Annotated in this window: 55 protein-coding genes and 3 tRNA genes (2 of these 58 only partly in view); 26 read left to right on the top strand and 32 right to left on the bottom strand. The window is 59.3% G+C overall.

Annotated elements, in window-relative coordinates:
• The 3 genes from ccoO to cobU all read right to left on the bottom strand — a co-directional run.
• On the bottom strand, positions 1-49 hold the start of the coding sequence (gene ccoO, locus ASB65_RS25720) for a cytochrome-c oxidase, cbb3-type subunit II (RefSeq protein ID WP_031234438.1). The gene continues 683 nt to the left of window position 1, outside the view; 49 of the gene's 732 nt are visible here — the first part of the coding sequence; its start codon is at positions 47-49; the stop codon falls past the left edge of the window.
• Between the two features lie 10 nt (positions 50-59).
• Positions 60-1,706, bottom strand: coding sequence for a cytochrome-c oxidase, cbb3-type subunit I (gene ccoN / locus ASB65_RS25715; protein WP_060725810.1), 1,647 nt, complete (start codon positions 1,704-1,706; stop codon positions 60-62).
• Positions 1,707-1,945: 239 nt separating this feature from the next.
• A complete protein-coding gene (gene cobU, locus ASB65_RS25710) occupies positions 1,946-2,467 on the bottom strand; it encodes a bifunctional adenosylcobinamide kinase/adenosylcobinamide-phosphate guanylyltransferase (protein ID WP_060725809.1) in 522 nt (173 codons plus the stop codon).
• 501 nt (positions 2,468-2,968) lie between these two features.
• Between cobU and ASB65_RS25705 the strand changes: the two genes are divergently transcribed.
• Positions 2,969-3,661 carry a DUF599 domain-containing protein gene (locus ASB65_RS25705; RefSeq protein ID WP_003502819.1) on the top strand — a complete coding sequence of 231 codons (693 nt, stop codon included), beginning with the start codon at positions 2,969-2,971 and terminating at the stop codon, positions 3,659-3,661.
• A 93-nt stretch (positions 3,662-3,754) separates the two neighbouring features.
• Positions 3,755-4,720 (top strand): heparan-alpha-glucosaminide N-acetyltransferase, encoded by a 966-nt coding sequence (locus ASB65_RS25700; RefSeq protein WP_060725808.1) that lies wholly within the window; start codon positions 3,755-3,757, stop codon positions 4,718-4,720.
• A gap of 155 nt (positions 4,721-4,875) precedes the next feature.
• On the opposite strand, the gene ASB65_RS25695 is transcribed toward ASB65_RS25700, so the two are convergent.
• Complete coding sequence (locus tag ASB65_RS25695) at positions 4,876-5,262, bottom strand: MerR family transcriptional regulator (RefSeq protein WP_003495942.1); 387 nt, start codon at positions 5,260-5,262, stop codon at positions 4,876-4,878.
• A 71-nt stretch (positions 5,263-5,333) separates the two neighbouring features.
• On the bottom strand, positions 5,334-6,761 hold the full coding sequence (gene mgtE / locus ASB65_RS25690) for a magnesium transporter (RefSeq protein WP_060725807.1): 1,428 nt from the start codon (positions 6,759-6,761) through the stop codon (positions 5,334-5,336).
• A 393-nt stretch (positions 6,762-7,154) separates the two neighbouring features.
• On the opposite strand from mgtE, the gene ASB65_RS25685 reads away from it, so the two are divergent.
• Genes ASB65_RS25685 through ASB65_RS25675 form a run of 3 tightly spaced genes read left to right on the top strand, consistent with a single transcriptional unit; the run spans position 7,155 to position 10,269 of the window.
• On the top strand, positions 7,155-9,455 hold the full coding sequence (locus ASB65_RS25685) for an FdhF/YdeP family oxidoreductase (protein ID WP_060725806.1): 2,301 nt from the start codon (positions 7,155-7,157) through the stop codon (positions 9,453-9,455).
• The gene (locus tag ASB65_RS25680; RefSeq protein WP_060725805.1) at positions 9,455-9,757 is read left to right on the top strand and encodes a hypothetical protein; all 303 of its coding nucleotides are present in this window, start codon (positions 9,455-9,457) and stop codon (positions 9,755-9,757) included. The genes ASB65_RS25685 and ASB65_RS25680 overlap by 1 nt, the downstream gene beginning before the upstream one ends.
• 17 nt (positions 9,758-9,774) lie before the next feature.
• Complete coding sequence (locus tag ASB65_RS25675; protein ID WP_060725804.1) at positions 9,775-10,269, top strand: peptide deformylase; 495 nt, start codon at positions 9,775-9,777, stop codon at positions 10,267-10,269.
• Between the two features lie 3 nt (positions 10,270-10,272).
• Here ASB65_RS25675 and ASB65_RS25670 read toward each other — a convergent pair whose 3' ends face one another.
• Positions 10,273-10,698, bottom strand: a complete 426-nt coding sequence (locus ASB65_RS25670) for an OsmC family protein (protein WP_060725803.1) — start codon at positions 10,696-10,698, stop codon at positions 10,273-10,275.
• A 110-nt stretch (positions 10,699-10,808) separates the two neighbouring features.
• Here ASB65_RS25670 and ASB65_RS28800 point away from each other — a divergent pair, with 110 nt between their 5' ends.
• The gene (locus ASB65_RS28800) at positions 10,809-10,976 is read left to right on the top strand and encodes a Thivi_2564 family membrane protein (protein ID WP_003502827.1); all 168 of its coding nucleotides are present in this window, start codon (positions 10,809-10,811) and stop codon (positions 10,974-10,976) included.
• Between the two features lie 75 nt (positions 10,977-11,051).
• Here the strand turns inward: ASB65_RS28800 and ASB65_RS25665 are convergent, their stop codons facing one another.
• Positions 11,052-11,438 carry a PAS domain-containing protein gene (locus ASB65_RS25665; RefSeq protein WP_003502828.1) on the bottom strand — a complete coding sequence of 129 codons (387 nt, stop codon included), beginning with the start codon at positions 11,436-11,438 and terminating at the stop codon, positions 11,052-11,054.
• 616 nt (positions 11,439-12,054) lie between these two features.
• Positions 12,055-12,139: transfer RNA gene (locus ASB65_RS25660), tRNA-Leu, on the bottom strand.
• Positions 12,140-12,328: 189 nt separating this feature from the next.
• Here ASB65_RS25660 and lipB point away from each other — a divergent pair.
• The 3 genes from lipB to ASB65_RS25645 all read left to right on the top strand — a co-directional run bounded on the left by lipB (position 12,329) and on the right by ASB65_RS25645 (position 15,201).
• Positions 12,329-13,060: a lipoyl(octanoyl) transferase LipB gene (gene lipB / locus ASB65_RS25655; RefSeq protein WP_060725802.1), complete on the top strand. Its 732-nt coding sequence runs from the start codon at positions 12,329-12,331 to the stop codon at positions 13,058-13,060.
• A 65-nt stretch (positions 13,061-13,125) separates the two neighbouring features.
• Positions 13,126-14,193 (top strand): NAD(P)-dependent alcohol dehydrogenase, encoded by a 1,068-nt coding sequence (locus ASB65_RS25650; protein ID WP_060725801.1) that lies wholly within the window; start codon positions 13,126-13,128, stop codon positions 14,191-14,193.
• Positions 14,194-14,265: 72 nt separating this feature from the next.
• Positions 14,266-15,201 carry a DMT family transporter gene (locus tag ASB65_RS25645; protein ID WP_060725800.1) on the top strand — a complete coding sequence of 312 codons (936 nt, stop codon included), beginning with the start codon at positions 14,266-14,268 and terminating at the stop codon, positions 15,199-15,201.
• A 20-nt stretch (positions 15,202-15,221) separates the two neighbouring features.
• Here ASB65_RS25645 and ASB65_RS25640 read toward each other — a convergent pair whose 3' ends face one another.
• From ASB65_RS25640 to yajC, 5 genes are all read right to left on the bottom strand, one after another.
• Positions 15,222-15,680, bottom strand: a complete 459-nt coding sequence (locus ASB65_RS25640; RefSeq protein WP_003502835.1) for a hypothetical protein — start codon at positions 15,678-15,680, stop codon at positions 15,222-15,224.
• Between the two features lie 145 nt (positions 15,681-15,825).
• A complete protein-coding gene (locus ASB65_RS25635) occupies positions 15,826-16,671 on the bottom strand; it encodes a phytoene/squalene synthase family protein (RefSeq protein WP_060725799.1) in 846 nt (281 codons plus the stop codon).
• A gap of 23 nt (positions 16,672-16,694) precedes the next feature.
• On the bottom strand, positions 16,695-17,087 hold the full coding sequence (locus ASB65_RS25630; RefSeq protein ID WP_003524967.1) for an Mth938-like domain-containing protein: 393 nt from the start codon (positions 17,085-17,087) through the stop codon (positions 16,695-16,697).
• Positions 17,087-19,660 carry a protein translocase subunit SecDF gene (gene secDF / locus ASB65_RS25625; RefSeq protein ID WP_060725798.1) on the bottom strand — a complete coding sequence of 858 codons (2,574 nt, stop codon included), beginning with the start codon at positions 19,658-19,660 and terminating at the stop codon, positions 17,087-17,089. The genes ASB65_RS25630 and secDF overlap by 1 nt, the downstream gene beginning before the upstream one ends.
• Positions 19,661-19,740: 80 nt before the next feature.
• Positions 19,741-20,088, bottom strand: coding sequence for a preprotein translocase subunit YajC (yajC, locus tag ASB65_RS25620; protein WP_020012565.1), 348 nt, complete (start codon positions 20,086-20,088; stop codon positions 19,741-19,743).
• Between the two features lie 206 nt (positions 20,089-20,294).
• On the opposite strand from yajC, the gene ASB65_RS25615 reads away from it, so the two are divergent.
• Positions 20,295-21,167 (top strand): ATP-binding protein, encoded by an 873-nt coding sequence (locus ASB65_RS25615; RefSeq protein ID WP_003502844.1) that lies wholly within the window; start codon positions 20,295-20,297, stop codon positions 21,165-21,167.
• A 161-nt stretch (positions 21,168-21,328) separates the two neighbouring features.
• On the top strand, positions 21,329-22,519 hold the full coding sequence (fdhA, locus tag ASB65_RS25610; RefSeq protein WP_003502846.1) for a formaldehyde dehydrogenase, glutathione-independent: 1,191 nt from the start codon (positions 21,329-21,331) through the stop codon (positions 22,517-22,519).
• 95 nt (positions 22,520-22,614) lie between these two features.
• Here fdhA and ASB65_RS25605 read toward each other — a convergent pair whose 3' ends face one another.
• Positions 22,615-23,274 (bottom strand): TetR/AcrR family transcriptional regulator, encoded by a 660-nt coding sequence (locus tag ASB65_RS25605; RefSeq protein ID WP_060725797.1) that lies wholly within the window; start codon positions 23,272-23,274, stop codon positions 22,615-22,617.
• Positions 23,275-23,384: 110 nt separating this feature from the next.
• Here ASB65_RS25605 and ASB65_RS25600 point away from each other — a divergent pair, with 110 nt between their 5' ends.
• Entirely contained in the window at positions 23,385-24,776 is a 1,392-nt protein-coding gene (locus ASB65_RS25600) for a cytochrome P450 (RefSeq protein WP_060725796.1), read from the top strand.
• Positions 24,777-24,831: 55 nt separating this feature from the next.
• On the opposite strand, the gene ASB65_RS25595 is transcribed toward ASB65_RS25600, so the two are convergent.
• The 3 genes from ASB65_RS25595 to ASB65_RS25585 form a co-directional block, all read right to left on the bottom strand.
• Positions 24,832-25,035 (bottom strand): DUF3126 family protein, encoded by a 204-nt coding sequence (locus ASB65_RS25595; RefSeq protein ID WP_003502851.1) that lies wholly within the window; start codon positions 25,033-25,035, stop codon positions 24,832-24,834.
• A 141-nt stretch (positions 25,036-25,176) separates the two neighbouring features.
• Positions 25,177-26,001, bottom strand: a complete 825-nt coding sequence (gene cysE / locus ASB65_RS25590) for a serine O-acetyltransferase (RefSeq protein ID WP_003502853.1) — start codon at positions 25,999-26,001, stop codon at positions 25,177-25,179.
• Between the two features lie 142 nt (positions 26,002-26,143).
• The gene (locus ASB65_RS25585; RefSeq protein WP_060725841.1) at positions 26,144-26,920 is read right to left on the bottom strand and encodes an alpha/beta fold hydrolase; all 777 of its coding nucleotides are present in this window, start codon (positions 26,918-26,920) and stop codon (positions 26,144-26,146) included.
• A 170-nt stretch (positions 26,921-27,090) separates the two neighbouring features.
• Here ASB65_RS25585 and ASB65_RS25580 point away from each other — a divergent pair, with 170 nt between their 5' ends.
• Both ASB65_RS25580 and ASB65_RS25575 read left to right on the top strand, forming a co-directional pair.
• Positions 27,091-27,336 carry a zinc-finger domain-containing protein gene (locus tag ASB65_RS25580; RefSeq protein ID WP_060725795.1) on the top strand — a complete coding sequence of 82 codons (246 nt, stop codon included), beginning with the start codon at positions 27,091-27,093 and terminating at the stop codon, positions 27,334-27,336.
• A 29-nt stretch (positions 27,337-27,365) separates the two neighbouring features.
• The gene (locus ASB65_RS25575; protein WP_060725794.1) at positions 27,366-28,547 is read left to right on the top strand and encodes an FAD-dependent monooxygenase; all 1,182 of its coding nucleotides are present in this window, start codon (positions 27,366-27,368) and stop codon (positions 28,545-28,547) included.
• Positions 28,548-28,565: 18 nt separating this feature from the next.
• Here ASB65_RS25575 and ASB65_RS25570 read toward each other — a convergent pair whose 3' ends face one another.
• Complete coding sequence (locus ASB65_RS25570; protein ID WP_060725793.1) at positions 28,566-29,753, bottom strand: cystathionine beta-lyase; 1,188 nt, start codon at positions 29,751-29,753, stop codon at positions 28,566-28,568.
• Positions 29,754-30,129: 376 nt separating this feature from the next.
• Here ASB65_RS25570 and ASB65_RS25565 point away from each other — a divergent pair, with 376 nt between their 5' ends.
• The 6 genes from ASB65_RS25565 (at position 30,130) to ASB65_RS25535 (ending at position 35,615) form a co-directional block, all read left to right on the top strand.
• Positions 30,130-31,152 (top strand): amino acid ABC transporter substrate-binding protein, encoded by a 1,023-nt coding sequence (locus ASB65_RS25565; RefSeq protein ID WP_003502863.1) that lies wholly within the window; start codon positions 30,130-30,132, stop codon positions 31,150-31,152.
• Between the two features lie 109 nt (positions 31,153-31,261).
• Positions 31,262-32,458, top strand: coding sequence for an amino acid ABC transporter permease (locus ASB65_RS25560; RefSeq protein ID WP_003502865.1), 1,197 nt, complete (start codon positions 31,262-31,264; stop codon positions 32,456-32,458).
• Between the two features lie 2 nt (positions 32,459-32,460).
• Positions 32,461-33,618, top strand: coding sequence for an amino acid ABC transporter permease (locus ASB65_RS25555; RefSeq protein ID WP_003502867.1), 1,158 nt, complete (start codon positions 32,461-32,463; stop codon positions 33,616-33,618).
• A gap of 12 nt (positions 33,619-33,630) precedes the next feature.
• Entirely contained in the window at positions 33,631-34,404 is a 774-nt protein-coding gene (locus ASB65_RS25550) for an amino acid ABC transporter ATP-binding protein (protein ID WP_003502869.1), read from the top strand.
• 609 nt (positions 34,405-35,013) lie between these two features.
• Positions 35,014-35,088, top strand: a tRNA-Glu gene (locus tag ASB65_RS25540).
• Between the two features lie 452 nt (positions 35,089-35,540).
• A tRNA-Glu gene (locus ASB65_RS25535) sits at positions 35,541-35,615 on the top strand.
• A 129-nt stretch (positions 35,616-35,744) separates the two neighbouring features.
• Here ASB65_RS25535 and recJ read toward each other — a convergent pair.
• The 5 genes from recJ to ASB65_RS25510 all read right to left on the bottom strand — a co-directional run bounded on the left by recJ (position 35,745) and on the right by ASB65_RS25510 (position 41,915).
• Positions 35,745-37,553 (bottom strand): single-stranded-DNA-specific exonuclease RecJ, encoded by a 1,809-nt coding sequence (recJ, locus tag ASB65_RS25530; RefSeq protein ID WP_080868428.1) that lies wholly within the window; start codon positions 37,551-37,553, stop codon positions 35,745-35,747.
• A 95-nt stretch (positions 37,554-37,648) separates the two neighbouring features.
• The gene (locus tag ASB65_RS28630) at positions 37,649-37,873 is read right to left on the bottom strand and encodes a hypothetical protein (RefSeq protein ID WP_060725790.1); all 225 of its coding nucleotides are present in this window, start codon (positions 37,871-37,873) and stop codon (positions 37,649-37,651) included.
• Between the two features lie 187 nt (positions 37,874-38,060).
• Positions 38,061-39,371 carry a homoserine dehydrogenase gene (locus tag ASB65_RS25520; protein WP_020012584.1) on the bottom strand — a complete coding sequence of 437 codons (1,311 nt, stop codon included), beginning with the start codon at positions 39,369-39,371 and terminating at the stop codon, positions 38,061-38,063.
• 61 nt (positions 39,372-39,432) lie between these two features.
• Positions 39,433-40,653 carry an LL-diaminopimelate aminotransferase gene (locus ASB65_RS25515; RefSeq protein ID WP_003502876.1) on the bottom strand — a complete coding sequence of 407 codons (1,221 nt, stop codon included), beginning with the start codon at positions 40,651-40,653 and terminating at the stop codon, positions 39,433-39,435.
• Positions 40,654-40,955: 302 nt separating this feature from the next.
• A complete protein-coding gene (locus ASB65_RS25510; protein WP_060725840.1) occupies positions 40,956-41,915 on the bottom strand; it encodes a nucleoside hydrolase in 960 nt (319 codons plus the stop codon).
• Positions 41,916-42,096: 181 nt separating this feature from the next.
• Between ASB65_RS25510 and ASB65_RS25505 the strand changes: the two genes are divergently transcribed.
• Complete coding sequence (locus ASB65_RS25505) at positions 42,097-42,900, top strand: TSUP family transporter (RefSeq protein WP_060725789.1); 804 nt, start codon at positions 42,097-42,099, stop codon at positions 42,898-42,900.
• A gap of 56 nt (positions 42,901-42,956) precedes the next feature.
• Here ASB65_RS25505 and ASB65_RS25500 read toward each other — a convergent pair whose 3' ends face one another.
• From ASB65_RS25500 to hemN, 8 genes are all read right to left on the bottom strand, one after another.
• Positions 42,957-43,652 carry a hypothetical protein gene (locus ASB65_RS25500; protein WP_060725788.1) on the bottom strand — a complete coding sequence of 232 codons (696 nt, stop codon included), beginning with the start codon at positions 43,650-43,652 and terminating at the stop codon, positions 42,957-42,959.
• A 278-nt stretch (positions 43,653-43,930) separates the two neighbouring features.
• Positions 43,931-44,860: a lipid A biosynthesis lauroyl acyltransferase gene (locus ASB65_RS25495; protein ID WP_003502881.1), complete on the bottom strand. Its 930-nt coding sequence runs from the start codon at positions 44,858-44,860 to the stop codon at positions 43,931-43,933.
• Positions 44,861-44,865: 5 nt separating this feature from the next.
• Entirely contained in the window at positions 44,866-45,894 is a 1,029-nt protein-coding gene (locus tag ASB65_RS25490) for a zinc-binding dehydrogenase (RefSeq protein WP_003502882.1), read from the bottom strand.
• Positions 45,895-46,039: 145 nt separating this feature from the next.
• Positions 46,040-47,323 (bottom strand): beta-ketoacyl-ACP synthase, encoded by a 1,284-nt coding sequence (locus ASB65_RS25485; protein ID WP_003502883.1) that lies wholly within the window; start codon positions 47,321-47,323, stop codon positions 46,040-46,042.
• A gap of 11 nt (positions 47,324-47,334) precedes the next feature.
• The gene (locus ASB65_RS25480; protein WP_060725787.1) at positions 47,335-48,531 is read right to left on the bottom strand and encodes a beta-ketoacyl-ACP synthase; all 1,197 of its coding nucleotides are present in this window, start codon (positions 48,529-48,531) and stop codon (positions 47,335-47,337) included.
• Positions 48,532-48,739: 208 nt separating this feature from the next.
• Entirely contained in the window at positions 48,740-49,219 is a 480-nt protein-coding gene (locus ASB65_RS25475) for a 3-hydroxyacyl-ACP dehydratase FabZ family protein (RefSeq protein WP_003502886.1), read from the bottom strand.
• Positions 49,220-49,308: 89 nt separating this feature from the next.
• On the bottom strand, positions 49,309-49,593 hold the full coding sequence (locus ASB65_RS25470; protein WP_003495848.1) for an acyl carrier protein: 285 nt from the start codon (positions 49,591-49,593) through the stop codon (positions 49,309-49,311).
• A 114-nt stretch (positions 49,594-49,707) separates the two neighbouring features.
• On the bottom strand, positions 49,708-51,057 hold the full coding sequence (hemN, locus tag ASB65_RS25465; protein ID WP_060725786.1) for an oxygen-independent coproporphyrinogen III oxidase: 1,350 nt from the start codon (positions 51,055-51,057) through the stop codon (positions 49,708-49,710).
• Positions 51,058-51,269: 212 nt separating this feature from the next.
• On the opposite strand from hemN, the gene fnrN reads away from it, so the two are divergent.
• Complete coding sequence (gene fnrN, locus ASB65_RS25460; RefSeq protein ID WP_003502897.1) at positions 51,270-51,995, top strand: transcriptional regulator FnrN; 726 nt, start codon at positions 51,270-51,272, stop codon at positions 51,993-51,995.
• Positions 51,996-52,403: 408 nt separating this feature from the next.
• Here fnrN and ASB65_RS25455 read toward each other — a convergent pair whose 3' ends face one another.
• Positions 52,404-52,829 (bottom strand): hypothetical protein, encoded by a 426-nt coding sequence (locus tag ASB65_RS25455; protein ID WP_223564854.1) that lies wholly within the window; start codon positions 52,827-52,829, stop codon positions 52,404-52,406.
• 138 nt (positions 52,830-52,967) lie between these two features.
• Between ASB65_RS25455 and ASB65_RS25450 the strand changes: the two genes are divergently transcribed.
• The 4 genes in view from ASB65_RS25450 to radC are tightly spaced (at most 33 nt apart) and all read left to right on the top strand, a layout consistent with a single transcriptional unit that may run on beyond the window.
• Complete coding sequence (locus ASB65_RS25450; RefSeq protein ID WP_060725784.1) at positions 52,968-54,827, top strand: PHA/PHB synthase family protein; 1,860 nt, start codon at positions 52,968-52,970, stop codon at positions 54,825-54,827.
• Between the two features lie 33 nt (positions 54,828-54,860).
• Positions 54,861-55,580: a DNA/RNA nuclease SfsA gene (sfsA, locus tag ASB65_RS25445; RefSeq protein WP_060725783.1), complete on the top strand. Its 720-nt coding sequence runs from the start codon at positions 54,861-54,863 to the stop codon at positions 55,578-55,580.
• A 31-nt stretch (positions 55,581-55,611) separates the two neighbouring features.
• Positions 55,612-56,451 (top strand): type I methionyl aminopeptidase, encoded by an 840-nt coding sequence (gene map, locus ASB65_RS25440; protein ID WP_174014720.1) that lies wholly within the window; start codon positions 55,612-55,614, stop codon positions 56,449-56,451.
• A gap of 13 nt (positions 56,452-56,464) precedes the next feature.
• Positions 56,465-56,830: the 5' portion of a RadC family protein gene (gene radC / locus ASB65_RS25435; protein ID WP_060725781.1), read on the top strand. Its footprint extends 477 nt past the window's final position; the window shows 366 of its 843 coding nt (coding positions 1-366); its start codon is at positions 56,465-56,467; its stop codon lies off the right edge, out of view.

The following is a 56,830-nucleotide window of genomic DNA, read 5'->3' as shown; positions in this document are numbered from 1 at the left end:
GCAGCGTGGCGTTGCGTTCGATGACGCCGTGTTTGTCGAGTATGGACATCGGCCTCTCCTTATTCAGCAGGCTGCAGCGAACGGGTTTCGGCGGGCTGCGCCGAAACTTCGGCATCCTTGCGGACGCCTTCGTCGCGTTGATGACCGAGGATGGTCATCGTGACGTTGTAGGCCATGATCAGCGCGCCGCTGAGGAACATCAGGCCGCCCAATGCACGCATCACGTAATAGGGGAACAGCGCTGCGACCGATTCCGCGAAGGAATAGACGAGGAAGCCCTGGCTATCATATTCGCGCCACATCAGCGCCTGCTGGATGCCGGCCACCCACATGACGGCGGCGTAGACGACGATGCCGAGCGTGGCGAGCCAGAAGTGCCAGTTGACCAGCTGCAGGCTGTAGAGACGCTCCCTGCCCCACAGTTTCGGCGTCAGGTAATAGATCGCGCCGAAGGTGATCATGCCGTTCCAGCCGAGTGCGCCGGAATGCACGTGGCCAATGGTCCAGTCGGTATAGTGGCTGAGCGAATTGACGGCCTTGATCGACATCATCGGACCTTCGAAGGTCGCCATGCCGTAGAAGGCAACGGCCATCACCATCATGCGCACGACAGGGTCCGTGCGGATCTTGTCCCATGCGCCCGAAAGCGTCATCAGACCATTGATCATGCCGCCCCACGAGGGCATCCAAAGCATGACCGAGAACACCATGCCGAGCGTCTGCGCCCAGTCCGGCAGCGCGGTATAATGCAGATGGTGGGGGCCGGCCCAGATATACATGAAGATCAGCGCCCAGAAGTGGATGATCGACAGGCGGTAGGAATAGACCGGACGGTTCACCTGCTTCGGAATGAAATAATACATCATGCCGAGGAAGCCGGCGGTGAGGAAGAAGCCGACGGCATTGTGGCCATACCACCATTGCGTCAGCGCATCCTGCACGCCCGAAAAGGCCGAGTAGCTCTTGACGCCAAGGAACGAGACCGGAATGGCGAGATTATTGACGATATGCAGCATGGCAATCGTTACGATGAATCCCAGGTAGAACCAGTTCGCCACATAGATATGCGGCTCCTTGCGCATGAAGATCGTGCCAAGGAAGGCGACGAGATAGGCAACCCAGACGATGGTCAGCCAGATATCGACATACCATTCCGGCTCCGCATATTCGCGACCCTGGGTAATACCGAGCAGGTAGCCGGTGGCGGCCATGACGATGAAGAGATTATATCCCCAGAACACGAACCAGCCGAGATTGCCGCCGAAGAGGCGCGCGCGACAGGTTCTCTGCACCACGTAAAAAGACGTGGCAATCAGCGCATTTCCCCCGAAAGCGAAGATCACCGCTGATGTGTGCAGCGGCCGCATGCGGCCGAAATTGAAATAGGGCGCGATGTTGAGATCGGGAAAGGCGAGTTGCAGCGCCACTACGACACCCACCAGAAAACCGACGACACCCCAGAACACGGTGGCGATGACGCCGTATTTCACCACCTCATCGAAATATTCCGACTTGAGGCGCGCACGCGCCGCCTGATCGACAGGCGCAAAGGAGACACGGCGCAGCAAAAGCACCGTGCTGACCAGAAGTGTAAAGAACAGCACCCACATATGGGCAGCGAAAAGACTGTCATGGGCAAAGGCTGCCCCGAGCAACGCGAGAAAGGCCCCGAGGGCCACGATCGCGGTTTCTAACGTGTAATTCATTGTTGGTTTCCCCCAACGTGCAAGCCGACCGACGAAAGGCACGGCACGCGCCTGGGAGAGCGGGAACGCGCCTTTGCGTCGGTTGGAGCATTGCCACCGCGCGGGAAAGCCCACCTTGATCCAGATCAAGAATGCAAAGCTGTCGCAGCCCCGGCAAAACAGGGCGCGGCTTTACGAGGGGAATTTGCGTAAAAGCAAAAAACGCAGGGCGATATCGACCAGCCTAGACGGGTGTCGTCTCAGCCCTTCATCTTCAGGGGCAGCCCGGCGGCGACAAAATAGACCTCGCCGGCAATGGCTGCGATTCGCTGATGCAGGCGGCCGGCGTGATCACGGAATTCGCGCGCCATGCGGTTTTCGGGCACGATGCCGAGACCCACTTCATTGGAGACGAATATCAGCGTCGCCTGCGACGATATGATCGCCGCCTCAACTGCGGTGAAGGCAGCCTCGATATCGGCATTCTCCATCATCAGATTGGTGAGCCACAGGGTGAGGCAGTCGATGAGAATGACATTTCCCGCGTCGTCGAGCCGCTGCAGAAAGGCGGCGATATCGACCGGCGCTTCATGGGTGGTCCATTCCCCGCCCCGCCGCGCCTGATGATGGCTGATGCGGTCGCGCATCTCGTCATCCCATGCTCGCCCGGTGGCGAGGTAATGCAGGCGTCCGCCGGATTTTCCCGCAAATTCCTCGGCAAAACGCGATTTGCCGGAGCGCGCGCCGCCAAGAATGAAAACGGAGCGGTTTTTATCTGTCATGGGAAACCTGAAGGAAAAGAATTAATCGGACCGGCATCTTTGCGGTGACGCAAGCCAGGGACGGGCGGTCATGAAGGGAACGATTCGTAGAAAAAGGCGTCCCCCGGTTGTTCATGCCGGACTGCCGCTGATACCGGACCGGAGAAACAAGACCTGCCCGCAGGATGCGGGACATGAAAAGCCCTGATTACCCCGGATACCGGAAACACCGGTCCTGATGAAAGGCTAGGTGCGAAATGCCATCCTGTCAATCGGCGGGTGACCGTGCCGGGATTTACGCGGAACCGGTACGCAAAACCTTACCCGGAACCGGCAGACCTGTCGTCCGCAAGTGGATTGATAAAGCGACTTGGTTACCGGAAAGTTAGCGAAAAACCGAATGATGAAACCGCAACGCCGAAGGAGAATATCGAGTGACGGCAGTCACCGCCATTGCCTTGCCATGGCCTTCAAATCAATATGCTTTCGAAGATTCGCAAACAGCAAGGTGGCCTGCCCGTGATGACCGTCATGGACTATATCTCGATCGTCGTTTTCATCCTGCTATGGGCCATCTATACCCATGTAACGACGGGAACGAGGCTGTTTTCGAGAGCCAGCCTCAATCAGGCCATGGCCGAGCGCCGTCGCCACTGGATCATGAATTCGCTGAAGCGCGACCTGAAGATGATCGACACGCAGATCATGGCCGGCCTGCAGAACGGCACTGCCTTTTTCGCCTCCACCTCCATCTTCGCCATCGGTGGATGTTTCGCTCTTCTGGGCGCGACCGAACAGGTCGAATCGGTGTTTCGCGACATGCCTTTCGTGCATTATGCCGGGCGCACGGCCTTCGAACTGAAGGTCATAGGGCTCACCTGTCTTTTCGGTTACTCCTTCTTCAAATTCGGCTGGTCCTACCGCCTGTTCAACTATTGCACGATTCTTTTCGGCGCCATCCCCATGGTCCACGATGTCAACGCGGATCGCGAGGCAGCGGAGCGGGCGGCCGAAAACGTCATAAAGATGAACATCATCGCTGCTAAGAACTTCAATGACGGCCTGCGGACGATCTTTCTGTCCATCGGTTATCTCGGCTGGTTCATCAGCCCCTATGTCTTCATTGCCAGTACGGTCATCATCATCGTGGCGCTGTTGCGCCGCCAGTTCTTTTCCGAGGCCCGGCGCGCGATCATGGAAGAAAACCAGCCTTGAAATAGCCGCACTTCAAGGGCCAAGCCCTCGGGTCATTTCGAGCGAATCCAAGTGAATGTCAGCTCCCTCGAAAAGCTGAAAAAAGCGGGAAACATGGACACAGACGCAGCCGCAAACGAAAACCGCCGCAAAGGCCGCATCGGCGGTCTCGACACCCTGCGCGGGCTGGCCCTCATCGCCATGGCATCCTATCACTTCACATGGAACCTGGAATATTTCGGCTATCTCGAACCCGGCACGGCGACGACAGGCCTGTGGAAACTCTATGCGCGCGGCATCGCCAGCTCGTTCCTGTTCCTGGCCGGTTTCAGCCTGTTTCTCGCCCATGGCAAGGGCGTGAACTGGCCGTCTTTCGGCAAACGTTTTGCGATGGTGGCCGGTTCGGCGCTGCTCATTACCGTCGCGACCTATTTCGCCTTTCCGGACAGTTTCATCTTCTTCGGCATATTGCACAATATCGCCGCCGCAAGCCTCGTGGGGCTGCTGTTCCTGCGAGCCCCTGCAGTCGTGACGCTGCTTTTTGCGGTGATCGCTTTCATCCTGCCGCAATATCTGCAATCCGAACTGTTCAACGCAAAATGGCTGGCCTGGATCGGTTTTTCCACCATGCCGCCCCGCTCGAACGATTATGTTCCACTGCTGCCCTGGCTTGCTCCCTTCCTCTCCGCGCTTGCGGTTTCACAGTTCGTCACTCCACGCGATTGGCTCGATCGCTTTCGAAGCCCGAGTTCGCCTCGTAACCTGATCGCCAGCGCCGGCCGCCACAGCCTCGCCTTTTACCTTATCCACCAGCCGGTGCTGATCGGCCTCGTTTACACCCTGTCGCTCATCGCTCCGCCTCCGCCTGTCGATCAGGTCGAGCTGTACAAATCGAGCTGTGAAAAAAGCTGCGTCGAGCAGGCAAACGGGCTGGAACTATGCCAGCGTTTCTGCGGCTGCACGCTGGAGAAGCTGCAGGCCGAAAACCTGTTCGATATGATGATGGAAGGCAAACTCAGCGCGGATCAGCAGACGAAGGTCAGCGAAGTGGCGCAGCAGTGTACGGCTGAGGCGCAATAGGGATAAACGTCAGGGCTTACGATCCATTTCTTCTCCCCGCCGGGGAGAAGAAATGAGCGAAACCCGCTCGTTCCATATGCAGCAAAGTGGAAAGGCTTCAGAGCCTTTCTCGACAGTTACGTTAACGGAATAGCCAAACCGCTACAGGACGGGGTTCAGGTCCCCACGCCGATTTCGGCAAGCCGCGTCAGACAGGCTTCTTCGACATTGTCGAGTTCCGCCAGCGTCTCCTCGATGTCCTTGCGTTTTTGCCTGAGATCGGCACGCTTTTCATCGACCTTCTTCATCAGAAGCACCAGTTGGCCCGATTCGCCCGGCGGCTCCTTGTAGACGTGAATGATTTCGCGAATTTCGGAGATGGTGAAACCGATACGGCGGCCGCGCAGGATTTCCTGAATGAGGCGGCGGTCCGCAGCCCTGAAAAGCCGGGTGCGCCCACGACGCTCAGGGTGAATAAGCCCCTCGTCCTCATAAAATCTCAAGGTACGGGTGGAAACACCGAATTCGCGTGTCAGTTCGGTTATGCTATAATACTTGTCCAAGGGCCTATCCGATTCATAACCGGATAATATTATTTGACCTTCACGTAAAAGTCAATTTTCGCCCGCTTCCCCTATCCGGAAATACCGTACCACCAGGTCGCGATCCCCAGAAAGGCGAAAAAGCCGACAATATCGGTGACCGCCGTGACGAAGACTGCCGAAGAAACGGCCGGATCCGCTCCGAACTTGTCGAGCACCAGCGGAATGAGAATGCCCGCCAGCGCCGCCGCCAGCATGTTGAGACACATGGCCGTGGCGATGATGCCACCGATATGGATATCCTGAAACCAGACACCGGCGACAATGCCGATGGCGCAACCGAACAGCATGCCGTTCAGGATACCCACACCCGCCTCGCGCCTGATGATGCGGGCGGCGTTGTGAATATCGAGGCTTTTGGTGGCGAGCGCCCGCACCGACACCGTCATGGTCTGCGATCCGGCATTGCCGCCCATGCCGGCCACCGCCGGCATCAGGATCGCCAGAGCGATAATCTGCTGGATCGTCGCATCGAACAGGCTGATGACCGAGGCGGACAGAAAGGCGGTAAGGAGATTGACGGCAAGCCAGGGCACACGCGAGCGCGAGGTGCTGACAATGCTATCAGACAGCTCTTCGTCACCGACACCGCCAAGGCGCAGCAGATCCTCTTCGGCCTCTTCCTGAATGACGTCCACCACGTCATCGATGGTCAGCACGCCCACCAGCCGGCCGTTGTCATCGACTACGGCTGCGGAGAGAAGGTCGTATTGCTCGAAAAGCTGCGCGGCCTCTTCCTGGTCCATCTCGGCCGGAATGGAGTGGTTGGTCTCGTGCATGATCGTTTCGATCTTCACCTGACGCTTAGCGCGCAGCACGCGATCGAGATCAAGCGCACCGACCAGCTTGAACGTGGGATCGATAACGAAAATTTGCGAAAACGATTCCGGCAGTTCTTCTTCTTCGCGCAGATAATCGATGGTCTGCCCCACGGTCCAGAACGGCGGCACGGCCACGAATTCCGTCTGCATGCGGCGGCCGGCCGAACTTTCCGGATAATCCAGCGCCCTCATCAGCCGCACGCGTTCGGTGAACGGCAGTTGCGAGAGAATATCCTCGCGGTCTTCGTCGTCGAGGTCCTCGAGAATATAGCCGGCGTCGTCCGAATCCAGCTCGCCGATACCGGCGGCGATCTGCTCGTTCGACATCTGGTCGACGATATCGAGACGGATGCCCTCATCCACCTCGGTCAGCGCCGTCATGTCGAAATCGGAACCAAGAAGCCGCACCAGCGCATGGCGCTGTTCAGGCAGGATGGATTCCAGGAGGTCGCCGAGTTCCGATTCGTGCAGCCGCGCCACATTCTTGCGCAGGAAAAGCAGATCGCGGTCAGCGATCGCCGCACCCACCATCGTCAGAAAGTCGGAGCGCACAGACCCATCTTCGGCGTAAATATCGGAGGGCGCTTCTGTCGGCTTCACGTCCTCGGGCGCGACAGGATCGTCGTCACGGTCTGTCATCTGGCGTCCCCTCGTATTCAAATGCCGCAGTGCACGGATGCGCAGGCAGAATGGCGTTAAAAGGTATATTGTCAACAACCGGATAGCGGCAAATGAACAAGCTTTCCGACTGCGGCGCAAAATCCATTCAACATTCCACTTCCTATTGGCCGGCAGGGTCTCAGCCAGCGGCCACAAGCATGTTTAGCCAATCTTTGCAGCTTGCTTTGCGACAACGTCCACCCCCTTTACGCCGTTCCCATTTCAAATGTCGAACGGGCAAATAAGGGTTTCACCGCAATGCACAATTAAGACATTGACAGGCGGTGTGGATCAGCGCTTTTGAAGTTGCTTTTGACAAACGGCAAGCGCCGGCAGGCGGGCGCGAGAAGACATATCCCGGGAATCACAACCATGAGCAAGACGGATTTCATAGGCAAGGCATCCTCCGCCGCAGGTGGCTGGGGCGCACTCAAAAGCGTCGGCAAACGCCTTCTGGAATCCGGCGCACCGATTTCCGGCGCCCGCACACTTTTGAAGACCAACCAGCCGGATGGTTTCGACTGCCCGGGCTGCGCCTGGGGTGACCCAGAACACGGCTCCTCTTTCGAATTCTGCGAAAACGGCGTCAAGGCAGTGTCATGGGAAGCGACGGAGGCGCGCGTACCACCGGATTTCTTCGCCAGCCGCACCGTCTCCGAACTGCGCAGCTGGTCTGACTACGATCTGGAAAAACAGGGCCGCCTAACCCATCCCATGCGTTATGACCGGGCAAGCGACAGATATCTGCCCGTTTCCTGGGACGATGCCTTCGCCGAAATCGGTGACATCCTCAACAGTCTCGACAGCCCGGACCGGGCGGAGTTCTATACCTCCGGCCGCGCCTCCAACGAGGCCGCCTTCCTCTATCAGTTGATGGTCCGGCTCTACGGCACCAATAATTTCCCCGACTGCTCCAACATGTGCCACGAAGCGAGCGGCGTCGGCCTGAAGGAATCGATCGGCGTCGGCAAGGGCACCGTGCTGCTTGAGGATTTCGAGCAGACCGACGCCATTTTCGTCATCGGGCAAAATCCCGGCACCAACCATCCCCGCATGCTGGGCGACCTGCGCCGTGCCGCCCTTCGCGGCGCCCGGATCGCCGTCTTCAATCCCATCCGCGAAAAGGGTCTGGAGCGCTTTGCAGACCCGCAGGACAAGGTGGAGATGATTACCGGTGGCAGCACCCGCATCGCCACCAATTATTACCAGCCCCGGCAGGGCGGAGACATGGCGGCGGTGCGCGGCATGAGCAAGGCGGTCTTCGCCGCCGACGAGGCCGCAAGGGCGGCCGGCGAGCCTACCATTATCGATTATGACTTCATCGCCGAACATGCGGCGGAGTTCGAGGCCTATCGCGCCGCCGTCGAAGCGACGAGCTGGGAAAGCATCCTCGACCAGTCCGGCCTCACCCGCGCGGAGATCGAGGAAGCCGCCCGTATCTACATGAATGCCGGGTCCGTCATCGCCACCTGGGCCATGGGCGTCACCCAGCACCGTCACTCCGTCATCATCGTTCGTGAAATCACCAATTTCATGCTGCTGCGCGGCAATGTCGGCCGTCCGGGCGCCGGCCTTTGCCCGGTGCGCGGCCATTCCAACGTGCAGGGTGACCGCACCGTCGGCATCGACGAAAAAGCACCGCCGGCGCTTCTCGACGCGCTGGAGAAGGAACTTGGTGTGCCTATGCCGCGCAGACCCGGCCACAATACCGTGGAAGCCGTCGCCGCGATGCTGGAGGGCAAGGCTCAGACCTTCATCGCCCTCGGCGGCAATTTCATGCGCGCGACACCCGACAGCCCGCTGATCGTCAAGGCTTTCGAAAAGCAGAAGCTGACCGTCAACATCGCCACCAAGCTCAACCATTCGCATCTGGTGCCGGGCGAAACCTCCTTCGTATTGCCCTGCCTCGGCCGAACGGAAATCGACCGCAATTCGGCCGGCCGCTCGCAGATCGTTACGGTGGAAGATTCCATGAGCATGGTGCACGGTTCCGGCGGCATCAATCCGCCGGCCTCGGAGGAGCTGCGTTCGGAAGTCGCCATCGTTGCCGGCATCGCCGAAGCAACGCTTGGCAATGCGCATCTCGACTGGAAGGCGCTTGCCGATGATTACGATCTCATCCGCGACATGATCGAGCGGGTCATTCCCGGTTTCGACAATTTCAACGAACGCGTCCGTGTGCCGCGCGGTTTTCATCTGCGCAATGCGGCGGCCGAACGGGAATGGAACACGCCGGCAAAAAAGGCCACCTTCTATAGCGGCCCCTTGCCGGAACAGACCGAACACCAGCAGGCGCTGATGCGTGATAACCTCTTCGTACTGCAGACATTCCGCAGCCACGATCAATACAACACCACGATCTACGGCATGGATGACCGCTATCGCGGCGTCTATGGCGAACGCCACGTCATATTCATGAACCCTGGAGATATGGAAGCGCTCGGCGCCCATTCCCGCCAGCGCGTCGATGTCATCGGCGAATATGGCGATGGCATGGAGCGTATCGCGGAAGATTTCCGACTGGTGCCCTATAATATCCCGCGCGGCAGCGTCGGCGGTTATTACCCGGAACTGAACGTGCTGGTGCCGCTGTCGAGCTATGGCGAAGGCAGCTTCACGCCGACATCGAAATCGGTGCTCGTCTCCGTTCGCCTGCGCCCGGACGCCTCCTGATGGAAGAGGAGCAATCCGCCGCTGCGTTCATGGCGGCGGTGGAGCGGGTTCAGGAAAGCTCCTCACAGGTGCTGACGGCCACGGGCGCGGCGATCCTTCTGGCGGTTTATCTGAACATTGCCGCCGACAGCCGCAGCATCGCCAACCGGCTTGGGCTTGCACACGCCCTCATTCTGCGCGAAATCACTCTGCTGTCGCCGCGTTTCGTGCGGGTCACAAAACGCGATGCCCGCACCCAGCGCAGCTTTCTGGAGGCAACGGAGGAAGGACAGGCGCTCGCCGCCTCTTCCTCCCGAATTTAAAAAGAACGGAGCATTCTTTGGCAATCAGGCCGATCCTGCCCTATCCCCATTCCGGTCTGTCCGAGATCTGCGCGCCGGTCACCGTTTTCGGCGAGCAACTGCACGATCTGCTCACCGATCTGACCGACACGATGCGCGCCGCGCCGGGCGTGGGCATCACCGCCGCCCATATCGGCGTAAAACAGCGAGTTTTCGTGCTGGAGCTGACACCGGGAACTGTCCTGACTTACGTCAACCCTGAAATCGTCAGCCAGTCGTCGCAGACAATGCGCCATGTGGAGGGCAGCGTCTCCATGCCGGGCTTTACCGACGAGGTGGAACGGCCCTCGGAAATCGAGGTGAGGTTTCAGGACATATCCGGGGCAGAACACCGGCAGACCGCCCAAGGATTTCACGCCATCTGCATCCAGCACGAGATCGACCAGCTGGACGGTATTTTCTGGCTGAAGCGCCTCTCGAAACTCAAGCGCGACCGGCTGGTAAAAAAATGGGAAAAATCCCGAAAAACTTGATGGTCAGCCGGTAACCGACAGCACAAATTCCGCATCGCCCTTCAGCGTGTTGCTGACGGTACAGATATCCTCGGCCATATGGGCGATGCCGCTGCGGGTGGCCTCATCGAAATCCCCCTTTATCTCGATCCGGACATCGAAACGCACGATCCACGATGGCTCCTCATCGGCCTTTTCGCCCGACACATGCACCGTGACCTTTTCGAACCGGTCGAGCACAGCCATGCGGCTCGCCGCAATCCGGGCGCTAAGCGCCAGGCAGGCCGCCAGCGAAGAATAAAGAAGATCGAGCGGATTGAAACCCGGCTCTGAGGCCCCCGTCACCACCGTCAGGGCGCCTCCGGTGGCCGTGACGACGTCGGGATGCCCAAGGCGGCCAAGTGTAACGACAGCCCCTGTCGGCCGCTTTTTAACCCTGAACTGATTCACACCCGACCTCACGCCGCGATTTCACCGATGGAACCAAAATTAGCCTCGCGCTTTTACTCACGCAACGGTGAACGACCGTCGAATATTGATTAAAAAGGGAGCTGGGACATATGGTTACATCTACGCTCGTCAGCATTCTGATCACCTTCCTGGTGATTGTGCTTGTCTTGTGGCTTATCGCACGACTGCCTGTCGGCGGCGGTGCGAAACAGATCGCTCAAGTGATCGTCATCATCATCGGCATTATTTCGCTGCTGAAATATCTCGCCGTCTTCTGATGTCCCGGCGTAGTGCAGACGAAAAAGGCGGCGAAAGCCGCCTCTTTTTATGCGCGGTTTTCAACCGCCTGATCGCTATTGGCGAGGCTCGAACTGATAGGTTTTTTTCAGCGTAATATCCCGGACGCTGCCAATGCCGAGAAACGGCGTATTGTCGGCATCAAAAATCGCCCTGCCCTTCGCCACTATCCACCGGCTTGAACCACCCGGCAGATTGACCTTGTAGCGCTGATCGAAAAACACGCCGGTGGTGATGCTCTCAAAAATGGCCTGCGCCACCTGATCGCGCATTTCGACATCGATTCTTTCGAGAATCTCCTCGATCGTCACCCCGCGCGACGCAACCGGTTCGGGAAACCCATGACATTCCGCGGTGACAGCATCCATGATCAGCCTATTGTCGGAAATGCTCCACATGTAGTAGCCGAGCGCATTGTCTGAATCCGTTTTGTCCCCCAGCACGAAAACCCCCAGACATTTTTCCTGACAAAAGCTAACATCAGACCTCTAATATTCCACCCCTCGTTTTTTAGGGGGAAGCTGCCGTCCACCAGAGCGTGCATTGATATCCACCGAAATTTCATGACGGCCTGATCGGAGTAAGGGCTCAAAGGAGCGATAAGTTCCGAAGAGATATCGCAAAGCCACCAACCTGTTCCTACATAGCGCTGTGATGAAATTTCAAAGGAGGCCAATATGCTGCGAACCGCTCTCACTTTCGGACTGCTGATGGTAACTGTCGTTCTCGCTGGGTGCCAGACATGGGAAAGTCCATATCGCGGAAGCGGATGGCGGATGGACCAGGTCATGGACGGTGACCCGTATCGCGTCGGAGATGGCAACCATCAGGAAAACGGTACGGCCTCAAATATCATTCGACGCTAAATCGCGACGACTATGCTGAAGTAGCAGCAAGTCGGGAATTTCCGAACCGAATTATAAAGCCCGGGCTGTGGCGCAAATCACATCGACGCAGCCCGGGTGACTTCCAATACGGTCCAACGAACCCGGGGCAGAAAACGGAGAGCTAGCTAAACGACTGGCTAAAAAAGAAAAAACCCGCCGAAGCGGGTTTCTTTGGTGCGGTCGAGAAGACTCGAACTTCCACGGGTTGCCCCACAGCGACCTCAACGCTGCGCGTCTACCAATTCCGCCACGACCGCATCGTGGTAGGCGTCGACTTGCGCCGACGGGGGTGCATGTAGCAAAAGGATTTTCGGTGCACAAGAGCGTCGTGACAGTTTTTTGAAATTAAAAATCGCACTGCACCATCCTATATGCAGGAAGCCCGGAAATGCTGGGGTTGCGGCCCTGTCGCCATTTTGCGAGAAGGCTGTGGAAAGGACTTTTTCATGCTCACACGCACCGATATCGAGACAAATATGCTTGCCCCCGCCGGTTCGCCGCCCGTCCGCTGGCGAATCTCGGAAGGTCTCGTGCCTTACGAACTGGCGATCGAGGAGATGGAACGCGAAGTTGCCGCCATCGCCAGCGGGGAGGCTGACGAACTCGTCTGGCTTCTGGAACATCCGCCGCTCTATACCGCGGGCACAAGCGCCGATGCCGTTGATCTCATTGAGCCTGATCGTTTCCCCGTCTTCGCCACGGGTCGCGGCGGTGAATATACCTATCACGGGCCGGGACAGCGGGTCGTTTACGTCATGCTCGACCTGAAGCGGCGGCGGCAGGATGTGCGCGCCTATGTGGCGGCGCTGGAGGATGTCATCATCCGCACGCTCGACAAGATGAATGTGCGTGGCGAACGGCGCGAGGATCGCGTCGGCGTCTGGGTCAGGCGTCCGGAAAAACCTCTTCTGCCCGATGGCGGCATGGCTGAGGACAAGATCGCCGCGCTCGGAATCCGCCTGCGCAAATGGGTGAGCTTTCACGGGCTGTCGATCAATGTGGATCCCGACCTCACGCATTTTTCCGGCATCGTTCCCTGCGGCATCAGCGCCTATGGCGTCACCAGCCTTGTCGATCTCGGATTGCCGGTTATGATCGGCGACGTCGACGTTCTGCTGCGCGAGGCCTTTGAGGAGGTGTTTGGCGCGGCAGTGCCCGAAACCGGCGCTGGCGGCTGATTGCACCGCAACCTTTGCCGCAGGCCGGTGTTTCCAGCATCGATCACCATAGAGGAGGAACGACCATGTTCACAACGTCCGCCTATGCCTGCGACGACGGTTCTTCGCCGATGAAGCTCGCGACCATCAAACGTCGCGATCCCGGCCCGCGCGATGTCGAAATCGAGATCGAATTCTGTGGCGTCTGCCACTCCGATATTCACACGGCTCGCGGCGAATGGCAGGGATCCCTCTACCCCTGCGTTCCCGGCCACGAAATCATCGGCCGCGTTGCACGGGTGGGCTCGCAGGTGACCAAGTTCAAGACAGGTGAGCGTGTCGGCGTCGGCTGTATCGTCGACAGCTGCCGTGAATGCGCAAGCTGCGCCGAAGGGCTGGAGCAATATTGCGAAAACGGCATGACCGGCACCTATAATTCGCCTGACAAGGCGATGGGCGGCGGCGCGCATACGCTTGGTGGGTATTCCGCCCATGTGGTCGTCGACGACCGTTACATCCTCAACATTCCCGAAGGCCTCGATCCGGCCGCCGCCGCACCCCTGCTCTGCGCGGGTATCACCACCTATTCGCCGCTGCGGCACTGGAATGCCGGTCCCGGCAAGCGTGTCGGCGTCGTTGGTCTCGGCGGCCTTGGCCATATGGCGGTCAAGCTCGCCAATGCCATGGGCGCGACTGTCGTAATGATCACGACGTCGCCCGGCAAGGCGGAGGACGCCAAAAAGCTTGGCGCCCACGAGGTCATCATCTCGCGTGATGCCGAACAGATGAACAAGGCCGCTTCCAGTCTCGATCTCATCATCGACGCTGTGGCCGCCGACCACGATATCAACGCCTATCTCGCACTGCTGAAACGTGACGGCGCGCTGGTGCAGGTGGGCGCACCGGAAAAGCCGCTCTCGGTGATGGCCTTCAGTCTCATTCCCGGCCGCAAGACGTTTGCCGGCTCGATGATCGGCGGCATTCCCGAAACGCAGGACATGCTGGCTTTCTGCGCCGAGAAAGGCATCGTCGCCGAGATAGAGATGATCAATATCGATCAGATCAACGACGCTTATGAACGCATGATAAAAAGCGATGTGCGTTATCGCTTCGTCATTGATATGAAGAGCCTGCCGCGCCAGAAGGCCGCCTGACCCGGAAGGGGGGCGATCTTGCAGGCGTCCCCTCTCCCGTTGGACCTTTGGGTCGAAAGCGCAGCCTGATCCATGACCAGCCAGACCGGTTTCAACGATATCGCCAAGGGCATGACCATCATGGCGGGTTGCATGCTGGTGCTGCCGGTCATGGATGCGATCGCCAAATACATGGCGGTGAGCGGCGGCATGTCGCCGGCGCAGGTGACCTTCTACCGCTTCTTTTTCCAGGTGCTCTGCACCCTGCCGCTACTTCTTGTGGTGTCACCCAGGGCGCTGTTCAGCGCCAAACGGCCATGGATGAACTGCCTGCGCGGCGTGCTGCACGCCTCGGCCAGCCTGATGTTCTTCGCCGCCGTCAAATACATGCCGCTTGCGGATGTCTTCGCGATCTATTTCGTCGAACCATTCATGCTGACGATGATGTCGGCCATCTTCCTCGGCGACAAGGAGGGCTGGAAGCGCTGGACGGCGATAGCAGTCGGGTTCGGCGGCGCCCTGATCGTCATTCAGCCGAGTTTCGAAATCTTCGGCTGGACATCGCTTCTGCCGGTTGCCTGCGCCTTTCTGTACACACTTTACCTGTTCCTGAACCGCGCCATCGGCGATGCCGACAGCCCGCTGGTCATGCAGACCATGTCCGGCATTGCCGGTACGGTGTTCATGGGGGCGGCCCTTCTTGCCGGTGATGCACTCGGCGACAAGGATTTTACCGTCTCGCTTCCGCAATCCGGCTTTGCCCTCACCCTGCTAATCCTGTTGGGATCGATATCCGGCTACATGCACCTGTTGATCGTCAGGGCCTTCCGGCTGGCGCCGCTTTCTCTGCTGGCGCCGTTCCAGTATTTCGAGATCATCTCGGCGACTATCCTCGGTTATGCGCTGTTTTCCGATTTCCCGACGCCATCAAAATGGCTCGGCATTCTCATCATCGTCGCATCCGGCCTGTTCATCATCTGGCGCGAGCGCAAGCAAGCCGGCGCAAACCCGCCGCTTGACGGGCAATGACTGCCGACCCTCGCCGTCTCTCAACTATCCGAGGGCAGCGGCCCGTCGTCGTGATGATCCTGCGCCTCCACAAGACTGCCAAGCAGCCAGAGCGAAACCTCGGCCGCCTCTCCGGCCGATTTGAACCGGTATGAGCCGCTATATTTCGGCATATCGAAAAAGGTGACGACGAAACCGTCACCGCTTTCCAGACTTTCGACCCTGATGCGCTCGGGATCGATCATCACACACACATAATGCGACCCCATATTGCGCATGAAGCCGGCCTTGTTGTCGTGCAGCCGCACGAAGGCAGCACCACCATCAGCCGTCATGTGCAGACTTCTGATCGCCTCGTTGGGAAAGGCGCGGGCGAAATCCATGATCGCCTGCCCCACATCATGACTGTTATCCTCATCCGTCGCCCGCGTCATGCGCCAGGCGTAGACAGCGAAGACCGAAAGCAGCACGAAAACGATAATCCAGATCGCAATACTCATCCGGGGCGCTCCCTCAGCATCGAAACATCACGATTCGCGAATCGAAAAGACGCGAACCCGGCTCAGGTTCATACAGACCGAGGCTTGTGTGAAGTGTGGCTCTGCCGGATCGATGTCGTTTCGCTGCGTTACGCGGTCTGCGTAATCAGAAACGCTTGAGGAAGGAGGCCTTTGCCAGCAGCCATTGCCGGCGAAGCTGCGACAGTTGCAGGTCGCCGTCAAATACGCCGCTCCCCGTCTTTCTCGCCGCAGCGATGACAGGGCGGGACAGGGCGACGGGAAGATAGGCGGCAAAAACATTTTTCGAGATCTTTGCGCGTCGTGCCCTCTCCATATGATCCAGCGCATGGGTCGCAAAAATCTCGATGGCAATGCCGATGCGCTGCCTGTCCTTACCTTCCAGAAAAGTCTCGCGGTCGAGCCCGGCCGCAGCCAGCATATCGGCGGGAATATAGACCTGCCCGCGACGCCGGTGCAGCGGCATAAGCAGCAACATGCCGGCCATGGCCTGCGCGACGCCCGCATGACCTGCCCCTTCCGCGCTGGATGCGGCGTCTTCAGCGGAAAGCACGAGACTTGCAAGTTGGATCAAAGCGGATGCGGTTTCGCCAGCATAACCTTCCAGCGCATTGCGATCCTCGAACAGGTCGTCATAGAGATCGAAGATCCGCGCCTCGATCATGTTGGCCAGAACCGGGCGCGGCAGGCGATATTGTTCGATCGTTGTCAGAAGCGCTGCAGCCACCGGGTGGGACTGGCTGTCACCGTGCGGATTGCCATCGATAAGGTCGCGCCACCATTGCATGCGCACTTCGCCGGGCAGCGCCTCACGCACGGAATCGCGGATGCGGGCGATTTCGGCGTTGAAGGCATAGAGCGCGGCAAGGGCATTGCGCCTGTCGGCAGGCGACAGAAGACAGGCAAGATAACGGTCGCGATCGGTATCGCGCAGCGTCGCGAGGCTGACGTCGAGATTTTCTGTGGGTGCCATGGTTCCCCGCGCGAAACGTTCTGTCAGCCTTCGACGGCAATCAGCGCCGCAGCCACGGCGCGCGATTCCGAAAGCATGATATTGTAGGTGCGCACCGCAGCACCCGTACTCATCGGGTCAACCGAAATGCCCGCCTCCTTAAAGGCGGCGCGCAGTTCTTTCGGCAGGACCCGCATGCCGTCACCCGTGCCGATCAGCAGCACTTCGATATCCTGTGCTTCCGCCAGAACCTTTTCGAAATGCCCGACGGTCAGTTCTTTCGCATCGACGGGCTCCCACCCGTAAATACCCGAAGGCAGGAGGAGAAGAGAGCCGCGATGCGACATGTCGGCAAAGCGAAAACCGCCATTACCATAGGCATCGATGGGCGCCCGGCCGGGAAAATGGGCCGGGCGTATTTCGATCCCGCCGGCCATCAGACGGCAGGCTTGCCGCCAATGGCGCCGGTGTTGTTTTCTTTCTTGTCGTCCTTCTCGTCTTCCGCATCCTTGCTGTCGGGACGCAGCTTGAAGGCGATCAGCACCGGTGCGGCGATGTAGAGCGACGAGAACACGCCGATACCGACACCAAACAGCATGGCGAAGGTGAAGGAGCGGATGACTTCGCCACCGAAGAGGTAGAGCGACAGCAGCGCCAGAAGCACGGTCAGACCGGTGAGGATCGTACGCGACAGCGTCTGGTTCAACGACACGTCGATGATCATCGACAGCGGCATCTTTTTATAACGCCTGAGGTTTTCGCGGATACGGTCATAGATGACGACGGTGTCGTTCAGCGAATAACCGATGATCGTCAGGATCGCCGCGATACTGGTGAGGTTGAATTCTATCCCCAGGAACACAAAGAGACCGATGGTGAAGACCACATCGTGCACCATCGAAATGACGGCGCCCAAGGCGAACTGCCATTCGAAGCGAACCCAGATGTAGATCATGATCGCCGTCATGGCGAGCAGGATGCCAACCGTGGAGGTGAAGGTGAGGTCACCCGAAACGGCCGGACCGACGACTTCCACGCGGCGGAAGTCATATTTGTCCTCAAGCTCGCCGCGCACCATGGTGATCGCAGACTGCTCGGCATTTTCGCCGCCGTCCTGCGCCTGGATGCGGATGAGAACGTCCTGCGGCGTACCGAAGTTCTGCGCCTGGATTTCACCGAGGTTGAGCTGGTTCAGGCGATCACGGATATCGGCGAGATCGGCCTCACCCTGCTTGGCGCGGACTTCGATGACCGAGCCGCCCTGGAAGTCGATGCCGAGGTTCAGGCCCTTGGCCACGAAGCCACCGACACAGGCGAGCATGACGACGCCGGTGATCATGAACACCACGCGACGGTAGCGCATGAACGGAATGTCGCGGCCGTCGAACATGGCGGTGCGGACACCCTTCGGCAGATGTTTCGGACGGCTGCGGCGAACCCAGTAGCCGAACATCCACGCTGTCAGCGTATAGGCCGTGAAGACGGTGGTGATGATACCGACGGCCAGCGTGACCGCGAAGCCCTTGACCGGGCCGGTGCCCATGTAGAACAGCACGCTCGCCACGATCAGCGTCGTCAGGTTGGCGTCGATAATGGTCGCAAAGGCGCGGGTGAAGCCGTTATCCAGTGACTGGATCAGCGGTTTGCCGCTCTTCACCTCCTCGCGTATGCGCTCATAGATCAGAACGTTGGAATCCACCGCCATACCGATCGTCAGAACGATACCGGCAATACCTGGCAAGGTCAGCGTTGATCCTATCACACTGAGGACAGCGAGCAGCATGACGACGTTGACGATGAGTGCGATGTTCGCGAGCAGGCCGAAGAAGCCATAGAACACGAACATGAAGATGAGGACGCCGACGGCGCCGATGACGCTGGCCGTCAGACCGGCTGTGATGGAGTCGTTACCAAGGCTCGGACCGACAGTGCGTTCTTCAACCACGGTCAGCGTGGCCGGCAGTGCACCGGCGCGCAGCAGAACCGCAAGGTCGTTGGCGCCCTGCACCGAGAAATTACCTGAAATCTGTCCCGAACCGCCAATAATCGGTTCGCGGATGACAGGCGCGGAAATGACCTGATTATCAAGCACGATGGCGAAAGGCTTGCCGACATTCTGCTGCGTCGCCTGCGCAAAGCGCTGCGCGCCGCGGCTGTCGAAGCGGAAGGTAACGACGGGTTCGTTGGTCTGCTGGTTGAAGCTTGCCTGCGCGTCGACGAGATTGTCGCCGGAAACGAGCGCGCGGCGCTCCACCAGATAGGGAACCGGCGGATCGTCCTGCGAGTAGAGAACCTCTGATGTAGCCGGCGGACGGCCGTTCATCGCTTCCTGCACCGGCATCGTCGTGTCGACCATGCGGAAGGAGAGCTTGGCCGTCTGGTTCAAAAGCGACTTCAGACGCTGCGGATCCTGAAGCCCCGGAACCTGCACGATGATGCGGTCGGAACCCTGACGCTGGATGAGCGGCTCGGTGGTGCCGACTTCGTCAACGCGGCGGCGCACGACTTCGATGGACTGCGAAACGGCCGAGGACAGGCGGTAGTCGATGCCTTCATCCGTCAGGTTGAGCCGGAGCAGATTGTCGCCGCCGTCATTCATCGTCACTTCGGTGATGGAGCCGCCGACCAGCGTGCCGGCGGACACCGGCTGCGTCAGGTCACGAAGCGCGTTCTTTGCGGTTTCCACCTGAGCGGGATCGCTGATGCGGACCTGAATCTGCTGGCCGTTGCCGGTGAGCCCCGAATAGCGGATGTTGGCGTCGCGAAGCTGCGTGCGCACATCGCCCACGATCGTTTCAAGCCGTTCCTTGACGATGTCGGAACGCTCGATCTTGAGCATGATGTGCGAACCGCCCTGAAGGTCGAGACCGAGCGTTACCTTGTTGTCCTTGTACCAGGCAGGCATGCCCTCCAGCTGTTTGTCCGTAAACAGGTTGGGAGAGGCGATGAAGACGCTTGCCAGCACAAGCAGCCAGATGAAGACTGTTTTCCAACGGGAAAAATGAAGCATTTCGATCTCGGTCAGGGTTGGGGTCGCGCTCCGCGCAACCCGTCAAAATTCGCAATCGGGCATTCGGTTGTCCGGCAGGATCAGGAAGCGGTTTCCGTCTTGACCACTTCGCCCTTCACGCGCACTTCGGCAATGTAAGCACGGGCGGCACGGATTTTCACGCCTTCAGCGATTTCGACTTCGAGTTCATTGTCATCGATGACCTTGGTCACCTTGCCAACGATGCCGCCACCAAGAACGACCTGATCGCCACGGCGAATATTGGTGAGCGTTTCCTGACGCTTCTTCATCTGCGCGCGCTGCGGGCGGATAAGGAAAAAGTACCAGACCACCATAAGCGGCGCAAACAGGAAAAGCATTTCAAGGCCGGAACCGAAGGCAGATGCGCCGCCTGCTGCGTCCTGGGCAAAAGCTTGACTAATGAACATATAAAACTCCTCAGAATTACGGCACGACCTTGGATGCCGCCCCAGCTTTCAAGCCGCCGGAATATAGTGGGGAACGCCGGGATTGCAACAGATGCAGGGCCCACGCCGTACCGATTCCGGACCTCTTAACCTTTATGGGCGCCAAACACCATGCTAGGCCGGGCGCAAAACAGAGTTTTGAACACCAGACAAGCGGAAGAAACACCATGATTCGAGAAGAAACGGCCTCCCTGCTTCTTTCAGAACTGCGCCGGCTCACCCTCGCCGTGGAGCGGCTGGCCGGCCCCGCGCCCGCCGTAAACGACTGGGATGCGGCCGATTGTTTCGTCTGGGTGCCGACCAACTCCTTTATCCAGCCGGTTCCCCGCCCCAACCGCATCGCGCTGAAGCTGATCCGTGGCGTCGATCATGTGCGTGACATCCTGCATGAAAACACGCTGCGCTTCGCGGAAGGTTTTGCCGCCAACAACGTGCTCCTGTGGGGCGCGCGCGGCATGGGTAAATCCTCGCTGGTCAAGGCCGTTCACGAAGATGTGCGCGCGGCAAGCGGCGTTTCGCTCAAACTGGTGGAAGTGCACCGCGAGGACATTCACACCCTGCCCGCCCTGCTCGACATCCTGAAGGCGTCAGGCCAGCGCGTCATCGTTTTCTGCGATGACCTCTCCTTCGACCATGACGATACGGCCTATAAGTCGCTGAAGGCAGCACTCGACGGCGGCATCGAGGGGCGGCCGGACAATGTGCTGTTTTATGCGACCTCCAACCGCCGCCATCTTCTGCCGCGCCACATGATGGAAAACGAGCAGTCCACCGCCATCAATCCTTCGGAAGCGGTTGAGGAAAAAGTGTCGCTTTCAGACCGTTTCGGCCTGTGGCTCGGTTTCCACAAATGCGGCCAGGAAGATTATCTGACGATGATCGACAGCTATGCCACGCATTTCGATCTGGGTCTGGACCGCGACACCCTGCATCACGAAGCGCTGGAATGGGCGACGACCCGCGGCGGCCGCTCGGGCCGTGTCGCCTGGCAATATATTCAGGATGCCGCCGGCCGCCTCAGAAAACCACTCGACAGATAACGCCACCGTGACACCGGATGAAAGCCGGTGTCGTTACGGCCACAAACAGTGTCGTATTCCCGAACGCCACATCTCCCCTCACATGGTTTGCTGCACCCATGGAGTCACCTGCCCGCGGAGGAGCGGACAGGCACGGTGTTCAAACCACGGAGGAGATGGATATGAGCAGGAACAGAGGCGTCGTCTACATGCGGCCGGGTCAGGTCGAAGTCCGCGACATCGACGACCCGAAGCTTGAGGCGCCGGATGGCCGCCGTATCGAGCACGGCGTGATTCTCAAGGTGATTTCCACCAATATCTGCGGCTCCGACCAGCACATGGTGCGCGGCCGCACCACGGCAATGCCGGGCCTCGTTCTTGGCCATGAGATCACCGGTGAAGTCATCGAAAAAGGCATCGACGTCGAGATGCTGCAGGTCGGTGATATCGTATCCGTGCCGTTCAACGTCGCCTGCGGCCGTTGCCGCTGCTGCAAGTCGCAGGATACCGGCGTGTGCCTGACGGTGAACCCATCCCGCGCCGGCGGCGCGTACGGTTATGTCGATATGGGCGGCTGGATCGGCGGACAGGCCCGCTATGTCACCATCCCCTATGCCGATTTCAACCTGCTGAAGTTCCCGGACCGCGACAAGGCGATGTCGAAAATCCGCGACCTCACCATGCTGTCGGACATTCTGCCGACCGGCTTCCACGGCGCGGTCAAGGCGGGCGTCGGCGTCGGCTCTACGGTCTATGTCGCAGGCGCCGGCCCGGTGGGTCTCGCCGCTGCCGCCTCCGCCCGCATTCTGGGTGCTGCCGTCGTCATGATCGGCGATTTCAACAAGGATCGCCTTGCCCATGCAGCAAAAGTCGGCTTCGAACCCGTCGATCTTTCCAAGGGCGACCGGCTGGGCGACATGATCGCCGAGATCGTCGGCACCAATGAGGTTGATAGTGCAATCGACGCCGTCGGTTTCGAGGCACGCGGCCATTCCGGCGGTGAACAGCCAGCCATCGTTCTCAACCAGATGATGGAAATCACCCGCGCCGCCGGCTCTATCGGCATCCCCGGGCTTTATGTCACAGAAGATCCCGGCGCGGTTGACAATGCGGCAAAACAGGGCGCCCTTTCGCTGCGCTTTGGCCTCGGCTGGGCAAAGGCGCAATCCTTCCACACCGGCCAGACGCCGGTGCTGAAATATAACCGCCAGCTCATGCAGGCAATTTTGCATGACCGCCTGCCGATTGCCGATATCGTCAACGCCAAGATCATCGCGCTTGATGACGCCGTGCAGGGTTATGAAAGCTTCGATCAGGGTGCGGCAACCAAGTTCGTCCTCGATCCGCATGGCGATCTGCTGAAAGCTGCCTGATACTTCAGCGGTAGACGGCTGATACTCGTAGAAACGCCCGCGACGGATATCGTCGCGGGCGTCTTTGTTTCCCTCTTGTCACCGTCAGGTGAAACTTACGGTTCCACTACCAGCATCGCTTCCAGTTCGGCTTTCGCTTCCGGGGAGAGATAGGGTCTGAACAGGCTTGAGATCTGCTCCAATCCCCAGTCCAGCTGCTGCGATCCAAATTCGGTGATACCTTCCTGAAGGTTGAGATAGGCCGCCCAATAGGTGGAGACGATCCAGAGATTTGTCAGGACGGCCGACCGTTCTTCCTCGGGAATAACTGCCAGGCCCGCTTTCTCCATGCGGGCGACGATATCGCCGACAGCGAGACGCATGGCGGCGCTTATGGTTCGCACAGGCTCCACCAGCGCCGGGGCGGAAGAGATAAGGCCGACCAGATCGCGAAACAGGAAACGATAGTCCCATACAAGCGAAAACCAGAGCCGCAGAAAACCGGCATAGGTTGCCGCCGCCGCCTCATCCGCCCCGTCAATCTTTCCGACAATCGCCAGCGCATCGGCCTCGAATCGTGCAAACAGCGCCAGAAACAGCGCTTCCTTGGTGCGGAAGTGGTAATAGAGATTGCCCTCATTGATTTCTACCGCTCTCGCGATTTCGGCCGTCGTCACATGATCGGGCCCGCGCTCGTTGAACAGCACAAGTGCGGCGTCGAGAATTCTCTGGCGCGTGGGACGAACGGACGTGCGTCCGGTATTGATTTTTTTCATTGATGTCGAACCCAACCATTGAAACCTAAGGCATGCACCTTAAATACCAAAAATAAGGTATACACCTTAACAGAAAATGTAAGTGTTCAACGCGGACAAAGGACCTGTAAATGACCGGCACCGACATTCGCACCGCCTCCCCCGATACGCCCGGAACCGCTCCCGTCTCCAAATTCGCGACGGTACGCGTCGCCCTGTCGCTCATCCGCAATCCGTTGAAGGCTCTGCCGCCGGAAATTTTCAGCGAGCCGGCGGTCTTTACGCGCCTTGGCGGTGTCATGCGGGTTCATCTTGCCGACCCCGCACTTATTCATGAAGCTCTGGTCAAGAACGCCCATCTGCTCGGCAAGGGCGAAGATGTACGCCGCGCCCTCGGCCCCGCACTCGGCCAGGGCCTGCTGACGGCCGACGGCGATCACTGGAAGTGGCAAAGGCAATCCGTCGCCGCGGCCTTTCGGCACGAGAAGCTGCTGGAATTGCTACCGGTCATGATCGACGCCGCGCGTCGCACGCAAGGGCGCTGGCGCTCACCTGCCGGTGATATCGATATCGGCCATGAGATGATGCGGACGACGTTCGATATCATTGTCGAAACCATGATGTCCGGCGGCCATGGCATCGATATAGGACGTGTCGAGCAAAGCATCACCGATTATCTGAAACCCACGGGCTGGACCTTCGCGCTCGCCATGCTGGGCGCACCGGAATGGCTTCCGCATCCGGGCCGGCGCAAGGCCCGCGCGGCGGTCGGCTATCTTCGTTCCAGCCTTGCGACCGTCATTTCCGAAAGACGGCAGAATCCGATCGAAAGGAACGATCTGGTTTCCATGCTGCTCGAAGCGAAAGACCCGGAAACCGGACGCATGATGAGCGACACGGAAATCATCGACAATCTCCTGACCTTCATCACGGCCGGTCATGAAACCACGGCCCTCGGCCTTGCCTGGACTTTCCATCTGCTCTCCCAAAACAGCGACGTGGAAAGCAAGGTCATCGACGAGATTGAAACCGTTACCGCCGGCGAACCGGTGGCGGCGGATCATATCGCCCGCCTGACCTATACCAGACAGGTATTTTCGGAAGCGATGCGGCTCTACCCGCCCGCCCCTGTCGTGACACGCACCGCATTGCAGGACTTCAGGCTCGGCGAACACGATATCCCGGCGGGCACCGTTCTTTATGTGCCGATCTACGCCGTCCACCGGCACACCACGCTGTGGGACGAACCCGACCGCTTCGACCCGTCACGTTTCGAACCCGAAAAGATCAAGGCGCGCCACCGCTACGCCTATATGCCCTTCGGCGCGGGCCCGCGCGTCTGCATCGGCAACGCCTTTGCCATGATGGAGGCTGTCGCAATCCTTGCCGTGCTTTTGCAGGACGTCCACCTCAAGAACAAAAGCCCGGCAAATACGGAGCCGCTGATGCGGGTCACCTTGCGGCCGGAAAACCGCCTGATGATGCAGGTGAGCCCGCGAAAAAACAAATCGCCCGCGGCGTAACCACCACGGGCGACTGTTTTAGTGCGAAACTCCATCCGTCACCGGATGGTGACGATCAGAGATCGACGTCGAGGATCGCCATGGAGAAGTTGTAGGAACGGTCGCCGTCTTCGTCATCGATATAAACGACGCCGAGAAACTCTTCGCCAAGATACACTTCGGCGGAATCGTCCTTGCGCGGACGCGCCTTCACAATCATCTTTTCATTGAAAGTGCGCTTGAAATAGGCGTCGAGTTTTTTGATTTCGTCGGCTTTCACCACTATTCTCCTGTGCGGTTCGCGTTGAGCCGCTTTTGGCATGGGACAAAGGCCAAAGTAAAGTGAAAGCGGCAAGTCATCCGCGTCTTCCACACGGACGACCGTGAAAATGCCGGCCCCATCAGAGCGCGACAGGGCCGGTCAGATATCGGCTCCGATAAGCTGGTCCATCAGGCGCGAGGGCTCCGAACACCCTGCTTCTCCCACCACGCGCGCCGGCACGCCGGCAACCGTGGTCTTCGGCGGAACCGGCTTCAGCACCACCGAACCGGCGGCGATGCGCGAGCAGCTGCCGATTTCGATATTGCCGAGGATTTTCGCGCCCGCCCCGATCATCACGCCATTGGCGATCTTCGGGTGGCGATCCGCCCCCTCCTTGCCGGTGCCGCCAAGTGTGACGCCATGCAGGATGGAGACGTTGTCACCGATGACGGCCGTCTCGCCGACCACCAGCCCGGTGGCATGGTCGAGGAAGATGCCCTTGCCGATGCGCGCGGCCGGATTGATATCGGTCTGGAAGATGCTCGATGAGCGGCTTTGCAGATAAAGCGCCAGATCCCTGCGGCCCTTTTGCAGCAGCCAATGGGCAAGGCGATGGGTCTGGATGGCCTGGAACCCCTTGAAATAGAGGAGCGGCTCCATGAAGCGCGTGCAGGCCGGATCACGGTCGTAAACGGCCTGGATATCGACGCGCAGCACGCTTCCCCATTCCGGCCAGTCATCCAGCATATCCTGGAAGGTCTGGCGCAGAAGCACGGCCTGCATGTCGGGATGATCGAGGAGTTCACAGATGCGATAGATCACACATTCTTCGAGAGACCGGTGATTGAGGATCGTCGAATAAAGGAAGGCCGAAAGCAGCGGATCCTGTGCCGCGGCGCTACGCGCCTCATGCAGCAGGCTGCCCCAGATCGGATCGACGATCGCCAGCTGTTCGGGCTGACGGGCCTCGGTACGTGCGACCATGAATGGTCTCCTCGTTTGCAGTAGTCGTTCTTTATACAGAAAAAGACGTGCATTAGAAATGGGATTCGAATGACGACTTTAAAGGCGGCAAGGCTTCAGTTTTTCTTCATGCAGCATGAAAAACCGTTTCTTGCCATCACGCTCATAGCGAGCGGTAAAATTCCAGCACCGCCGCCTTGAACACCCGGTCGCCGACAGCCAGCATGTGGTCGCGGCCGGGAATATCGATTGCCCGCGCATGCGGCATGATCGCCGCAAGCTCCGCGCCGGATCCGGCGATGTCGTCTTTCGTTCCGACTGCGATCAGCGTCGGGGCGTCGATCTTTTCCGCCTGTTCGCGCGTGACGAGAACCCGCGATGTCTCGATGCAGGCGGCCAGCGCCAGCCGGTCGCTTTTCGTCTGGTCGGCAAAGGCGCGGAACATACGGCCGCGCTCGTGCGTCACGACATCGAGCGAAGGTGCCAGAAGCGCCTCGGCAATCGGATCCCAGTCGCCGACACCCTCGACCATGCCGATGCCGAGCCCGCCGAAGACCAGCGAACGCACACGCTCAGGATGGGCCATGGCAAGGAAGGCGGAAATGCGCGCGCCCATGGAATATCCTATCACATGGGCTTCGGCGATGCCGAGATGATTGAGCAGCGCCACCGCATCGCCGGCCATGACAGGCGGATAATAGGCTTCCGGATCATGCGGCTTGTCGCTTGCGCCATGGCCACGATTGTCAATGGCGATCACCCGGTAGCCCGCTTCACCCAGCGTCTTCAGCCAGCCGGGATGCACCCAGTTGACATTGGCGCTGGAGGCAAAGCCGTGGATCAGCAAAACCGGATTGCCCGCCGGATCACCCTCGTCGAAATAGGCAAGGCGAAGGCCGTCATGGGAAAAATCAGAAAACTGCGGCGTGTTGAGATTCATCAAGGACATCCTTTTTGCCGGACCATATGGCAGGAATTAGCAATGTTGAACATGTTTTGCTGACGATTTTTATGGAGATGCAATGCGTTTGAGGCTACATATCCGCAACGACGAGCCGATGCGCGAAAACCAGCGGCGGCTCGATAACGATGTTGCATTTGGAGACGAACATGGCCGGCCATTCCATTCCCCACTTCCAGAACGATGGCGGACACCGCATGATCGAGATCGGCGTCAAGGAATTCATGTGCACTGGCGCTTCCGTGCCTTTCGATCATCCGCATATCTTCATCGATATGGGCGACGACAATGAGAAGGTCTGTTCCTACTGCTCGACCCTTTATCGCTACAATCCGTCGCTGAAGGCAGAGCATACCAATCCTCCGGGCTGCGTCTTCCATGTGAAGGCTGCCTGACCTTCCACCTTTTCTGATCGGGGCGCACCATGCCCATAAAATCCGTAGCCATTGTCGGTGCCGGCATTGCCGGTCTCACCGCTGCCCTTTCCTTTGCCCGGCACGGTATCGGCTGTGACATCATCGAACAGGCCGGCGAACTGGCGGAAGTTGGCGCCGGCCTGCAGCTTTCCCCCAATGCCGCCCGCATTCTCGCCACGCTCGGGGTACTGCCTGATATCGAGGCGCGCTGGACCGAACCTGTCAGCGTCGAACTCGCCTCCGGAAAATCGCTTGCCACGCTGCTCTCCCTGCCGATGGGCGCGGTGGCCCGCAGCCGCTGGGGCGCACCTTACGGTGTGCTGCACCGCTCGACGCTGCAAAACGCACTTCTCCAGGCGGTGATACGCAACCCGCTCTGCCGGCTGCATCTCGGAAAACGCATCGAAAATGCGACAGCGGATATCATCGCCGCAACCACCTTCCGCGACCATGATCTGATCGTCGGCGCGGATGGCGTCTGGTCGGCGGCCCGCTTCGCCGTGCCTTCCGCTCCCACCGCCACCTTCTCCGGCAATGTGGCCTGGCGCTTCACGGTCACAGCAAATGACGTGCCGTCAACCATCAACAAAAGCGCCGTCACGGCCTATCTCGGCTCGGGCGGCCATATCGTCGCCTATCCGCTGAAGGAAGTCGGCGGCTTCAACATCGTCGCCATCGCGCTCGGTGCCGATCCCGGCGCGACATGGCGGGCGGGATCGAGGGGGGGGCCGAAAGCCCCCCTGCTGGAACAGGTTCGCGGCTTCAGCCCCGACATCGTCCGATTGCTCGATTCGTCTGAAAACCCGACTTTCTGGCCGCCCTATCAGGCTGGCCCCGGCCGCTGGCACAACGGCCGTGACACGGTGCTGATCGGCGACGCGGCGCACGCCATGATGCCGTTCGCCGCCCAGGGCGCGGCCATGGCGATCGAGGATGCGTTTGAACTTGCGGGAACCATGGCAGGCAGCAACGCCGGAGCCTCGCTGCCCGTGCCGCAGGCCCTTGCCGCTTTCGAGGCCCTGCGCCTGCCGCGCATAGAAAAGGCCCGCAAGCGGGCCTCTCTCAATCGTTTTGCCTACCATGCCCGAGGCCCGGTCCGCACCGCGCGGGACTTCGTGTTTTCCACACGTCCGACGGAAGCCTTCCTGAAGGACTTCGACTGGCTCTACGGTTATCACGCAAAGGGCTGAAGGGTGCGGGGTCTGAAATCAGACCCCGGCTGCAGCCGCGAACCCGGCTTCGAGGTCCTTCTGTATATCGGCGACATCCTCGAGCCCGATCTGCAGGCGGATGACCGGCCCTTCCGAGGGGCCCTTGGCGATGGTCCTGTCGACAAGCGACACCGAAACAGCAAGCGATTCGTATCCGCCCCAGGAATAGCCGAGCCCGAAGAACGTCAGCGCATCAAGGAAGGCAGCCGCCGTCTGCTTGTATTTGCCTTCTTCCGCCTTCAGCACGAAGGAGAAGACGCCGCTTGCACCCTTGAAATCACGCTTCCAGAGTTCGTGCCCGGCAAAGCTCGGCAAGGCCGGATGCAGCACGCGAACGACGTCGTCACGGCTCTCCAGCCATGTGGCGATTTCAAGCGCGCTTTTCTGATGATGCGCCAGCCGAATTCCCATGGTGCGCATGCCGCGCAGGATCTGATAGGCATCGTCAGAGGTGACGCAGATGCCGAGATTGGTATTGGCCTGATAAAGCGTCTTCCAGTGCTTTTCATTGGCCGAGACGAAGCCCATCAACACATCGGAATGACCCGAAGGATATTTGGTGGCAGCGTGAATGGAAACGTCGACGCCGAAATCGAGCGGCCTGAAATAAAGCGGCGTCGCCCAGGTATTGTCCATCGTCACCACACAATTATGCCTGTGGGCGATCTCGGTGATCAGCCGGACATCCTGAATCTCGAAGGTATTGGAGCCCGGCGCTTCCAGATGCACGAGTTTGGTATTCGGACGGATCAGCGCCTCGATGCCCGTGCCGATTGCCGGGTCGTAATATTCCACCTCGACGCCGAGCTTCCGCAGCATCATGTTGCAGAAGCGGCGCGTGGGATAATAGACGGAATCGACAATCAACGCATGATCGCCAGCGCCGAGATAGGCGAGGAACGGCACGGTAATCGCCGCAAGGCCCGACGGCACGAGAATGGTTCCGGCAGACCCTTCCAGCTCATCGACGAGACTGCACAGCGCATCGGTCGTCGGCGTGCCATGGGTGCCATAGGTGTATTTCTGGTTTTCGGTCGAAAGCGTCTCGGCATCGGGGAACAGCACCGTAGAGCCACGCACGATGGGCGGATTGACGAAACCGAAGCAGTCCGCGGGATCGTTGCCGCCGTGGGTCAGGCGCGTATTCACACCTGCGGCGGAAAGCAGGTCATTTGTCTTGGTCATTTCAGATCAGCTTTCGAAGGAACATTGACGCGTGCGACAATGCTAAGAGCGGACCGTAAGGTCAAGTCCCGCAGACTCCTCTCAAACGGCGTGAATTGATCCACCGAGAGCCAGCATACAACAAGTATACAAATACTGTGCAAGTTCAAATTTCCGCAAAAATATGCTTATATTTTCACCCTTTGCACACTTCCCGACCAAAATTTGGAAAATTCCGTTTTATAGGCACAATTATTGCCCGCACGTCTTGACCCCGCTGCCAATTGCGATTATGATAGAAAAAGAGGATCGAAAAGGTCTCGCTGAAGGGGGAGCTGGGGCAAGACAATATGCCGGTCCTCTTCCAAGTGACGATAACAAACAAAGGTTGGGAAAAATGAAAAAGGCAATTCTGTCAGCCGCCATCGGCGCAGCAGTTTTGGGAGGAGCCTCGGTCGCTTCGGCTGCGACGCTTCAGGATGTGAAGGGCAAGGGTTTCGTCACCTGCGGCGTCAGCGCCGGCATTCCGGGATTTTCCAATCCCGATGACAAGGGCGAATGGTCCGGTATCGACGTGGACTATTGCCGTGGTATTGCCACTGCGGTTTTCGGCGATCCTTCCAAGGCCAAGTTCGTCGCCCTTTCGAGCAAGGACCGCTTCCCGGCTCTCCAGTCCGGTGAAGTCGATGTTCTGACCCGTAACACCACCTGGACGATCAGCCGCGACACGTCGCTCGGCTTCAACTTCCGTACCGTCAACTATTATGACGGCCAGGGTTTCATCGCCAAGAAGGGCTTGAATGTTAAGTCCGCGCTCGAGCTTTCCGGCGCCGCCGTCTGCGTTCAGACCGGCACGACCACCGAGCTCAATCTCGCCGACTACTTCAAGACCAACAATCTGCAGTACAACCCGGTCGTTTTCGAAAAGGAAGCCGACGCAACCTCCGCCTATGATTCCGGCCGTTGCGACGTCTACACCACCGACCAGTCCGGTCTTTACGCCATCCGCCTCAAGCTGAAGAACCCGGACGACAACATCGTTCTGCCTGAGGTCATCTCCAAGGAGCCGCTTGGACCGGCCGTTCGCCAGGGCGACGACCAGTGGTTCGACATCGTGACCTGGGTTCACTACGCCATGGTCAATGCCGAAGAACTGGGCATCACCTCGAAAAACGTCGATGAGCAGAAGACCAGCGCCAACCCTGATATCAAGCGCCTGCTCGGCACGGAAGAAGGCACCAAGATCGGTACCGATCTCGGCGTGACCAACGACTGGGCCTACAACATCATCAAGCTGGTGGGTAACTACGGCGAAGTCTTCGACCGCAACGTCGGTGCGGGCTCTCCGCTGAAGATCGAGCGCGGCCAGAACGCGCTGTGGACCAAGGGCGGCCTGCAATACGCACCGCCGGTCCGTTGATCGGCCCCATCATCGGCTAGATCATGACAGGAGGCTGGGCAATGCCCGGCCTCCATTTTAAAATTATATAAATAAGCTCGCAAAGAGCATATAAAAGGGAAAGGTGCCTATGGCAGGCAACGCGGTCAGTTCGCAACGATCGCGCGCGCAAAGCGCGTCGTCACTTATCTACGATCCACGCATACGCGGAATTTTCTATCAGGTCCTGACAGTCGTCATCCTGGCCGCCTTCGTCTGGATCATCGTGACGAATACGATCACCAATCTTCAACGGTCAAACATTTCGTCCGGCTTCGGATTCCTCAACGGAAGAGCCGGTTTTGATATCGGCCAGTCGCTGATCGCTTATACCAGCGACGCGACCTATGGCCGGGCTTTGCTCGTTGGCATTCTCAACACGATCCAGGTTGCGTTTTTTGGCATCATCGCCGCCTCGATCATCGGTTTCATCGTCGGTATCGCCCGGCTGTCCAGCAACTGGCTGATTTCGAAGCTCGCGCAGGCCTATGTGGAAATCTTCCGCAACATCCCGCCCCTGCTCGTCATCTTCTTCTGGTACAAGGGCGTCATCTCAGTCCTGCCGCAGGCGCGTGATTCGCTGGAGCTTCCGCTCGGAAGCTACCTCAACAATCGCGGTTTCTTCTTTCCGAAGCCCCTTTGGGGCGAAGGCACGTGGCTGATACCGCTCGCCCTTCTGGTCGCCATCGTCATCAGCTTTTTCATTTACCGCTGGGCAAAGGCGAGACAGGAAAAGACCGGTCAGCAGTTCCGCACCGGGATCACGGCTACACTTCTCATCATCGGCCTTCCGGCCGCGACATTTCTCGCGCTCGGCTCACCGCTGACCTTCGACTACCCGATTGCCGGGCGGTTCAACCTCTCGGGCGGCGCGGTCGTCGCACCTGAATTCATGTCGCTGTTTCTGGCGCTTTCCTTCTACACCGCCTCCTTCATCGCCGAGATCGTTCGCGGCGGCATCAAGGCCGTGGCGAAGGGCCAGACGGAAGCTGCGGATGCGCTCGGGCTTCGTTCCAGCACCACGACGCGCCTGATCGTCGTTCCGCAGGCGATGCGCATCATCATCCCACCGCTGACAAGTCAATATCTCAACCTGACCAAGAACTCCTCGCTTGCGGTCGCGGTCGGCTTCGCCGACATCGTCTCCGTCGGCGGCACGATCCTGAACCAGACGGGTCAGGCGGTCGAAGTCGTTGCGATCTGGCTGGTCATCTATCTCTCGCTGTCCCTGCTCACGGCCGTGGTCATGAACTGGTTCAACGCGAAAATGGCCCTGGTGGAGAGATGACGATGACAACAAGCAATCACGCTTTCGTGCGGCAGACCATCGAGGACGCCAGACCCGCGCCCTCGAGCGCCGTCGGCTTCGGTCACTGGCTGCGCACCAAACTCTTCGCCACCCCCAAGGACACGGTCCTGACGGTGATCGCCCTTGCCCTGCTCGCCTATCTGGTGCCGCCGGTCATCAAGTGGCTGTTCATTGACGCGGTGTGGACCGGCAGCGATCGTATCGCCTGCCTGACCGCTTCGCAGGGCGGCGCGCTGCCGGACGGCCAGTCCGGTGCGTGCTGGGCTTTCGTTTCGGCAAAGCTCGGACAATTCGTCTTCGGCCGCTATCCGATCGACGAACGCTGGCGTCCCATCCTCGTGATGGTGACATTCGCCATCCTGCTGATACCGATGCTGATTCCAAAAGCGCCGTTCAAGCGCCTCAACGCGCTGGTGCTTTTCATCATCCTGCCCTTCATTGCGTTTTTCCTGCTCATCGGCGGCGTCTTCGGCCTGCCGAAGGTGGAAACGCAGCTGTGGGGCGGCCTGATGGTGACGCTCATCCTGTCCTTCTTCGGGATCACCGTGTCGCTCCCCTTCGGCATTCTTCTGGCGCTCGGCCGACGGTCGAACCTGCCGGTCATCAAGATGCTCTGCGTGCTCTTCATCGAAGTCATCAGAGGCATCCCGCTGATCACCGTGCTGTTCTTCGCCAGCATCATGCTGCCGCTGTTCCTGCCCGACGGCTGGACCTTCGACAAGTTCCTGCGCGCGCTAGTCGGCGTGTCGCTTTTCTCATCCGCCTATATGGCGGAGGTGATCCGCGGCGGCCTGCAGGCCATTCCGAAGGGACAATATGAAGGGGCGGATTCGCTCGGCCTGAACTACTGGCAGAAGACGAGACTGATCGTGCTACCGCAGGCGCTTAAGCTCGTCATTCCTGGTATCGTCAACACCTTCATCGGGCTTTTCAAGGACACGTCGCTGGTTTCGATCATCGGCATGTTCGACCTGCTCGGCATTGTCACACTCAACCAATCGGATGCGAACTGGGCGACACCCGTAACCGCAATGACAGGTTATATTTTCGCAGGTTTCGTATTCTGGATATTCTGCTTCGGCATGTCGCGTTATTCGCTGTTCATGGAACGGCACCTCGACACCGGGCATAAACGATAAGGGACGCTCAAAATGGCAGAAACCCAAACAAAAAAACTGGCCGTTTCGACAACGGACGTGGCAATTGAACTCGTCGGCATGAACAAGTGGTATGGCGACTTCCACGTCCTGCGCGACATCAATCTGAAGGTCATGAAAGGCGAGCGCATCGTCATCGCCGGTCCTTCGGGGTCGGGCAAATCGACCATGATCCGTTGCATCAACCGGCTGGAGGAACATCAGTCCGGGCTGATCAACGTTGATGGTATCGAGCTTACCAACGACCTGAAAAAGATCGACGAAGTGCGTCGTGAAGTCGGCATGGTGTTCCAGCACTTCAACCTCTTCCCGCACCTGACGATCCTCGAAAACTGCACGCTGGCGCCGATCTGGGTTCGCAAGATGCCCAAGAAGGAAGCTGAAGAAGTGGCGATGCACTATCTGAAGCGCGTCAAGATCCCCGAGCAGGCGCACAAGTATCCCGGCCAGCTCTCCGGCGGCCAGCAGCAGCGCGTGGCGATTGCCCGCTCGCTCTGCATGAAGCCGAAGATCATGCTGTTCGACGAGCCGACCTCGGCGCTCGACCCGGAAATGGTCAAGGAAGTACTCGACACCATGGTCAGCCTTGCCGAAGACGGCATGACGATGCTGTGCGTCACCCACGAAATGGGCTTCGCCCGCCAGGTGGCAAACCGCGTCATCTTCATGGACCAGGGCCAGATAGTCGAACAGAACTCGCCCGCCGAATTCTTCGACAATCCGCAGCACGAGCGCACCCGGCTGTTCCTCAGCCAGATTCTGCACTGATCATTGAAGAGGCGTCCGGAACGGACGTTTTCAAATGCAAACCTAAAAACGGGACCTCACGGTCCCGTTTCTTTTTTTAAACTGAAACCGAGGGCCGCAAGTGAAACCGGAGCCTCTTTATTATTTTATTCTCGACCCAAGCAGCAATACTTGGACTTCTAACTGGCCAGCCTGATATATTCGTAGCGATAATTTAATCGTGGCCTTGGACATATTTGCGATGGATGGTTTGCTTGTATTTCTAGGAGACATATTAAGCGGCTTGATATCCGGCGGCCCCCCGAAATCAAATTTTGTGCGGTAGATGGCATATGCGATCAATGCAATCATAATAATACTCTCCGGCCTGCTGATATATGGAAAATACCTGACTTGATTTTCGCTAGCCCGCAGCCTTGAGAAACCACATGTTTCGCAAGGCAATTGAAGCCGAGCCAGATCACTCACGCAAAACAGCAAACTCTGACCGTTTAACCATTTGTTACGAAACAAGAATCCTTGTTTTTCAGGACTTCTGGCGGCCCATGTCATTTTTTTGTCAAATCATGCATTTTTCCGCTTGCAGACCTTCGGGAGCCTGACTATAAGGGCGCCACACCACAAGCGCACGCGCCCTTCGTCTATCGGTTAGGACGTCAGATTTTCATTCTGAAAAGAGGGGTTCGACTCCCCTAGGGCGTGCCACTTGCCTTCGTGTTTTCCCCCCTTCGAAAATATAAAGCAGATTCGTAGATCGCGAATTCGTCACGCGTGATCGATGCGCCGGAACCGATTCCCGGGCGACACGTTAGAGTGCTGTCCCCCCGATGGAAGGCAAGTCGGATGAAGCGCCAGCGGGCAAATCGACCGGCTTGCCTTTCCCCTTCCAGCCAAATCACAACGTCGGTTCTTTCTGGCGGGCAGCAGATGCCAGCTAAGGGTTGGAAAAGCACACCCCGGGCCTTCCACGAGGCATGCAGGCATTGCCGGCGCGCAGTGATAGCGGCGAAATTTCAAGGCCTTGGCCAGTCCCGGCGCAGTTTTCCACAGCCGTTCCGGCTTCCATAAAAAAACTCGTCAGGAAGCGAAAAAAATCAATTTTTCCGCTTGCGGAGCAACGGGAGCCTGACTATAAGGGCGCCACACCACAAGCGCACGCGCCCTTCGTCTATCGGTTAGGACGTCAGATTTTCATTCTGAAAAGAGGGGTTCGACTCCCCTAGGGCGTGCCACTTGCTTCTCCATAAAAATCAGTAGTCTGCACGAAAATCTTAGCGCGTCGCGTGAAGACGCATTGGCGCGTCTCGGCCATTCGCCAGAGACAGTGTTCCATAAAGTTCAAGGTAAGTGCGAAGGCCCCTTCAGGGCGCGAAAGCCGCGTCCAGAACGCGCAGCTGCACGCGCCTCTGACCCTGCCAAAGATCGGCGCCCACGGTGCCTGCGACGTGAATGTTCCTGCCGCGTGCATTCAGCAGCATCTGCCCCAGAGGCGCTTCTGCAGCGCGAAACGCGATACCGTCCAGCCGCGAGCCGTCCATGGCCTCCAGCGTGATCTTGACGTGAGCTGTACCCACGAGCCGCACGTCGCGCAGGCGATGCGCCGGCACGGCAAAGATCGGCTGCGAGTGGCCTGATCCGTAAGGACCGGCCTGCTCCAATTGGTCGACAAGCTGCAATGTAGCGCCCGAAGCGCCGATGGCGCCGTCGATTTTCAGCACGCTGTTTTCCACCAGCTCATTCACGGTCTTTGCGGCCGCCTCCTCGAAGAAGGTCCTGAGCTTGCCGAGATTGGCGCGCTCCACCGTCAGACCGGCCGCCATGGCATGCCCACCGCCCTTGACCAGCAAGCCAGCCTCCACGGCGGCGCGCACCATGCGCCCCATATCGAAACCGTTGATCGAGCGGCCGGAGCCGGTGCCCTTGCCGGAGGGATCAAAAGCAATGGCGAAAGCCGGGCGGCGGAAACGATCTTTCAGACGCGAGGCGAGCAGGCCGACAATGCCGGGATGCCAGTTTTCCCGGGCGGTGACGATGACGCCCGCACCCGAGCCGTCGCCATATTCGAACAGAGCCTCCGCTTCGGCTTCCGCGAGCATCACCGCTTCCATCGCCTGCCGCTCACGGTTCAGCTCATCCAGCCGCTCCGCGATCACCTCGGCCTGCGAGGAATCATCTATCGTCAGCAGTCGGCTGCCGAGCGCCGCATCGCCGATGCGGCCGCCGGCATTAATGCGCGGCCCGATCAGGAAACCGAAATGATAAGGCGTCACAGGGCCACCAAGCCCCGCCTTCTTGAACAGAGCAGCGAGACCTGCATTGTTCATGTGGCGCGCAGCAATCAGCCCCTTGACCACATAGGCGCGGTTGAGGCCCTTCAGCGGCACCACATCACATACGGTGGCAAGCGCAACGATATCGAGAAGGGACAGCAGATCGAGTGTGAAGGCCTGCCGGTTCCGCCTGTCCTTCAATAGGCGCAGGGTGGCGACCAGCACGAGGAACACCACGCCTGCCGCACAGAGATGCCCCTGCCCCGAAAGATCGTCCTCGCGGTTGGGATTGACCAGCGCCACCGCCGGCGGCAGCTCCGTGCCGACCTGGTGGTGATCGATCACCACGACATCCGTTCCCGCGTCCCTGGCGGCCTGCAGCGATTCATGGCTGGTTGAGCCGCAATCGACCGTCACGATCAGCGTCGCGCCATTGGCAGCAAGCTGCTGCATCGCCGCCGGGTTCGGCCCGTAGCCCTCAAAAATACGGTCGGGAATATAGATTTCCGGCGTCAGACCGAAATGCGCGAGGAAGCGGTACATCAAAGCAGAAGAGGCAGCACCGTCGACATCGTAGTCGCCGAAGATCGCCACCTTCTCGCCGGTCTCGATGGCGCGTACCAGCCGCTCGGCGGCCTTCTCGCAATCGGTCAGCATATGCGGATCGGGCATCAGGGAGCGGATGGTCGGATCAAGGAATGCCAGGGCGTCATCGACACCCACCCCGCGTCCGGCAAGAACGCGTGCGATCAATTCGGGAATGGCGTGAATCTGGGACATGGCCAGCGCGCGGTTCTGCCCGGCCTGATCCAGCCGCGATACCCAGCGCTGTTCTGTCGCCGACCGCTCCACGCTTAAAAATGCGCGGGCCACGGTATCGGCCGGCTCCATCATTGCCATCCTGTCCATTCGTCCTGTCATGCGCCTGATCGCGCTCTTAAGACGGGCTAAATGGCGGTGGCGCGTTTTTCAAGCAAAAACGCGCATATGAGGTTTCACACCGAAAAAATCGAGAAAAACGGGCTGACGATCGAGACAGCGCCAACGAGCAGCAGCAGCGAGAAGACGGCGAGCGAACACCAGTTGCGCTCATGCTCCCCCATGTCGAATTCCATAGTGCGAATATTGTCATTGGCATTGTGAGGCCGCGCCCGGTGATGGGTCGCCGCAATGCCAGCGCGCTTATTGTCCTTGAACAGGATGATCGATGTCACGGCCACGCCTCCCTCGCTTGGTGAACAGGATTAACCATAGTGCCGAATCGCCTTGTTTTCCAGCGCTTCCGACGCCTTCCCCTCAAATTTTATGGGCGCCGGACCACCGGCGCTATACAGGCAGCCATACAACGAAAAACCGCGCCTCCATATGGAAGCGCGGCTCTCGATGTCATCAAAATAATGACGCGTCTCAGGTCCGCTCGATGCGGATGACCTGCGGCTCGCTGACGAGATATTTCTCGTTCTTGATGGCCTTCACGGCCTTGCGGATCGCATCTTCCATCGTCGCATGGGTGACGAGGATGATGGTCTGCGGCGCGCCTTCCACATGCACGCGCTGGCGCTGCACGATGGATTCCAGCGAAATGTTATTGTCAGCCATGCGGGTGGCGATGGAGGCGAAGACGCCCGCCTGGTCCTTCACCGTCAGGCGGATGAAATAACCGCCCTCATGGCTCTTCATCTTGGCGCGGCGATACTCCGACAGGGATTTCGCCGGACGGCCGAGGACAGGCACCTGCTGGGCGCCCGGACGGCTCTTGGCGATATCGGCGATGTCGCCGAGCACGGCGGAAGCCGTGGCGTTGCCGCCGGCACCCGGGCCGACCATCAGCAACTCGCCGAGAATGTCGGATTCGATCGCCACCGCATTGGTCACGCCGTCAACCTGGGCAATGACGGAATCGAGCGGCACCATGGTCGGATGCACGCGCTGCTCGATGCCGGATTCGGTCACCTGCGCCACGCCGAGAAGCTTGATGCGGTAACCGAGTTCGGCGGCCGCCTGAATGTCCTCGCTGGAGATATTGGTGATGCCTTCCAGATAGATGTCATCAGCCGAAATCTTGTTGCCGAAGGCAAGCGTGGTCAAAATGGCGAGCTTGTGAGCGGTGTCGTTGCCCTCGATATCGAAGGCCGGATCGGCTTCGGCATAACCCAGCCGCTGCGCTTCCTTCAGACAGGCCTCGAAGGACAGCCCTTCCTTCTCCATCTTGGTCAGGATGTAATTGCAGGTGCCGTTCATGATGCCGTAGATGCGCGACACATGGTTGCCGGTCAGGGATTCGCGCAGCGCCTTGATGACGGGGATACCGCCGGCCACCGCCGCTTCGAAATTGAGAAGCGCGCCCTTGTCTTCGGCAATCGTCGCCAGTTCGACGCCATGCTTGGCCAGCAGCGCCTTGTTGGCTGTCACCACATGGAGACCACGGGCGAGTGCCGCGCGCACCGCATTTTCCGCCTGACCGGAAGCGCCGCCGACCAGTTCGACGAAGACGTCGATATCGGCTTCGCTTGCCATCTGCTCGGGCGTGTCGAACCAGGTAATACCCTTGAGATCGATGCCGCGGTCGCGCGAACGGTCGCGCGCGCTCACCGCAATAATCTCAATCGCGCGTCCGCAGGTAATCGCAAGTTCGTTGCTTCTCTGCTGGAGGATGCGCACGAGCGAAGCGCCGACAGTGCCGAGCCCCGCTATGCCGATTCTCAATGAATCTGCCATGGGTATGTTCCTGATTTGCTGGTGATGGTGGCGGCCGAGGCCCGGCCGCCTTCGGTTGCCCTTATCTGTGGGCGTTAAGCGAAACGACGTTGTGCATCGTTTCGTCTGCGCTCGACAGGAAACGCTTCAGATTGCGCGCTGCCTGACGAATTCGGTGCTCGTTTTCCACGAGCGCGAGACGGACGTAATCATCGCCCATCTCGCCAAAGCCGATGCCGGGAGCAACGGCAATATCGGCCTTCTCGACCAGAAGCTTGGAGAATTCCAGGCTGCCGAGATGGCGGAACTTTTCCGGGATTTTCGCCCAGGCGAACATGGTCGCCGCCGGCGGCGGAACCTCGAAGCCGGCCTTGCCGAACGTGTCGACCATGACATCGCGACGGCGGCGATAGACATTGCGCACTTCGGCAATGTCAGAGCCGTCACCGTTCAGCGCATGCGTTGCCGCAACCTGGATCGGCGTGAAGGCGCCGTAGTCGAGATAGGACTTCACACGCGTCAGCGCCGCGATCAGCCGCTCGTTGCCGACGGCAAAGCCCATACGCCAGCCTGGCATGGAGAAGGTCTTCGACATGGAGGTGAATTCCACCGCAACGTCGATTGCACCGGGAACTTCCAGAACCGAAGGCGGCGGATTGTTGTCGTCGAAATAGATCTCCGAATAGGCAAGGTCGGACAACACAATGATCTCGTGCTTCTTCGCAAAGGCGATCACGTCCTTGTAGAAATCAAGCGAGGCGACATGCGCCGTCGGGTTCGACGGGTAGTTGACGATCAGCGCCAGCGGCTTCGGGATGGAGTGGCGCACGGCGCGCTCCAGCGGGCCAAAGAAACTGTCATCAGGCTCGACATTCATCGAACGGATAACACCGCCCGCCATCAGGAAACCGAAGGCATGGATCGGATAGGTCGGGTTCGGACACAGGATGACGTCGCCCGGCGCGGTGATGGCCTGCGCCATATTGGCGAAGCCTTCCTTGGAGCCGAGGGTCGCGACGACCTGCGTATCGGGGTTCAGCTTCACGCCGAAACGGCGGGCATAATAACCGGCCTGCGCGCGGCGAAGGCCTGGAATGCCCTTGGAGGAGGAATAACGATGGGTACGCGGATCCTGAACGACCTCGCAAAGCTTGTCGACGATCGCCTTGGGGGTCGGAAGGTCGGGATTGCCCATGCCGAGATCGATGATATCGGCCCCGGCCGCTCGCGCGCTCGCTTTCAAACGGTTGACCTGTTCGAAGACGTATTGCGGCAGACGCCGGACCTTATGAAACTCTTCCATCTCTTTCCTCATGGGAATGGACCGGTTCTTCCGGTCCATAACGAAGGTTCGTTTTTTGTTGTTAAACGCCGCCGACACGAACCGACCCGGCAGGCGTTATTCATTGTAGCGCAAAGCACGGGAAAACCTACAGGGGTTTTCTTGGCCCACGCCGCATAGCGGCCATCCGCCCGTCCTTCCGGCACGGCCTTTTCAGCCCCTCAGGCATGGCGGATCGCGCACTACGATCAGGGAACTTGCATAACGCCAGATTCTTGGAAAATGCAAGGCAAGCCATGCTCAAGAACGGCCATTCCCGCCCTTCAGCCGCGCTCCCCTGTCACAATTGCGGCACGGATGACCGAAAGCACGCGCTCCGGCTCGATATTTGTGCAGACGAGCTGGCGCGGATGCCCACCCGGGTCCCCCGGCGGAAAGGCGCGGCCATCCGGCTTCTGGATCGTCTGGCCGTCGGCAAGCCCGCCGCAGACGACGCGTACCGGGCCGTTGCGGGTTTCAAAAAGCTCAGGCGCCACAAGATAGACGCAGGCGCAGCTGTCATGCACCACCATGCCGTCGCCGGTGCGGGTCTTGTAGAAATCGATGTAGAACTGCGACAGGTCCGAAAGCAGCTGCACCGGCTTGCCGCCGGCCTTTGCCATGTCAGCCATGAAGGCGCTGGTCATCACCGTTTTCATCGTCACATCGAGACCGACGACGATCACGCGCCAGGGCGCGGTGAAGACGAGATCGGCCGCTTCAGGATCGCCGTGAATATTAGCCTCGGCCGCCGGCGACACATTGCCGTTCATGTCGAAGGCGCCGCCCATGACGATCACCTCCTTCACCAGCGCCGCGAAGTCAGGTTCTTCGCTGAGCGCCAGCGCCAGATTGGTCATGCGACCGACGGCAATCAGCGTCACCTCACCGGGATTGGCCTTTACCGTCTCGATGATGAAACGATGTGCGGGGCGCGGGTCGAGCGGCAGATCGATGGTCTCAGGGATATCGATATCGCCGAGGCCGTTTTCGCCATGGATGAAGGTCGGCCAGTGGCCTTCCTTGCGGGCGGGATCGAAGGTCACGCCGGCGCCCCTGGCGACCGGTGCTGTCATCTGCCATTCCCGCTTCAGGAAGAGCGCATTGCGGGTGGTGATATCAATGGGCGCATTGCCGAAAACGGTGGTAACGCCGATCAGATCGATATCGGGATGGCGGTGCAGGAACAGAAGCGCCATGGCGTCATCCACACCGGGGTCCGTATCGAATATCACTTTATGCATAATGCCCTCATCCATATGTCTCAAGCGCCATCCGTCCTTCCGGCGACGCGCCACGGAAACATAACGATAAGCGGCAACACCGCAATCCCCCCGCCCGCAGCCGAACGCACAGAAAGAGATTGCGCCGTGGCCCTTTCGGTGAAAGAAGAAGCCCTCTCCTTCGCCTGCCCGGACATTCCCAGTGCAAGACATCGCCCTCAACGTTTTTATCGTTCTCTTCTGCGTCGCCATCTTTGCCGGATTTATCGATTCCATCGCCGGTGGTGGTGGCCTCATCGTCATTCCCGCAATGATGATCATGGGCATCGCCCCGCTCGATACGCTCGGCACGAACAAGCTGCAGGCGCAGTTTGGTTCCGCCTCTGCGACCCTTGCCTATGCCAGACGCGGCCATGTGAATCTCAAAGAACAATTGCCGATGGCGCTGATGGCCATGGCCGGCGGGATGCTCGGCGCGCTGACAGCCGCCTTCGTGCCGGCCGATCTCATGCGCGCCATCATGCCGTTCCTGTTGATTGCGATCGCGCTTTATTTTGCCTTCAAGCCGCAGCTCAGCGATATCGACAGCCACCGCCGCATCACGCCCTTCGTGTTCGGGCTTGCGGTCGCGCCGCTGATCGGTTTTTACGACGGTGTTTTCGGCCCTGGCGCTGGGTCCTTCTACATGCTGGCCTTTGTGGGTCTTGCCGGTTTCGGAATGCTGAAGGCGACCGCCCACACGAAGCTTCTCAACCTCGGTTCGAATTTCGGCGGCTTTCTCGTCTTTGCAATGGGTGGCGCGGTTTTGTGGAAGCTCGGCCTGGCCATGGGGGTCGGCCAGTTCATCGGCGCGCAGATCGGATCCCGTTTCGCGATGAAAAACGGCGCAAAGATCATCCGCCCGCTGCTCGTCCTGTCATGCCTTGCCATGGCGACGAAGCTTCTTGTCGACGCATCGTCCGCCTGGTCGATCGCCACTGTCTGGGAAACCATATTCCCGAAATAAGGGATGGTGGAGCGCCTTTTCCCGTCATTCCGACAATGGGAAGGCGCCCTGCTGCCTCAGCCAGCGGCGCGGCGACGGCGATCGGCGATTTCGCGGATCACCACCATCGCACCTACGAGCTTGTAGGCGGACGAGTAGCACGGCGACATTTCCAGCGACTTGACGACCGTGCGGCCATTCTGATCTTCCGCATAGGTATATTTCGACGTATCGCCCTTGAAGCAATTGTCGAGCTTTTCCCTGAGATTGTTCTGGAACCGGTGAACGCCGACAAGTTCGGCGATATGGCAGCCGACAAGCCCTTCCGGGGCATTGCGCTGAAATGCATCGAGAGCATTGGCGAAGGAAACGCGGTAGCCAGGGGAAACGATCACCACCGGCTCGTCGAGATCGTTGAGCATATCCTCATCGAGGATCAGATGGCGGTGATGCCACGCCAGAGTGTCTTCGTCCTCGTCACCGACGACCTTCGCCTTTGACGGCATGCCGACGTAGCGATCGACAAGGGTGCGAAGAAGCTCGGAGTTGCGCTGCACGCAGCCAAGGTCTTCCGCCTCGTGGTTAAGGAGATCGATGGCAAAACGGAACTGCTCGCGGATATCTTCGGAGTTTTCTGTCTTGCGTCCGACAACCCGCTCGAGGAGCTGTTCCAGTTCACGTTCCAGCACGGCAATCTTGTCGGCTTCGTTTTTACCAACGGCAGATTGCAGTTCCGTATAACGCAGCCAGAACAACTCAATCAAATCTTTCAACCCAACTCTCCCTGAACGGGCATAACCCCGCTACCTATGCGAACGGATTAAGCCTTTATCCCCTGATTGTAGCGTCTTTGCGCTTAAAAATGACGTAACGAAACGCAGGAACGCCGCGAGGATTGTTGTTCAAAATATCACAGCAGCCGCTAATTTTTCAATTTCGATAATCCATGAACGAAAAATGAGGTTCCGCAAATATGGAAAAGTACCGAAACGCACGATTTTCCCGTCGAATTTCGTGAGAATCGCCGAAAATCCGGCCGCACACGATCCCGTCAAATCTGATGCTTCACGTCCCAGCGGTCGTGATACCACAGCCATTGTCCGGGGTATTCGCGCACCCAGCTTTCCACCTTGTCGTTCAGAAGCTGCGCCGTCGCCTGAATATCGACATTGCCCTTCTCATCGCGCGGAATTTCAACCCTGGGCTCTATTTCCAGCCTGTAGCGATTATCCGGAAGACGCACGCAGCGGGCAGGATAAACATCGCAGTTGAACTGCCGCACCAGCTTGGCGAGAAGCGGATTGGTACGAACCTCAAGGCCGAAAAATTTCGTCGTCAGCCCCTTGCCGAATTTCTGATCGACGAGCACGCCCACGCCGCCACCCTTTTCCAGCTGTCGCGCCAGCGCGAAGGAAGAGCCGGCATGCGAGGGCACGAGATTACCCATGCGCTCCTTGCGGAAATTGAAAACCTTGTCAGCCACGAAGGGATTGTTGGGCGGCCGGAACAACACCGTCACATCGAGACCAAAAGCCGAGCCGGCAACCGGCAGCAGCTCGAAATTGCCGCTATGGGCGGTAAAGACGATGAAGGGTCGCGGATTGTCGCGCAGTTCGAGGAAGGTCGAGGTGCCCTCGACCTCGATGCGGCCCGGCTCGTTCTTTTCCGGATCGAAATCGAACAGCCGGTCGAGAAACACATATTCCGCCGCAAGCCGGCCCATATTGGCCCAGCTGTCCATGGCGATCGCAAGCCGCTCTTCCTCTGACTTCTCCGGAAAGGCGCGTGCCAGATTATAAAGCATCAGCTTGTGGCGACCAGTCTTCGGCCCCACCCAGCGCGCCAGCCGGTCGGCGGCGCGAATGCCCGCATCGGCGGGGAAGAGCTTCAGCAGGTTGAGAAGGCCGAAGGCGAATGTCGCGATCAGCCACTGCCGGAAGTGGTCCAGTTTCAGGACGATCCGTGTCAGGAAAAGCTTCAAGACGGTCAATCCATCCGCAGAACGATTTTACCGAACACCTGACGCGTCTCCATACGTTCCAGCGCCCGGTCGATATCGTCGAAGGTGACTTCGGTGTCGATAACAGGATGCACGATGCCACGCGCCATCTTCTGCATGGCGTTGGCCATGTTTTCCATACGGCAGCCGAAGGAGCCGAGCAGCTTCAGCTGCTGCTGGAACAGCATCATCAGGTTGATATCGGTGGAGACACCAGACGTAGAACCGCAGGTGACGAGACGGCCGCCGCGCTTCAGCGAGAACATCGAGCCCGCCCAGGTGTCCTTGCCAACATGTTCGAATACAACGTCGACGCCCTTCTTTTTCGTCAGCTTGCGCACGACGCCTTCAAAACGGTCGGTCCTGTAGTTGATGACGTGGTCGGCACCCAGAGCCTTCGCCCGTTCGATCTTGTCGTCGGAGCCGACGGTGGTGATGACGGTGCAGCCCATCTTCTTGGCAAGCTGGATCGCCGCCGTGCCGATGCCGGAACCGCCGGCATGCACGAGGATCGTCTCACCGGATTCGAGCTTGGCATTGTCGAACAGCATGTGCTCGACCGTGCCGAAGGTGACAGGTGCGAGGGCAGCCGCAACGGCATCGACGCCATGCGGTGCGGGCACGAGCTGGCGGGCGGGAATATTGATCTTTTCCTGGGCAAAACCATCGAGATGGAAACCGTGAACGCCCTGCACATGTTCGCACAGATTGTCACGGCCTTCGCGGCAGGGTTTGCACAGCCCGCAGGTGCGCGCGCCATAGATTGCGACGAGCTGGCCGGGCAGCACGTTCGACACGCCCGGACCGATGGCTTCGACCACGCCGGAGGCTTCCGCACCGATGGTGAGCGGCATCTTGCGCTTGGCGAAAGCCATGCCGCGCCAGCCCCACACATCGATGTGGTTGAGCGCAACCGCCTTGACGCGCAGCGTCACCTCGCCCGGTGCCGGAGCATCCGGTTCGGGCAGGTCCACTTTTTCGAGCTTCCGGTCGTCCACGAGTTGAAGAGCGCGCATATATCAGTCCTTCGCCCGAGGGCGTTTATCTAAAGGGCTATTCCAGCAAACCTCTGTAACGGTTTTGCGGCCGGAATGCGTAATCAAAGAAGCGAGAGCGTTTTCGCAATTCAAGCGAAAACGCTCCTGTTAGTGGTGAAACCGGTCAGGCCGGTTCCCGCGTCATGACAAGGCTTGCATTCTGCCCGCCAAATCCGAAGGAGTTGGACAGAACCGCGCTCACCTGAGCATCCCGCTTCACATTCGGCACCACGTCGAGCGTGATGGTCGGATCGGGATTGTTGTAGTTGATTGTCGGCGGCAGGGTGCCGGTCAGCATGGTCTGCAGCGAGAACACCGCTTCCACAGCGCCTGCGGCGGTCAAGGTATGGCCGATCATCGACTTGTTGGACGACAGCGGGATGTTCTTCAGGCCCTCGCCGAAGACGGCGAGCATGGAGCCATATTCCATCTTGTCGTTTTCCGGCGTCGAGGTGCCGTGGGCGTTGATATAACCGATATCGCTTTCGGCCACGCCCGCATCGGCAAGTGCCGCGCGGATCGTCGCGATCGCCGGGCCGCCATCGGGCGAAGAGCGTGTGCGGTGGAAGCTGTCAGCCTTTTCGCCGGCGCCCTTGATGATGCCGAGAACCTTGGCACCGCGTGCAACGGCGGCTTCGAGCGATTCCAGCACCAGCGTCGCCGCACCTTCGGCGATCACGAAACCGTCGCGGTCCTTGCTGAATGGCTTGGAGGCCTTTTCCGGCGGGTCGTTCTGGGTCGAAAGCGCCGACAGCAACGAGAAGCGGATCAGCGCTTCGGCGCTGACCGAACCGTCTGTCGCAACCGTCAGCGCCCGCTCGGTGCGGCCCTGGCGGATTGCTTCGACACCAAGCTGGATCGCGGTCGCGCCAGATGCACAGGCAGTCGAAAGCGTGACCGGCAGGCCGCGCGTGCCAAAACGGTCGGAAAGGCGCTCGGAAATCGCGCCGAACAGCGCCGCTTCCTGGAATGCCGGATCGGGACGCTGGCGGAAAGCCGTCAGGAACCGCTCATAGGCGTCACCCGGCTGGGCAGCCGGCGGAGACCGGTCGGCAAGCTCGAAACGGGCGCTCCATTCCGGCTCGATTGGCGGTGCTGCAAGAAACAGCGGACCGTCGAAATCACCTGATATACCGGCCTGCGCCAGAGCCTCGATGGTGGTCTCACGCGCAAAAGCATAGGAACGCTCGACCGAATTCGGAACCGGGATATCGATGAAATCCACCGTGCCGCTGATCCGCGTCGAAAGCCCCTCGGTCGGGAAACGGGTGATCTTGTGGATGCCCGACTTGCCCGATGTCAGCGCCGCCCAGTTATCGGCAAGCCCCTGCCCGAGCGACGTGATGATGCCCATGCCGGTCACGGCAACGATGGGACGACCGAGATGATCCTTGAAGTTGGAAGTCATGGTCTTTCTCCTCACACGTCACGGGACAGAACGGCGACCCCTTCGCCGCGCACATGGCCGACGGTGGTGACGACGGCTTCGCTGGCCGCCTCGCCCATGGGTTTTTCCTCAGCCGCGTCGAAAACCGGCACCTTCGCGCCGCTTTCAAGGGTCAGCGCCGCGAGCGCCAGCCCAAGCGGGAACTGCGCTTCCAGCCCGTGGCCGGTGATACCGCCGAAACCGCGGATGACAGCATTTGGCAGAGCCTTTTCGAGAATGTCCTTCTCGCGGGCCGTCACACCGTCATAACCGCTTGCGCCGGAGAAGATGACAGTGGCTGCGCCGTCCTTGGCAGGGGCAAGCAGACGCTCCATGCGCTTTTCCATCTTGCCTTCGTCACGGCTGCCGCGATCACCCTCGATGGCGTCGATGCGGGCATAGATGCGCGCGCCACGCTCGCTGGCGTGCTTGCGCGATTCCAGCACAAGGAAGGCGCCCAGCGAACCGGAAACCATGCCGCCGCCGTCCTGGTCACCACGCGACCAGAGCGGCTGCCAGCCGCCCTGCGCATGTGCACCGATGGCTTCAAACAGCAGGATCATGTCGGGACGTTCCGCAGAGAAAGCACCGCCCACCAGCGCGTGGCTCGATTCGCCGGAGCGAATGCGGTGGAATGCGGTTTCGACGGCGGAAATGCCCGCCGCTTCCTCGCCCATGAAAGTGCGGGAAGACCCGGTGACCTTGTGCACGATGGAGATGTTGCCGGCCATCAGGTTGGAAAGCTGGGCGAGAAACAGCGTCGGGCGCAGTTCCGTCGTCAGCTTCTCGTTGAGCAGCTTTTCGCGGTCATTGCGCTTCAGCGCCTCGTCGACGATCAGCGTATCGACATTGATGTCGCGCTCACCACCACCGGCGGCAACGATCATGTCCATTGTGGCGCAGGCTTCGGCATTTTCCTTCAGCCCGGCATCATCGAGCGCCAGACCGGCGGCAAAAACGCCAAGCCGCTGCCAGTTTTCCATCTGGCGCTGGTCGCCGCGCTTGGCAATCTGCGCGGACCAGTCGATCTCAGGCATGGGATGGACCGGATAGGGTTTGAATTTTTCGGTCTCGACAATCGTCGCCGGCGCGGCGGTTCCAGAAAGAAGCGCCACATGCGCCTGGCTGCCAACGCCGTGACAGGTCACGATGCCGACCCCTGTTATCACCACATCATTGTCAGATTTCATCGTCTGTCATCCTTTGCAGCCGGCCCCGCCGAAACGGTCACGGCTATCCACAGCGGTTGCGAACAACCACTTCATGCGTTGCGGAATAAAGCGCGCGATGCGGATTGGCAATGGTGAAGGCCCGATCCGCCGTCGCGAGCCCACGAATTTCGTGCGTCAAAACCGGGCCGACGGGAAAAACGCTCTCCTTCGAAACGGGTGGAAACGCTTATTTCTGCGCATCCGCGGCAATCGCCGCCATCAGGCCGACTTCTTCCGCCCGCTTCTTGACGATAGGCCCGAGCGGAATTTCGCTGAACGGCATTGTGCGCAATTTAAGCTGCGCGTCGCAGACCTTCTTGCCGGCAGAGGTGATCTTCGCCTTGGTTACGGCAAAACCGGAACCGTCATGCTCCAGCACGGCCTCGATGTCGAGAACCGCGCCCGGCTCCACGAAGGTGCGCATCTTGGCGCCGTCGACCGACATCAGGAACGGCATGGACGCAAAATCGCTGAAGGCCAGAACCAGCATGCCGGAAGCCTGCGCCATCGTTTCGATCAGCAGCACGCCCGGAACCAGCGGCATGCCGGGGAAGTGACCTTCGAATACCGGGCTCTGGTCGGGAACGATCGACTGCGCCTTCAACGTGCGCGTCGCCATGTCCACGGCCTCGACCTTGTCGATCATCTGAAAATATTCAAGCAGCATCTGTCCGGCCCGTCTCTGGTCGGTTGCGACCCGCCTTTACAGGCTGGGTCCAGAAAGAAAAATGCCCGCCTGAAGCGGGCATCGTTGCTTCAGCCCTTGGCTGCGCGCAATTCGTCGATCTTGGCACAGAGGTTCTTCAGCACGAAATATTCTTCGGTGGAAACCTTGCCTTCGTTGACTTCCTGCGTCCACTGCTCGAGCGGAATCTTGATGCCGAATTCCTTGTCGATCGCAAAAACGATATCAAGAAAGTCGAGGCTGTCGATGCCCAGATCGTCGATCGTGTGGCTCTCCGGCGTAATGGTTTCGCGGTCGATTTCGCTGGTTTCGGCGATAATGTCGGCAACCTTGTCGAATGTAGCTGTCACGCCCATAATCCTTATTGTCGTTCGTATGAATTATCCTGTCTGACGCACCACATAGGCAAGTCGCACAAAAAAGCCAATGGTTTCGTGACGTAACTTTGTAATTTGCCCCAAAACTGTTGCCTAAACAGCAACCGAATGGCGGCCGCGTCCGTTACCGAGATAGGTGTCGAAGATTGCCGCGATGTTACGCACGAACGGCTTTCCAGCCTCCGTCACGGCAAAAATATCGGCATCCAGACGCACCACGCCATCCCTGTCGCCTGCGGCGAACAGCTGTGCCTCATCCCTCACGGAATGGCTCACCTTGCCGAAACGGTGCTGCAATTCCGAAAGATCGATCGAAAAATCGCACATCAGCCGTTCAATGACATGCGAGCGCAGATGATCCTCCTCCGACAGTTCAATGCCCTTGACGACGGCAAGACCGCCCTCGCCCGCCATACGCTGATATTCCCCCGTCGCCACCATGTTCTGCACATAACCCTGCGGCAGCCTGCCGATCGACGATGCACCGAGCCCGATCAGCGCATCGGCCGTGTCGGTCGTGTAGCCCTGGAAATTCCGTCGCAGCGCGCCGGCTTCTGCGGTCTGGCATAATGTATCGGTCGGCTTGGCGAAATGGTCGATGCCGATCGCCTTGTAACCCGCCTGTTTCAGCATCGCGCCCGCCATCGTCATCTGGCGGTAGCGCTCGGCAATATCCGGAAGCGCGTGTTCGGGGATCAGCGACTGGTGTTTTTTCATCCAGGGAACATGGGCATAACCGAAAAGCGCGATGCGATCGGGATCGAGCGACACGATCTGGTTGACGGTCCTTTCCAATGTCTCACAGGTCTGGAACGGCAGCCCATAGAGGATGTCGCAGTTGACCGAATGCACGCCCCTCGCCCGCACGGCATCCACGACGGATTTCGTCTGTTCGAAGGACTGGATGCGGTTGATGGTTTTTTGCACTTTGTCATCGAAGTCCTGAACGCCGAGGCTCGCCCGCGACATGCCGATGGCGGCAAGCGCATCATAGCGGCTGTCGTCCAGATCATTGGGGTCCATCTCGACGCTGATTTCAGGTGCGAGCCCGAAGGTGAAGTGACGCCGCAGACAGTCCATCAGGCTCTGCATGTCCTCCGGCTTCAGCATGGTGGGCGACCCGCCGCCGAAATGGACAGCACTCCCCCCCGCATCAGGCGAAAAAAGCGCGCCACCCGCCGCAATCTCCTGCTTAAGTGCTTCAAGATAAACTGCAATCGGCTCGTATTTCAGCGTGTGCTTGGTGTGACAGGCGCAGAACCAGCACAGCCGGTCGCAATAGGGAATATGCAGATAAAGCGATATGCGATTTCTGTGGCCAAGCGCGCCGAGCCAGCCGTGATAGGTGCCATTATCGATTCCCTCGTGGAAATGCGGCGCGGTCGGATAGCTCGTGTAACGCGGCACTGCACCCGAATATTTGTGAAGAAGTTCGGTATTCATCACCCGATTTGCCTTTTATCAAGAAAATGTCGATTTCCTCTCTTTCAGTAACGGCTGCGACAGTTTGCAACTTTGACTTCAATCAAATTGCGCCATAAGTTCTTGCTAAAGTAGACGCGGGGACGACGGCTACATGGCGCAAGCCTTCAAAGAGACCGTATTTGATACCCACGGTCGCAATCGTCCCGAAAAGCCAGCATTGGAAAAGGCTTATGGACACGCTGCAGAAGACCATCCACAATTCGGAAGAGCCCGTTGTTTGCCGCTCCTGCGAGGCGCGTCACGGCGGTCTTTGCAGCACGCTGACACCACAGCAGCTCTGCGATCTCAACCGCCATTCCAGCCGCAAAAAGCTGGAAGCCGGCAACGAGCTTCTCGGCCAGGGCGAACTCGTCACCTCCTATGGCAATATCCTGAAGGGCGTGGTGAAGCTGTCGAAAATGATGTCGGATGGCCGTCAGCAGATCGTCGGCCTGCAATTCGCACCGGATTTCCTCGGCCGTCCGTTCCTAGCGGAAAGCAAGATGACGGCGGAAGCCGCAACCGATGTGGAGATTTGTCTCTTTCCGCGCCGCGTTGTCGACCGCATGGTGTCCGAAGTGCCTGACATGGAACGCAAGCTTCACAACCAGTCCCTGAAGGAACTGGACGAGGCGCGTGACTGGATGCTGACGCTGGGTCGCAAATCGGCACAGGAAAAGGTTGCCAGCTTCCTTTATATGATCGCCACCCATATCGACCCGGAAAACGACGACAAATCCTGTTTCGACCTGCCGCTTTCACGCGCCGACATCGCCGATTTCCTTGGCCTCACCATCGAAACGGTTAGCCGGCAAATGACCAAGCTGCGCAAGGAAGGCATTATCCGCATCGAAAACAACCGTCACATCACGGTGCCTGATCTCGACGTGCTGAGCGAAGCCGCCGGCAACGACTGACGGAATTTGCCCTCTCACTGCCCCTGAAGTGAAGGTGTCCCGAAATTGATGTGCGGCGCCCGCGCCTGTGCGGGTGCGAGCGCAAAACCGGCAAGAACCAGCAAAGCGGCGATGCATTTCATGATATTTCACCCCGTGCCCCGCTTTTTCAGCGGCCTGTTTGTTATGGCTGCATCATAGCGGCAAACCTCATCCATCCGCTTAACATCTTGGGTAAGCGGATGGTTCAAAGGCAGGGTAAAGAAGGGGTTACAAGCTCGGCATCGCCGCATGTTTCTTCTCTCCGCCAGAGAGAAGAAACAAAGCACACCCGCTCGCTCCATAGGGAATCGACCGTTTGGGGGGCATGTCTTGTCAACAAAGATGGTCTGGCCAGTCTCTGAAACCGCGCAAATACGCGGCATGATCTCACTGCGAGGCTGCAGGCGTCGCAACCGGCTTCTGGTTTTCGGCAAGCGCCCGCAGCTCGGCCACCCGGCGCTTGTATTCGGCTTCCGAAATCTGGCCGTTGCGCCGTGCCGCACCGAGGCGCGACAGGCTCGATTCCATGGTGGAGGCCTCATCGTCACCCATCTGGGTGCCCGCGGCCGTCAGCGGCTGCGAGAACGTCGGATAGGTGTCGGTGTCGCGCTTCTGGCTCACCGCATTGTCGCTGACGGGGCGCGGACCGACGATTTCAGTCGTCGGACGGCGCATATGGGCGGGCGCAACGATCGGCTCCGGTGCCTTGCAGGCTGCAAGCGCGGTGACGAGCAAGGTGCCAGAGAGCGAAAGAACAGCGATTCTCGCGGCGTTTTCCGCATATGTTCCCCATGTGCCCATGTGCTTGCCCATCGTCATGTTCCGCCTGTAAGGATATCGCCGATATCGAATTCGACTGCGGTTCGGCCCTTTGCGGCCTCCCCTTGCTGGTGGAACTTGTATTCGTTTTCATGCAGAATGTGCAAACACAAATTTGGTGGAGGATGGCGCATGGCAGGTGTTGACGGCGGGGCAGAGAAAAAGGGTGGAAAAACGCCCGGGTTCGACGCTACTTCCGCCGAAGCCTACCTGATCCGCGACCCGGAAACCTTCGCGATCAATATCGCCCGCGCGCTCGAGAATCTCGGCAAGGCCGCCTCCGAATGGCTGGCGCCGCGCGAACGCGGCGAAATCCCCCAGGCAAGCGCTGATCCCGTGACCGATCTGGTCAAGACGCTCTCCGATGTCGCCGAATACTGGATGGCCGAACCGAAGCGCTCGCTCGAAGCGCAGACCCATCTGCTTTCCAGCTATTACGATCTGTGGGCTAAATCGGTGGCGCAGTTTTCCGACGACGCCGATTCGGCTTCTGAAAAACCCGCCGAAAGCGGTCCTGCCGAACGCAGGAGCAGGCGTTTTGCCGATGCCGACTGGCAGGCCAATCCCTTCTTCGATTTTCTCCTGAAAGCCTACCAGACCACCGTCGGTTTTGCCGACCGGATGGTGACGGAAGCCGAAGGCCTTGACGAACATACCCGCACCAAGGCGCTGTTCTATATGCGGCAGGTAACGGAGGCGCTTTCACCGGCCAATTTCGTCTTCACCAATCCACAGGTCTTCCGCGAGACGGTGGCTTCCAGCGGCGCCAATCTCGTCAAGGGCATGGCGCAGCTGGCGGAAGATGTCGCAGCCGGCAATGGCCACCTGAAACTGCGCCAGACCGATTACAGCAAATTCGTCATCGGCCAGAATATCGCCGTCACGCCGGGCAAGGTGGTGGCGAAAAGCCCGCTCTGCGAAATCATCCATTATGCGCCGACGACGCAGAAGGCCTTCAAGCGGCCGCTGCTGATCGTGCCGCCATGGATCAACAAATTCTACATTCTTGATCTCAACCCACAGAAATCCTTCGTCGGCTGGTGCCTTGAGCAGGGCCACAGCGTGTTCATGGTCTCCTGGATCAATCCGGATGCCCGTCTGGCCGAGAAGGGCTGGGACGATTACATCCGCGAAGGCATCGATTTTGCGCTTGATACCATCGAGGAGCGGACCGGTGAGAGGCAAATCAACGCCATAGGTTATTGCGTCGGCGGTACGCTTTTATCCTCGGCGCTGGCGCTGCATGCGCAGGAAGGCGATGAACGCATCCGTAGCGCCACGCTGCTGGCCGCCCAGACCGATTTCATCCATGCCGGCGACCTCAAGGTCTTCATTGACGAAGGCCAGCTGGCGGCGCTGGACAAGCACATGCAGGCGGTCGGTTATCTCGACGGCTCGATCATGGCGACCGTCTTCAACATGCTGCGCGCCTCCGATCTCATCTGGCCCTATGTGGTCGATAATTACCTGCGCGGCACCGAGCCCCTGCCCTTCGACCTGCTCTACTGGAACTCCGATTCGACCCGGGTGACCGCCGCCAGCCACTCGTTTTATCTGCGCAATTGTTATCTCGAGAACAATCTCGCGCGTGGACTGATGCGCGTTGCCGGCAAACGGATCAATCTCGGCGATATCAATATCCCTGTCTACGATCTCGCCACCCGCGACGACCATATCGCGCCGGCGAAATCGGTCTTCACGGGCGCTGCGCTGTTTGGCGGGCCGGTGGAATTCGTGCTCGGCGCTTCCGGCCACATTGCCGGCGTCGTCAACCCGCCGCAGCTTGAGAAATACCAATATTGGACGGGGCCGTCACCAGCTGGGGACTTCGACGCCTGGCAGGCCGCCGCCACGGCCCATAAGGGCTCGTGGTGGGTGCACTGGCAGAGCTGGATCGAAAACCAGAGTGCCGAAAAGGTGAAGGCGCGAAAACCGGGAGATGGCAGGCGTCCGGTGCTCGGCGATGCGCCGGGAACCTATGTCCTGTCCTGATCACGCCCGCTACCTCTTAATCTTTCAGGCCCCATGTTCTTCACGCCCCCGCTTATTCCCGCAACGTTGATCTCCCGCTACAAGCGTTTCCTGTTCGATGCCGTTCTGGAAGACGGCACGACGATCACGGGCTCCTGCCCCAATACCGGCTCCATGCGCGGGCTGACGACACCGGGCTCCCGCATCTGGCTTTCCGAACACGACAGCCCCACCCGCAAATACCGTCACATGCTGGAAATGGTCGAGGCCGATGGCACCGTGGTCGGCATCAATACCGGCATGCCGAACCGGCTGGCGGAAGAGGCGATCCTGAACGGCCGCATTCCTGAGCTTGACGGCTATTCGACGATCCGGCGCGAACAGAAATACGGCCGCAATTCCCGCATCGATTTCCTGCTGTCGGAACCCGGCCGGCCGGATGCCTATGTGGAAGTGAAGAACGTGCATTTCATGCGCGAAAAAGGTCTGGCCGAATTCCCTGACACCGCCACCAAACGCGGCGCGAAACATCTCGAAGAACTGGGTGACGCAGCGGAAGCTGGTTACCGTTCGGTGATGCTCTATCTCATCCAGCGCGATGATTGCGACCGGATGCGTATCTGCGACGATCTCGATCCCGTCTATGCGCTGGCGTTTCAGCGGGCGATGGCGCGCGGCGTGGAGGCCTATGCGGTGAAATGCATGGTCTCCCCGGCACAAATTTCAGTCAGCGGAACGGTTAAGATGGACGAATGGCGTCCGGCTGTTTTATGAACAGGGACGTAAAGAGACAGAAAGCACTATGATGGTCACCTATATCGACGCAGCCTCCGCCCCCCTCAAGAATACCGGCGTCATCCGCCTTTATACGCCTGAGGACTTTGACGGCATGCGCAAGGCGTGCCAGCTGACGGCGCGTTGCCTCGATGAACTGGCAGCCATCGTCAAGCCGGGTGTGACGACTGACGCCATCGACCGCTTCGTCTTCGAATTCGGCGCCAACCATGGCGCACTGCCGGCGACGCTGAACTATCGTGGTTATACGAAATCCGTCTGCACCTCGATCAACCACGTGGTCTGCCACGGCATTCCGGATGAAAAGCCGCTACGCGAAGGCGATATCGTCAATATCGACGTGACCTATGTGCTTGACGGCTGGCATGGCGATTCGAGCCGCATGTATCCGGTCGGCCAGATCAAGCGCGCTGCCGAGCGGCTGATGGAAGTGACCTATGAATGCCTGCTGCGCGGTATTGCCGCCGTAAAGCCCGGCGTACGCACCGGCGCGATCGGCGCTGCGATCCAGGCCTATGCGGAAGCGGAACGCTGCTCCGTGGTGCGTGATTTCTGCGGCCATGGCGTCGGACGCCTGTTCCACGACACACCCAACATCCTGCACTACGGCCGCCCTGATGAAGGCCCGGAAATCCGCGAGGGCATGATCTTCACCATCGAGCCGATGATCAATCTCGGCAAGCCGTATGTGAAGGTGCTTTCCGATGGCTGGACGGCGGTAACGCGTGACCGTTCCCTCTCCGCCCAATACGAACATGCCGTTGGCGTCACGGCCACCGGCTGCGAAATCTTCACGCTGTCACCGGGTGGCTTTGATCGTCCGGGCCTGCCGCCGCTTCCCCCCGCATAAGGCCAGACCGCCTATGGCAAAACGCCCCGCCTCGCCTTCCGCCGATCTTTCCACGACGTCAGGCTTTGAGGCGGGCGAAGGCGATCTGTTCGACGCGGCGGATGAGCGCGGCTTTTTTGCCGAACCGCGAAGTGCGCCCCAAAAAACCGAGCGGGCCGCAGCCATCGCGGAACAGGAAACGGACACCGCCCATTATCACGGCCACCGCGACAGGCTGCGAGCGCGTTACCGCGATGGCGGCGATGCAGCGCTTGCCGATTACGAGTTGCTGGAGCTTCTGCTGTTCCGGCTGATCCCGCGGCGCGATACCAAACCCATCGCCAAGGCCCTCCTTGCCCGGTTCGGAACCCTTGGCGGCGTTCTCGGTGCTCCTCTGGCC

This window comes from Agrobacterium tumefaciens str. B6 (genome assembly GCF_001541315.1).
Taxonomy (GTDB): Bacteria; Pseudomonadota; Alphaproteobacteria; order Rhizobiales; family Rhizobiaceae; genus Agrobacterium; species Agrobacterium radiobacter.
The sequence above is the reverse complement of the archived record's forward strand: the minus strand, read 5'-3'. Positions and strand labels throughout refer to the sequence as shown.

Coding starts and splice junctions, on each gene's coding strand:
- map (WP_174014720.1), top strand. CDS start 55,612: ATGGTCACCTATATCGACGCAGCCTCCGCCCCCCTCAAGAATACCGGC.
- ASB65_RS25480 (WP_060725787.1), bottom strand. CDS start 48,531: ATGAAATCTGACAATGATGTGGTGATAACAGGGGTCGGCATCGTGACC.
- ASB65_RS25640 (WP_003502835.1), bottom strand. CDS start 15,680: ATGAGTATTGCGATCTGGATTATCGTTTTCGTGCTGCTTTCGGTCTTC.
- fdhA (WP_003502846.1), top strand. CDS start 21,329: ATGAGCAGGAACAGAGGCGTCGTCTACATGCGGCCGGGTCAGGTCGAA.
- ASB65_RS25630 (WP_003524967.1), bottom strand. CDS start 17,087: ATGGCCGGCGGGATCGAAATACGCCCGGCCCATTTTCCCGGCCGGGCG.
- ASB65_RS25650 (WP_060725801.1), top strand. CDS start 13,126: ATGTTCACAACGTCCGCCTATGCCTGCGACGACGGTTCTTCGCCGATG.
- ASB65_RS25615 (WP_003502844.1), top strand. CDS start 20,295: ATGATTCGAGAAGAAACGGCCTCCCTGCTTCTTTCAGAACTGCGCCGG.
- ASB65_RS25475 (WP_003502886.1), bottom strand. CDS start 49,219: ATGCTGCTTGAATATTTTCAGATGATCGACAAGGTCGAGGCCGTGGAC.
- ASB65_RS25700 (WP_060725808.1), top strand. CDS start 3,755: ATGGACACAGACGCAGCCGCAAACGAAAACCGCCGCAAAGGCCGCATC.
- ASB65_RS25455 (WP_223564854.1), bottom strand. CDS start 52,829: ATGGGCAAGCACATGGGCACATGGGGAACATATGCGGAAAACGCCGCG.
- ASB65_RS25580 (WP_060725795.1), top strand. CDS start 27,091: ATGGCCGGCCATTCCATTCCCCACTTCCAGAACGATGGCGGACACCGC.
- cobU (WP_060725809.1), bottom strand. CDS start 2,467: ATGACAGATAAAAACCGCTCCGTTTTCATTCTTGGCGGCGCGCGCTCC.
- ccoN (WP_060725810.1), bottom strand. CDS start 1,706: ATGAATTACACGTTAGAAACCGCGATCGTGGCCCTCGGGGCCTTTCTC.
- recJ (WP_080868428.1), bottom strand. CDS start 37,553: ATGGCAATGATGGAGCCGGCCGATACCGTGGCCCGCGCATTTTTAAGC.
- ASB65_RS25450 (WP_060725784.1), top strand. CDS start 52,968: ATGGCAGGTGTTGACGGCGGGGCAGAGAAAAAGGGTGGAAAAACGCCC.
- fnrN (WP_003502897.1), top strand. CDS start 51,270: ATGGACACGCTGCAGAAGACCATCCACAATTCGGAAGAGCCCGTTGTT.
- ASB65_RS25635 (WP_060725799.1), bottom strand. CDS start 16,671: ATGGCACCCACAGAAAATCTCGACGTCAGCCTCGCGACGCTGCGCGAT.
- yajC (WP_020012565.1), bottom strand. CDS start 20,088: ATGTTCATTAGTCAAGCTTTTGCCCAGGACGCAGCAGGCGGCGCATCT.
- ASB65_RS25570 (WP_060725793.1), bottom strand. CDS start 29,753: ATGACCAAGACAAATGACCTGCTTTCCGCCGCAGGTGTGAATACGCGC.
- ASB65_RS25585 (WP_060725841.1), bottom strand. CDS start 26,920: ATGAATCTCAACACGCCGCAGTTTTCTGATTTTTCCCATGACGGCCTT.
- ASB65_RS25645 (WP_060725800.1), top strand. CDS start 14,266: ATGACCAGCCAGACCGGTTTCAACGATATCGCCAAGGGCATGACCATC.
- ASB65_RS25685 (WP_060725806.1), top strand. CDS start 7,155: ATGAGCAAGACGGATTTCATAGGCAAGGCATCCTCCGCCGCAGGTGGC.
- ASB65_RS25560 (WP_003502865.1), top strand. CDS start 31,262: ATGGCAGGCAACGCGGTCAGTTCGCAACGATCGCGCGCGCAAAGCGCG.
- ASB65_RS25680 (WP_060725805.1), top strand. CDS start 9,455: ATGGAAGAGGAGCAATCCGCCGCTGCGTTCATGGCGGCGGTGGAGCGG.
- sfsA (WP_060725783.1), top strand. CDS start 54,861: ATGTTCTTCACGCCCCCGCTTATTCCCGCAACGTTGATCTCCCGCTAC.
- ASB65_RS25490 (WP_003502882.1), bottom strand. CDS start 45,894: ATGCGCGCTCTTCAACTCGTGGACGACCGGAAGCTCGAAAAAGTGGAC.
- ASB65_RS25600 (WP_060725796.1), top strand. CDS start 23,385: ATGACCGGCACCGACATTCGCACCGCCTCCCCCGATACGCCCGGAACC.
- ASB65_RS25575 (WP_060725794.1), top strand. CDS start 27,366: ATGCCCATAAAATCCGTAGCCATTGTCGGTGCCGGCATTGCCGGTCTC.
- ASB65_RS25520 (WP_020012584.1), bottom strand. CDS start 39,371: ATGGCAGATTCATTGAGAATCGGCATAGCGGGGCTCGGCACTGTCGGC.
- lipB (WP_060725802.1), top strand. CDS start 12,329: ATGCTCACACGCACCGATATCGAGACAAATATGCTTGCCCCCGCCGGT.
- secDF (WP_060725798.1), bottom strand. CDS start 19,660: ATGCTTCATTTTTCCCGTTGGAAAACAGTCTTCATCTGGCTGCTTGTG.
- hemN (WP_060725786.1), bottom strand. CDS start 51,057: ATGAATACCGAACTTCTTCACAAATATTCGGGTGCAGTGCCGCGTTAC.
- ASB65_RS25470 (WP_003495848.1), bottom strand. CDS start 49,593: ATGGGCGTGACAGCTACATTCGACAAGGTTGCCGACATTATCGCCGAA.
- ASB65_RS25565 (WP_003502863.1), top strand. CDS start 30,130: ATGAAAAAGGCAATTCTGTCAGCCGCCATCGGCGCAGCAGTTTTGGGA.
- ASB65_RS25550 (WP_003502869.1), top strand. CDS start 33,631: ATGGCAGAAACCCAAACAAAAAAACTGGCCGTTTCGACAACGGACGTG.
- ASB65_RS25485 (WP_003502883.1), bottom strand. CDS start 47,323: ATGACTTCCAACTTCAAGGATCATCTCGGTCGTCCCATCGTTGCCGTG.
- ASB65_RS25555 (WP_003502867.1), top strand. CDS start 32,461: ATGACAACAAGCAATCACGCTTTCGTGCGGCAGACCATCGAGGACGCC.
- ASB65_RS28800 (WP_003502827.1), top strand. CDS start 10,809: ATGGTTACATCTACGCTCGTCAGCATTCTGATCACCTTCCTGGTGATT.
- mgtE (WP_060725807.1), bottom strand. CDS start 6,761: ATGACAGACCGTGACGACGATCCTGTCGCGCCCGAGGACGTGAAGCCG.
- ASB65_RS25515 (WP_003502876.1), bottom strand. CDS start 40,653: ATGGAAGAGTTTCATAAGGTCCGGCGTCTGCCGCAATACGTCTTCGAA.
- ASB65_RS25705 (WP_003502819.1), top strand. CDS start 2,969: ATGACCGTCATGGACTATATCTCGATCGTCGTTTTCATCCTGCTATGG.
- ASB65_RS25510 (WP_060725840.1), bottom strand. CDS start 41,915: ATGCATAAAGTGATATTCGATACGGACCCCGGTGTGGATGACGCCATG.
- cysE (WP_003502853.1), bottom strand. CDS start 26,001: ATGGTCGCACGTACCGAGGCCCGTCAGCCCGAACAGCTGGCGATCGTC.
- ASB65_RS25605 (WP_060725797.1), bottom strand. CDS start 23,274: ATGAAAAAAATCAATACCGGACGCACGTCCGTTCGTCCCACGCGCCAG.